Source organism: Thermodesulfobacteriota bacterium, assembly GCA_030583865.1.
Taxonomy (GTDB): Bacteria; Desulfobacterota; GWC2-55-46; order GWC2-55-46; family GWC2-55-46; genus UBA5799.
The window spans coordinates 2,533,467-2,591,137 of record CP129479.1; the positions used below are offsets into that span (position 1 = coordinate 2,533,467).

General features: G+C 56.8%; 49 protein-coding genes and 2 tRNA genes (2 of these 51 cut by a window edge). 19 read left to right on the forward strand and 32 right to left on the reverse strand.

The features are described 5' to 3' along the window. The 3 genes in view from QY316_12095 to QY316_12105 are tightly spaced (at most 21 nt apart) and all read left to right on the forward strand, a layout consistent with a single transcriptional unit that may run on beyond the window. On the forward strand, positions 1-1,074 hold the 3' portion of the coding sequence (locus tag QY316_12095) for a glycosyltransferase family 4 protein (GenBank protein ID WKZ32637.1). The gene continues 63 nt to the left of window position 1, outside the view; the window shows 1,074 of its 1,137 coding nt (coding positions 64-1,137); its start codon lies beyond the left edge, outside the window; the stop codon is at positions 1,072-1,074. Between the two features lie 5 nt (positions 1,075-1,079). After that, positions 1,080-2,054 carry a glycosyltransferase gene (locus tag QY316_12100; protein WKZ32638.1) on the forward strand — a complete coding sequence of 325 codons (975 nt, stop codon included), beginning with the start codon at positions 1,080-1,082 and terminating at the stop codon, positions 2,052-2,054. 21 nt (positions 2,055-2,075) lie between these two features. Continuing rightward, positions 2,076-3,272 (forward strand): glycosyltransferase, encoded by a 1,197-nt coding sequence (locus tag QY316_12105; GenBank protein WKZ32639.1) that lies wholly within the window; start codon positions 2,076-2,078, stop codon positions 3,270-3,272. Here the strand turns inward: QY316_12105 and QY316_12110 are convergent. From QY316_12110 to QY316_12120, 3 genes are all read right to left on the reverse strand, one after another. Next, entirely contained in the window at positions 3,240-4,133 is an 894-nt protein-coding gene (locus tag QY316_12110) for a heparin lyase I family protein (protein WKZ32640.1), read from the reverse strand. The genes QY316_12105 and QY316_12110 overlap by 33 nt on opposite strands. Positions 4,134-4,135: 2 nt before the next feature. After that, positions 4,136-4,903, reverse strand: coding sequence for a hypothetical protein (locus QY316_12115; protein WKZ32641.1), 768 nt, complete (start codon positions 4,901-4,903; stop codon positions 4,136-4,138). 69 nt (positions 4,904-4,972) lie between these two features. Further along, complete coding sequence (locus QY316_12120) at positions 4,973-5,356, reverse strand: hypothetical protein (GenBank protein WKZ32642.1); 384 nt, start codon at positions 5,354-5,356, stop codon at positions 4,973-4,975. A 92-nt stretch (positions 5,357-5,448) separates the two neighbouring features. On the opposite strand from QY316_12120, the gene prsK reads away from it, so the two are divergent. The 4 genes from prsK to QY316_12140 all read left to right on the forward strand — a co-directional run bounded on the left by prsK (position 5,449) and on the right by QY316_12140 (position 11,387). After that, the gene (prsK, locus tag QY316_12125) at positions 5,449-7,554 is read left to right on the forward strand and encodes a PEP-CTERM system histidine kinase PrsK (protein WKZ32643.1); all 2,106 of its coding nucleotides are present in this window, start codon (positions 5,449-5,451) and stop codon (positions 7,552-7,554) included. A gap of 15 nt (positions 7,555-7,569) precedes the next feature. Continuing rightward, the gene (prsR, locus tag QY316_12130; protein WKZ32644.1) at positions 7,570-8,937 is read left to right on the forward strand and encodes a PEP-CTERM-box response regulator transcription factor; all 1,368 of its coding nucleotides are present in this window, start codon (positions 7,570-7,572) and stop codon (positions 8,935-8,937) included. Next, positions 8,937-10,259, forward strand: coding sequence for a nucleotide sugar dehydrogenase (locus QY316_12135; GenBank protein ID WKZ32645.1), 1,323 nt, complete (start codon positions 8,937-8,939; stop codon positions 10,257-10,259). The genes prsR and QY316_12135 overlap by 1 nt, the downstream gene beginning before the upstream one ends. A 171-nt stretch (positions 10,260-10,430) precedes the next feature. Then, positions 10,431-11,387 carry an SDR family oxidoreductase gene (locus QY316_12140; protein WKZ32646.1) on the forward strand — a complete coding sequence of 319 codons (957 nt, stop codon included), beginning with the start codon at positions 10,431-10,433 and terminating at the stop codon, positions 11,385-11,387. Positions 11,388-11,410: 23 nt separating this feature from the next. Here the strand turns inward: QY316_12140 and QY316_12145 are convergent, their stop codons facing one another. Next, positions 11,411-12,175, reverse strand: a complete 765-nt coding sequence (locus QY316_12145; GenBank protein WKZ32647.1) for a choice-of-anchor N protein — start codon at positions 12,173-12,175, stop codon at positions 11,411-11,413. Positions 12,176-12,482: 307 nt separating this feature from the next. Here QY316_12145 and QY316_12150 point away from each other — a divergent pair, with 307 nt between their 5' ends. Further along, on the forward strand, positions 12,483-14,762 hold the full coding sequence (locus QY316_12150) for a tetratricopeptide repeat protein (protein WKZ32648.1): 2,280 nt from the start codon (positions 12,483-12,485) through the stop codon (positions 14,760-14,762). Between the two features lie 152 nt (positions 14,763-14,914). On the opposite strand, the gene QY316_12155 is transcribed toward QY316_12150, so the two are convergent. The 9 genes from QY316_12155 to QY316_12195 all read right to left on the reverse strand — a co-directional run bounded on the left by QY316_12155 (position 14,915) and on the right by QY316_12195 (position 21,652). Continuing rightward, positions 14,915-15,223: a PilZ domain-containing protein gene (locus QY316_12155; GenBank protein WKZ32649.1), complete on the reverse strand. Its 309-nt coding sequence runs from the start codon at positions 15,221-15,223 to the stop codon at positions 14,915-14,917. A gap of 86 nt (positions 15,224-15,309) precedes the next feature. Further along, positions 15,310-16,056 (reverse strand): choice-of-anchor N protein, encoded by a 747-nt coding sequence (locus tag QY316_12160; protein ID WKZ32650.1) that lies wholly within the window; start codon positions 16,054-16,056, stop codon positions 15,310-15,312. A gap of 272 nt (positions 16,057-16,328) precedes the next feature. Further along, positions 16,329-16,913 carry an adenylyl-sulfate kinase gene (gene cysC, locus QY316_12165; GenBank protein WKZ32651.1) on the reverse strand — a complete coding sequence of 195 codons (585 nt, stop codon included), beginning with the start codon at positions 16,911-16,913 and terminating at the stop codon, positions 16,329-16,331. Positions 16,914-17,131: 218 nt separating this feature from the next. Then, the gene (locus tag QY316_12170) at positions 17,132-17,668 is read right to left on the reverse strand and encodes a hypothetical protein (GenBank protein ID WKZ32652.1); all 537 of its coding nucleotides are present in this window, start codon (positions 17,666-17,668) and stop codon (positions 17,132-17,134) included. Further along, positions 17,665-18,981 carry a type II secretion system protein GspL gene (gene gspL / locus QY316_12175; protein WKZ32653.1) on the reverse strand — a complete coding sequence of 439 codons (1,317 nt, stop codon included), beginning with the start codon at positions 18,979-18,981 and terminating at the stop codon, positions 17,665-17,667. The genes QY316_12170 and gspL overlap by 4 nt, the downstream gene beginning before the upstream one ends. Positions 18,982-19,146: 165 nt before the next feature. Further along, complete coding sequence (gspK, locus tag QY316_12180) at positions 19,147-20,100, reverse strand: type II secretion system minor pseudopilin GspK (protein WKZ32654.1); 954 nt, start codon at positions 20,098-20,100, stop codon at positions 19,147-19,149. Continuing rightward, complete coding sequence (locus QY316_12185) at positions 20,097-20,720, reverse strand: type II secretion system protein GspJ (GenBank protein WKZ32655.1); 624 nt, start codon at positions 20,718-20,720, stop codon at positions 20,097-20,099. The genes gspK and QY316_12185 overlap by 4 nt, the downstream gene beginning before the upstream one ends. Before the next feature lie 112 nt (positions 20,721-20,832). Then, positions 20,833-21,177, reverse strand: coding sequence for a prepilin-type N-terminal cleavage/methylation domain-containing protein (locus QY316_12190; protein ID WKZ32656.1), 345 nt, complete (start codon positions 21,175-21,177; stop codon positions 20,833-20,835). Beyond that, the gene (locus QY316_12195) at positions 21,170-21,652 is read right to left on the reverse strand and encodes a prepilin-type N-terminal cleavage/methylation domain-containing protein (GenBank protein WKZ32657.1); all 483 of its coding nucleotides are present in this window, start codon (positions 21,650-21,652) and stop codon (positions 21,170-21,172) included. The genes QY316_12190 and QY316_12195 overlap by 8 nt, the downstream gene beginning before the upstream one ends. A 531-nt stretch (positions 21,653-22,183) precedes the next feature. Between QY316_12195 and QY316_12200 the strand changes: the two genes are divergently transcribed. From QY316_12200 to QY316_12215, 4 genes are read left to right on the forward strand one after another with little or no spacing between them, the layout of a single operon-like run. Continuing rightward, positions 22,184-23,074, forward strand: coding sequence for a hypothetical protein (locus QY316_12200; GenBank protein WKZ32658.1), 891 nt, complete (start codon positions 22,184-22,186; stop codon positions 23,072-23,074). A gap of 10 nt (positions 23,075-23,084) precedes the next feature. Then, complete coding sequence (gene gspD, locus QY316_12205) at positions 23,085-25,034, forward strand: type II secretion system secretin GspD (GenBank protein WKZ32659.1); 1,950 nt, start codon at positions 23,085-23,087, stop codon at positions 25,032-25,034. Positions 25,035-25,049: 15 nt separating this feature from the next. After that, a complete protein-coding gene (gene gspE / locus QY316_12210) occupies positions 25,050-26,570 on the forward strand; it encodes a type II secretion system ATPase GspE (GenBank protein ID WKZ32660.1) in 1,521 nt (506 codons plus the stop codon). 20 nt (positions 26,571-26,590) lie between these two features. Continuing rightward, positions 26,591-27,781 (forward strand): type II secretion system F family protein, encoded by a 1,191-nt coding sequence (locus QY316_12215; protein ID WKZ32661.1) that lies wholly within the window; start codon positions 26,591-26,593, stop codon positions 27,779-27,781. A 15-nt stretch (positions 27,782-27,796) separates the two neighbouring features. On the opposite strand, the gene msrA is transcribed toward QY316_12215, so the two are convergent. Together msrA and QY316_12225 are read right to left on the reverse strand one after the other, a co-directional pair. Further along, positions 27,797-28,285: a peptide-methionine (S)-S-oxide reductase MsrA gene (gene msrA, locus QY316_12220; protein ID WKZ32662.1), complete on the reverse strand. Its 489-nt coding sequence runs from the start codon at positions 28,283-28,285 to the stop codon at positions 27,797-27,799. 334 nt (positions 28,286-28,619) lie between these two features. Then, positions 28,620-28,711 (reverse strand) — tRNA-Ser (locus tag QY316_12225). Between the two features lie 125 nt (positions 28,712-28,836). Here QY316_12225 and QY316_12230 point away from each other — a divergent pair. Continuing rightward, positions 28,837-29,343, forward strand: coding sequence for a hypothetical protein (locus QY316_12230; protein WKZ32663.1), 507 nt, complete (start codon positions 28,837-28,839; stop codon positions 29,341-29,343). A gap of 281 nt (positions 29,344-29,624) precedes the next feature. Beyond that, on the forward strand, positions 29,625-30,326 hold the full coding sequence (locus tag QY316_12235) for a PilZ domain-containing protein (GenBank protein ID WKZ32664.1): 702 nt from the start codon (positions 29,625-29,627) through the stop codon (positions 30,324-30,326). Between the two features lie 137 nt (positions 30,327-30,463). Here the strand turns inward: QY316_12235 and QY316_12240 are convergent, their stop codons facing one another. Continuing rightward, on the reverse strand, positions 30,464-31,366 hold the full coding sequence (locus QY316_12240; GenBank protein ID WKZ32665.1) for a GNAT family N-acetyltransferase: 903 nt from the start codon (positions 31,364-31,366) through the stop codon (positions 30,464-30,466). Positions 31,367-31,622: 256 nt separating this feature from the next. On the opposite strand from QY316_12240, the gene QY316_12245 reads away from it, so the two are divergent. Further along, positions 31,623-31,991 (forward strand): cytochrome-c oxidase, encoded by a 369-nt coding sequence (locus QY316_12245; GenBank protein WKZ32666.1) that lies wholly within the window; start codon positions 31,623-31,625, stop codon positions 31,989-31,991. An 11-nt stretch (positions 31,992-32,002) separates the two neighbouring features. Beyond that, complete coding sequence (locus QY316_12250; protein ID WKZ32667.1) at positions 32,003-32,635, forward strand: TetR/AcrR family transcriptional regulator; 633 nt, start codon at positions 32,003-32,005, stop codon at positions 32,633-32,635. Positions 32,636-32,719: 84 nt separating this feature from the next. On the opposite strand, the gene QY316_12255 is transcribed toward QY316_12250, so the two are convergent. Beyond that, positions 32,720-34,144, reverse strand: a complete 1,425-nt coding sequence (locus QY316_12255; protein WKZ32668.1) for a PAS domain-containing protein — start codon at positions 34,142-34,144, stop codon at positions 32,720-32,722. Between the two features lie 236 nt (positions 34,145-34,380). Between QY316_12255 and QY316_12260 the strand changes: the two genes are divergently transcribed. Further along, positions 34,381-35,568, forward strand: a complete 1,188-nt coding sequence (locus tag QY316_12260) for an outer membrane protein transport protein (protein WKZ32669.1) — start codon at positions 34,381-34,383, stop codon at positions 35,566-35,568. A 42-nt stretch (positions 35,569-35,610) separates the two neighbouring features. Beyond that, a complete protein-coding gene (locus QY316_12265; protein WKZ32670.1) occupies positions 35,611-36,294 on the forward strand; it encodes a PAS domain S-box protein in 684 nt (227 codons plus the stop codon). 98 nt (positions 36,295-36,392) lie between these two features. Here the strand turns inward: QY316_12265 and QY316_12270 are convergent, their stop codons facing one another. Next, positions 36,393-38,219, reverse strand: coding sequence for a DUF4153 domain-containing protein (locus QY316_12270; GenBank protein WKZ32671.1), 1,827 nt, complete (start codon positions 38,217-38,219; stop codon positions 36,393-36,395). A gap of 403 nt (positions 38,220-38,622) precedes the next feature. Further along, positions 38,623-38,709 (reverse strand) — tRNA-Leu (locus QY316_12275). A 386-nt stretch (positions 38,710-39,095) separates the two neighbouring features. Between QY316_12275 and QY316_12280 the strand changes: the two genes are divergently transcribed. Continuing rightward, entirely contained in the window at positions 39,096-40,181 is a 1,086-nt protein-coding gene (locus tag QY316_12280; GenBank protein WKZ32672.1) for a hypothetical protein, read from the forward strand. Positions 40,182-40,331: 150 nt separating this feature from the next. On the opposite strand, the gene QY316_12285 is transcribed toward QY316_12280, so the two are convergent. The 13 genes from QY316_12285 to QY316_12345 form a co-directional block, all read right to left on the reverse strand. Further along, a complete protein-coding gene (locus QY316_12285) occupies positions 40,332-43,865 on the reverse strand; it encodes an Ig-like domain-containing protein (GenBank protein WKZ32673.1) in 3,534 nt (1,177 codons plus the stop codon). A 244-nt stretch (positions 43,866-44,109) separates the two neighbouring features. Further along, entirely contained in the window at positions 44,110-44,532 is a 423-nt protein-coding gene (locus QY316_12290) for an SCP2 sterol-binding domain-containing protein (protein ID WKZ32674.1), read from the reverse strand. 124 nt (positions 44,533-44,656) lie between these two features. Beyond that, positions 44,657-45,403: a bifunctional demethylmenaquinone methyltransferase/2-methoxy-6-polyprenyl-1,4-benzoquinol methylase UbiE gene (gene ubiE, locus QY316_12295; GenBank protein WKZ32675.1), complete on the reverse strand. Its 747-nt coding sequence runs from the start codon at positions 45,401-45,403 to the stop codon at positions 44,657-44,659. Positions 45,404-45,414: 11 nt separating this feature from the next. Then, positions 45,415-45,843, reverse strand: coding sequence for a CGGC domain-containing protein (locus tag QY316_12300; protein ID WKZ32676.1), 429 nt, complete (start codon positions 45,841-45,843; stop codon positions 45,415-45,417). Then, complete coding sequence (gene ubiB / locus QY316_12305) at positions 45,833-47,503, reverse strand: 2-polyprenylphenol 6-hydroxylase (protein ID WKZ32677.1); 1,671 nt, start codon at positions 47,501-47,503, stop codon at positions 45,833-45,835. The genes QY316_12300 and ubiB overlap by 11 nt, the downstream gene beginning before the upstream one ends. Before the next feature lie 9 nt (positions 47,504-47,512). After that, positions 47,513-47,914 (reverse strand): accessory factor UbiK family protein, encoded by a 402-nt coding sequence (locus tag QY316_12310; protein ID WKZ32678.1) that lies wholly within the window; start codon positions 47,912-47,914, stop codon positions 47,513-47,515. Positions 47,915-48,112: 198 nt separating this feature from the next. Continuing rightward, positions 48,113-49,000, reverse strand: coding sequence for a U32 family peptidase (locus QY316_12315; GenBank protein WKZ32679.1), 888 nt, complete (start codon positions 48,998-49,000; stop codon positions 48,113-48,115). Between the two features lie 403 nt (positions 49,001-49,403). Continuing rightward, positions 49,404-50,141: a tRNA pseudouridine(38-40) synthase TruA gene (gene truA, locus QY316_12320; GenBank protein ID WKZ32680.1), complete on the reverse strand. Its 738-nt coding sequence runs from the start codon at positions 50,139-50,141 to the stop codon at positions 49,404-49,406. A gap of 30 nt (positions 50,142-50,171) precedes the next feature. Further along, entirely contained in the window at positions 50,172-51,194 is a 1,023-nt protein-coding gene (locus tag QY316_12325) for an aspartate-semialdehyde dehydrogenase (GenBank protein ID WKZ32681.1), read from the reverse strand. 310 nt (positions 51,195-51,504) lie between these two features. Beyond that, positions 51,505-53,043 carry an RNA polymerase sigma factor RpoD gene (gene rpoD, locus QY316_12330; GenBank protein WKZ32682.1) on the reverse strand — a complete coding sequence of 513 codons (1,539 nt, stop codon included), beginning with the start codon at positions 53,041-53,043 and terminating at the stop codon, positions 51,505-51,507. Beyond that, positions 53,024-54,781, reverse strand: coding sequence for a DNA primase (dnaG, locus tag QY316_12335; protein WKZ32683.1), 1,758 nt, complete (start codon positions 54,779-54,781; stop codon positions 53,024-53,026). Before dnaG ends, rpoD begins: the two co-directional genes overlap by 20 nt. Before the next feature lie 8 nt (positions 54,782-54,789). Further along, the gene (locus QY316_12340) at positions 54,790-57,156 is read right to left on the reverse strand and encodes an endonuclease MutS2 (protein WKZ32684.1); all 2,367 of its coding nucleotides are present in this window, start codon (positions 57,154-57,156) and stop codon (positions 54,790-54,792) included. 123 nt (positions 57,157-57,279) lie between these two features. Next, positions 57,280-57,671, reverse strand: partial view of an NGG1p interacting factor NIF3 gene (locus QY316_12345; GenBank protein ID WKZ32685.1) — the 3' end only. 562 nt of this gene lie beyond the right edge of the window; only the last 392 of its 954 coding nucleotides appear in the window; its start codon lies off the right edge, out of view; the stop codon is at positions 57,280-57,282.

Sequence of the window (57,671 nt, forward strand, 5' to 3'; positions counted from 1 at the left end):
TCTGAGACGGTAATCGCGAATCTTTGCAGACACCTTGACAGGGGGCTTTTCAATGTTTCCGCGAGTTTCCTCAAATTCAAGGGTAAGGTCGGTGAGGAGCTTGAATGCGACGGATACGAGGTCATAGGACCGACAGCTCCGAAGAGGTCCATTTCAAGGTATATGACCTTCTACGACCTCTTGCGGACCATCCGCAGAAAGAAGGTCGACATAGTCCACAGCCATTGCACCCATTCCCTGATGGACTCCTCGATCTGCAGGCTACTCTGTCCTGGCATTAAGACCGCGCATACTTTCCATTTCGGCAACTACCCGTTCTATAACAAGAAATATATGCGCTTTGAAAAATTCTTCAGCCGCGGAACAGACTCCCTGGTTGCGGTCGCGGACTTCCAGAGGGAACGGTTAAGGGAGGCCTACGGCATTCAGGATGCGCGCATCAGGACCATATGGAACGGGGTCGCGCCGGTACCACCCGGCCGTATAGACATCCCATTTCCTCCGGGCAGCCTGATAATCGGCAGCATAGGGAACCTTATCGAGCAGAAGGGCTATATCGAGCTCCTCCAGGTCGCGCTCTGCCTCAAGAAAGCCGGGGCAAGGGCGAAGTTTGTCGTGATTGGCGGCGGGCCGATGCACGAATCTCTTATTGCAGAACGAGGCCGGCTCCAGCTCGCGGACACGGTCCACTTCCAAGGCTATCTTGAGAACGCCGCGTCGCGGGCCCTTCCGTCATTCGATATCTTTTTCATGCCTTCCCGCTGGGAGGCGATGCCTGTAGCGCTCCTCGAGGCGATGTGCGCCGGAAAACCCATCGTGGCGACCGATGTCAGCGACAACCCGAGGATAATCGAGCACGGCCGCACGGGCCTGCTCGTGAAAAAAGGCGCCCCACTCGAAATGCAAAGCGCGCTTGAGAGGCTCATAGGGGAACCGGCGCTCCGGCAGAAGATGGGCGCGGAGGCCAGAAAGGATTACGAGCGCCGGTTCACAGTTTCCAGGATGATACGCTCTTACGAGGAGCTGTACATGTCCCTGATGGATTCTCGGGGCAGCGCTCGCGCAAGGGGTTGAGCGCCATGCCCGAGCCAGTCCGCGCCTTTATCAGCTTCATAGTCCCGGCCTTGAACGAGGAGAGGAACATCGGCAGGTCCATCGACTCTATCGAGGGCTGTCTTAAGCCCGGCGGGAAGCTCACTGCCGTATCGGATTACGAAATTATCGTGGTCGACAACGGGTCTACCGACCGGACCCGCGAGATATGCCTTGCGAAGGGGGCCAGGTTCCTTTCCCATCCAGGGCTCACGGTCGGAGCGCTAAGGAATACCGGCGCAGAAGCGGCGAAGGGAGAGGTGCTTGTCTTTATCGATGCAGACGTGTCCCTGACGCCAGGCTGGTCGTCGAGGCTTCCGGCACTAATCAGGTTTCTGGAAGAAAAGCCGCTTACGGTCACAGGTTCACGCGTCAAATCTGACGATTCCGCCTCATATTCGATAAGACAATGGTTTTCCATCGGGAAAGGTGCGGCCCAGGCGAACTATATCAACAGCGGACACATGATAATCAGAAAGGACGTATTCACGTCTTTGGGCGGGTTCAACCAGGCCCTAGTCTCGGGCGAAGATTCGGAGCTCTGCCAGAGGGCAGCCCATTCGGGAATTTCGATAACCCCTCTCGACGGGCTTGATGCGATTCACAACGAGGCGCCAGCGAGCCTGTTTGAGTTCTTCAAAAGAGAGCGCTGGCACGGGTACGGGGACTACCAGAGCTTCAGTAATTTCAGGAAATCCAGGCCGGCGATGATGGCGGCCCTGAACGTGCTCGCAATTCTTTCCCTCTCGACGATTTTCCTCATCTACATGGAACCGAGCGCGCTCATAGTCTATTTTTTCATACTAACCGGCCTCTCCGCATTATCTGGGCTTCACAGGAACAAGTTCCGGATCGACCGTAAATTCCCGGTCTTTATATACATGTACATGGTCTATATAACCGCGCGTAGCCTGTCCCTGTTTGATTTCCTGCTCGGGTTGAGCCCAGGGCGCTGGAGATGAACGGGATAGCGGCTCTCTGAGATGACCAGGCACATACTGCATCTGATAGACACCAGTACGCTCTCCGGCCCTGGTAAGACCATTTATAACTCATGCAGGTTTGAGGACGGGTCCAGGTATGTCAAATCCGTTTCCGTTTTCACGAGCGGCGCGGTAAACGACTACGTCTCCTTTCTGAGGAAATCCGGCATAACCGCGATAGAACTGGCAGAAAACAGGGCGAACCTCCCGAAGCTATTTACATACATACCCGCTGCGCTCGAGTTGAGGAGGATCATAAGGGAGAGGAACGTCGACCTTCTACACGCCCACGGCTACAAGGCCGATATACTGGGTCTCCTTGCAAGCCGTATGAGCGGCATAAAAATAGTTACCACCCTCCACGGCTACATCGAGAATACCAGGAGCGCGGCCGTTTACAACCGCCTCTCCCTGGAGGCGGCTAAAAGGATGGACGCCCTCATAGCCGTATCCCGGGCCATGAGGGACCGGCTACTTGAAAAGGGCGTGCCCGACTCGAAGATAAGCGTAATCCACAACGCGATAGTCTCAGGGGATTATCCGAGGCTTGCCAAATCGGAAGGCCTCATCCGGGAATACGGGATTGACGGCATCTTCCCTGTCATAGGTTCCATAGGCCGCATAAGCCCGGAGAAAGGCCAGCGCGTCCTCTGCGATGCGTTCAGGAAGATAATCACAGTTTTTCCCAACGCCCGCTTGCTCCTCATAGGCGACGGCCCCGATGCCGCGCTGCTTAAAGGTGAATTCCCGGACCTGGACGGCAGGCTCGTAATCACCGGGCACGTAAAAAATATAAAGGAATACATAAGCGTCCTGGACCTCCATGTGCTTGCAAGCTATACCGAAGGGCTGCCTAACGTTGTGCTTGAGACCTCGTGCATGGGCAAGGCAAACGTTGCCACTGACGTAGGTGGGACTTCAGAATGCCTCATCAACGGCAAAACGGGCATCCTTGTCAGGCCGGGAGAAAGCGCCGCGCTCGCGGAGGCCGCACTCAAAGTGCTCAAGGACCCTCGCATGCGCTCTGAATTCGAAAAAAACGCCTTTGAGTTCATCCGGAAGGAGTTTGATTTCACAAGGCGGGTGGAAAAGATGCACTCGCTTTACGACAGGGTCTTTTCAGGGGGCAATGCCTGCGCCCTGCCGCGGCAGGGCGGAACGGGTTCAATATCTGGAAAGCATGAGGCGCAGGTTTAAGGGGCTTGACGGGCGCCTTTCACCGATATAGCTTGTGCTCAGGATGATGTCGTCGTAATACATCGCCTGGTCCTGGGGGGCGCCTGAATTAAGGTAATGCGAGAGCATCACGAAGTTTATCCCGAATGCCGTATTGGTGCCGAAATCCCCTTCCTTCGGCACTCTGTAGAGGACCTGGTCGTAATAGGATATCTTCTGGCCGTCTATCCACATCTCGAAGACTCCCGTGGGCTGGGAGCCGGCGTTCAAGCTGATGTGGATTTCCATGGTGTACCATCTACCAGTCTCGATCGTGTAGCGATTTGAAACGGAGTAACCCGAGATATTGGGAGAAAGAGGAAACCACTGCCCGGTTGCCGCTTTCTTGTTATTGCCTTCCACGTTGAAATACCCCGAGCTACCCGAGTTCCCGGCGTGCAGGGTGATATAGTTGGCCACCCAGGGGTTGCAGCAGACATTATCATGCCTCACGTCGTCCTGAGTGCCGATTATGACTATCTTGTTGTTCCCCGCGCTGAAGTCGTACCCAGGGCTGTACCTGAGCTTGAATTGTATGTAGATGTCCTGATAGCTGCTGTTATTGGAATCGAGGGACTCAGGACTGTCACCGAAGAGCATGGTCGCATACGACCCGTTCTGCCCGGCTTCGAACCTGTGCATGAGCGCATAGCTGCCGCTTGCTTTCTCGGCGCCCTGGATGGAATAGCTTGGGTTCCCGTAGATGCTGCCGTAGCTGCTTCCTGAAAAACCGGGGACGCTTTCTCCTGACTCGAAACCCTCGAAATGGAATATGGCGCCGTTAGCGTGCGTGCAGAATGCAAGAACGATGAAAAGAAAGGTTAAAATCGGTGGTAATTTCATTCTCATGGCGCCAATCTGATGTTCCTGGGCGGGGAGGGCACCCCTATCGGGCCTATGTAGTGGTCTGCTATCACTATCTCATCGAATTGCATGTACATGTCGTTCTGGGCAGTCCCGTTCCTGTACCCGAATGTGATATAGCTTACCTCCGAGTCACCGGCGTTGAACGGATTGAGGTCAAGCACAAGCGTCCCGTTATGCCATACCTGCACCCTGCCGCTAGACGGAGACGCCAAGTTCCTGTAGCTCCTCAGCTCTATGCAGTGCCATCTGCCGTCATTCCGTATGTCCACTCCGGTATCGTGCCACTGGTCGAGTGTGTAGATGAGCGCTTTTAAACTGGCGACGCTCTCGCTCTCTGAATTCAAATTGAGGAACATCCTCCCCCCGGCATTGTAGTTCTCTGCATCCACCTCGAGTATCAGGGACTTGTAATAGACATTGTCCGTCGCGAACTTCCACGAAGGCTCGAATTTGACATAGTACCTGATGTAGACGTTGTCACGGGACGGCATCATCGAAAGGTCGACGTTAAACCCGCAGTACTGCTGGGAGGCGCCCTGCGGTATCATGCACCGGAAGGCGTAATTTCCGCCTCCGGAGAGGTCCGAGGCCACAATGGAGTTCCTCGACGGGTTATGCTCGTAGCCGACCTGCGATGTGTCGCCTGTTTCGAAATCGATCGCGTACTCGAATGCCGGCGTCTCATCCGGCCATGCCGATGCGAGAAGCAGTAACAGTGCGGAGAAAATGAGGGTTTTGACTTTCAAATCGCGCCTCCTTGGGCCGGCTCGGCTTTTTTGCCAAATGAGATTTAAGAAGATGCCTGATGACCTCTGCTACTCGGCCGCAATGACCAATTCATCGGAAAAATTGCTTTCGAGCCCTTCGGTATCATAGATCGTTACCGCGACATACATGTCGGAGTCCGAGGGAATATCCTCGATGGTCAGGCTGGTCGCCCCCCCTACATCGACAATGGTATTGTAATTCCCGGACTCCGCTCCGTAATGGACCCTGTATCCGCCTATTTCCTCGTTGCTCAAGGCCGTCCCGTTTTGACGGGTATCCGGCGGGTCCCAGGCCACATCGACGGACCTGAACGGCTCTTCTCCGCTGCCAGCCGACCCGCCGCCTTCGCCGCCCCCTCCTCCGCAGCCCAAAACGAGGAAGAGGAGCAAGAGGAGCGGGCAGGCTTTTATCATGAATTTAAGAACCTTCATACATTCACCTTTTGACCTTTTTATAGCATTTCCGGCGTTTTTGTTCAGTAATTTTTGTCACATGGAATTGTCCCTGAGGCTCGATTGAAAACATGATAACCATGCCGTTCATATTAACGGCCATTAGCGCAGCCGTGTGCGCCGGGCTGGGCGTTTTCACCCTTTTGAGAAACCCGCGCCACCTGGCCAACATCGGGTTCGCTTCGGGCATGGCCTGCCTTGCAGTAATCGAGGCCGGGAGCGCAATCGCGCACCTGTCCACGGGTTGGGGCTGGTATGCCGGCACGAGGCTTAATATCATAGGCCAGGCCATGCTCCCGGCGTCCTGGCTCCTTTTTTCATTGGTATTCGCGAGGGCTAACCACAGGGAAATCCTCTCCAAATGGATATCGGCTCTTATTCTGTTAACTTTAGTATCCGCGGTCTTTGCCTATCTCGCAGGCTCTCCGGGCTTCATAGAGTATCTCCCGCCGGAACCCGACCGCGCACCTGCCCTTTTTTCCGCGCCGTTGTACTCTCTCGGTCCCGCGGGCAAATACTTATATATCTTCATGCTCCTCGGGCTTGTGCTTAATCTCGTGCACCTTGAGAACACGCTTAAGTCCTCGTCCGGGCAGAAGAGATGGCAGATAAAATACATAATTTTCGGCGTGGGCGGGACGTTGGCGTTCTATGTATTTCTTTCGAGCCAGGCGCTCCTTTTTTCGGCCATAAACGCGGAGATGCTGGTTCTGGCCTCGGTCATAACCCTCATAACCGTTTCCATGACCGCTGTCTTCATAGTGAGGCACAGGCAGCTCGAAGTCGACATATTCGTGTCGAGGTACGTGGTATACGGCTCATTCACCGTCCTCGTCGTAGGCCTGTACCTTATCGGCATGGGTGTCGTAATAAGGGTTATACGCCACCTGGACATCCCGCTCGGCTTTTTCTTCACCGCGCTCTTCGTCTTCGTGTCGCTCCTCTTCCTTGCGCTCCTCCTTTTCACGTCCTTTCTGAGGAGAAAGGTCCAGCTCTTCATAAACAGGCATTTTTACAGCCACAAATACGAGTTCCGGGACAAGTGGATGGAGACCATCGAGAAAATCAGCTCGAAAAGGAGCATCGGCGAGATAACATCCACGCTTACCGAGCTCATATCAGAGACGACCGGCGCCAGGGGCGTGCATCTCTGGCTTCTCGACCCTGTCACCGGCAGATATGTGAATACCGCGCCCGGCCAGGAAAAGGGCCCGGGGCAGATAGGGAACGCCCACCCCATCCCGGTGCGCATAAAAACCGATAAAGACCCCTTCTTTTTATCCGAAATACCTGATATGGGCCCTAGCCTCGCTGCCTGGCCCGAGGCGGTCCTTTGCGCGCCGCTTGTCGCTGACGAAGAGCCGGTCGGGTTCGCCCTCCTGGGGAGCGATATCTCAGGGGAAAAGTACCGTCAGGACGACTTCGACATATTAAAGGCCATGACCACGCAGGCGGCGGTCCAGATAAAGAACATACGTCTCGACCAGGACGTCATGGGCCTTAAGGCGATGGAGGGGTTCAGCAAGGCATCGGCTTTCATAATGCACGACCTTAAAAACCTCACGAACACCCTTTCCCTGGTCAGCCAGAACGCCAGGCACAACATGAACGACCCCTCGTTCCAGAAGGACGCGATCAACACCATAGACGCCACTGTCGGCAGGATGAAGACCGTCATAGAGCGGCTCTCGGCCTCCAGCGAAGGTCTGGTAATAAGGCCGAGGGAAACTGACCTGCGGACCGTCGTAAACGGCGCCATCGGGAAGCTCGCCCTCACGGAGAAGAAAGACGTCGGATTGAGCATCAGTCTCGATAGAGCGCCTGTCGTTACGATTGACCCGGAAGTAATGGAAATGGTATTCCTGAACCTCCTCTCGAACGCGTTTGACTCGATAGAAGGCAGCGGCGAGGTCTCCGTAAGCTCCGAGCCCGTAAAGGGCGGCGTACTCATAACGGTCTCTGATACGGGGAGCGGCATGCGGCCGGAGTTCGTAAGGGAATCCCTCTTCAGGCCGTTCATGACGACGAAAAGGAACGGTTTCGGAATAGGCCTGTACCAGTGCAAGAACATAATCGAGGCCCACGGCGGGACCGTCGACGTGGAGAGCGCCCCTGGCGCGGGTACCGCCTTCAGGATACTCTTCCCGGGCGGGACTGAAGCGCGGACGCTGGCCTGAGGCTTTTTTATTGAAATGGGAAATCCGAGATTACTGATAATAGACGATGACGAGCACATCCGGACCCAGATGAAATGGGCCCTTGTGCAGGACTACGACGTATGCCTCGCAAGGGACGGCGAGCAGGCGATGGAGGCCCTCCAGGGCGGGACATTCCCGCTCATATTGCTGGACCTGGGCCTTCCCCCGGACCCCGAGGGAACCTCCGAGGGGCTCCGCCTTCTCGGAAGCATACTGGGCCAGGACCCGGCTTCGAAGGTCATAGTGCTCACCGGCAACCCCGACCGCTCTGCCGCGCTCTCCGCAGTGTCCCTGGGCGCGCACGATTTCTTCACGAAGCCCATAGACCTCGAGGAGCTCAAGCACACCCTCAGGCGGGCCCATTACGTACACACCCTTGAGGCCGAATACAAGACCCTCCAGGCGCAGCCCGCGGCCCATGTTTTCGGCGGGGTCACCGGGACGAGCGGCAGGATGCAGGAGATATTCTCGACCATAAGAAAAGTAGCCGACAAGGACGTCCCCGTGCTCATTACGGGAGAGAGCGGCACCGGAAAAGAGATCATCGCCCGCGCGATACACAGCCACAGCTCGCGCTTGAAAATGCCGTTTGTGGCCATAAACTGCGGCGCCATACCCGAAAACCTCATGGAGACCGAGCTCTTCGGCCACGAAAAGGGGGCCTTTACCGGCGCGCACGCGAAAAAGGCGGGCAGGATAGAGCTAGCTCAGGGCGGCACTCTCTTCCTGGACGAAATAGGAGAATTGCCGCTCCAGCTCCAGGTGAAGCTCCTGCGCTTCCTGCAGGACCACAGCATAGAGAAGGTCGGCGGGGGCGAGCCCGTTCAAGTGGACCTGCGGGTCATAGCGGCCACGAACAGGGACCTTACGGCCCTCATAAAGGAAGGCCGGTTCAGGGAAGACCTCTACTACAGGCTCGCGGTAGTCTCCATCGAGGTCCCGCCGCTCAGGGAACGCGGCGAGGACATGGTGCTCCTTGCAAGGACGTTCCTTGGGAAGTATTCGGAACCGTCCTCGGCTGAGCCGAAACTCCTCAGCAGGGACGCCCTGGACGCCATCCTCGCGTATGACTGGCCGGGAAACGTGAGGGAGATGGAGAACAGGGTGCGGAGGGCTCTTGCGCTCTCTGAGGGTCCGGTCGTGACTTCCTCTGACCTCGGGTTTGCGGAAAAGGAGCAGCCGCAGACCCTCGATTTGAGGAAAGCCAGGGAAAACCTCGATGTAAAGCTCATCTGCACCGCCATTTCCATGCACAACGGCAATATAAGCAAGGCGGCAGAGGAGCTTGGCCTCAGCAGGCCCACCCTCCACCAGCTTGTAAAGAAATACAATATTACTACGAAGCTTGAAAGGAGCAATTGATGTCGCGAAATTTCACGAAGCTCGCAGGCTTGATAAAAGACAAGAAGGCCCGCGTAGGGATTATCGGGCTGGGCTATGTGGGGCTGCCGATAGTGCTCCGTTTCTGCGACGTGGGGTACAGGGTCACCGGCTTCGACGTCGACCCTGAAAAGGTCCGGCTTTTGAGAAAAGGCAAGTCTTATATAAAGCATCTCCCTTCGGGCCTCATATCCAGGCTGGTAAAGGGCAGAAATCCCTCTTTCAAGGCCACGACCGACATGTCGGAGCTTGCCGGGATGGACGCCGTCATAATATGCGTGCCCACCCCGCTCTCTGACAAGCGCGAGCCCGACCTCTCTTATGTAGAATCCACGGGCGCCGAAATAGCCAAACATCTCAGGCCGGGCCAGCTCGTCTCCCTCGAATCTACTACCTATCCCGGGACGACCAGCGAACTCCTCCTTCCCATGCTCGAGGCGGGCGGGCTACGGGCGGGCAAGGACTTTTTCCTCGTCTTTTCGCCCGAAAGGGAGGACCCCGGCAGGGTGGACTTCACCATAAAGACCACCCCCAAGATAGTCGGCGGCATAACCGCGAAATGCTCTGAGCTCGGCTCTGCCCTGTACTCCAAGATTGTCGACAGGGTTGTGCCCGTCTCCTCCACCCAGGTCGCTGAGATGACCAAGCTCCTCGAGAACATCTACAGGAGCGTCAATATCGCTATGGTGAACGAATTGAAGATGCTCTGCCACAGGATGGATATAAACATCTGGGAGGTAATCGAGGCTTCCAAGACCAAGCCCTTCGGCTTCCAGGCCTTTTACCCTGGCCCGGGCCTGGGCGGGCACTGCATACCCATAGACCCCTTTTATCTTACCTGGAAGGCCAGGGAGTACGACTTCTCGACCCGGTTCATAGAGCTTGCCGGGGAGATCAACTCCAACATGCCCTACTACGTAGTCACTAGGGTAATGGAGGCGCTCAACGAGCGAGGAAAGAGCCTCAAGGGGTCGAAACTCCTGGTCCTCGGCATCGCATACAAGAAGGACGTGGACGACCTGAGGGAGTCGCCGTCTTTAGAGCTCATCAGGATACTCAGGGAGAAAGGGGCGGAGGTCGACTATAACGACCCGTACCTCCCGCTGGCGGTCAGCCACAGAAGGCACTTCAGGATGCGTTCGACCCCGCTTACGGAGGCGAATATCGGCAAGTACGACTGCGTGCTCATAGCGACCGACCATTCGTGCTACGATTACAGGTGGATAGCGAAAAAGAGCCGGCTCGTGGTGGACACGAGGAACGCTATGGCCGGACTTAAGAGGCGGAATATAATAAAGGCCTAGCAGGTGTTGAAAACACCTGACAAGCAATCCACGATGGATTGCCAAATTGCGAAGACTAATCCAAGTCAGGCGATTTGTGAGGCCTGGACGGATTCATTCCGGCCAGGCCGTGGTTGAAAAAGTCCAGGAAGGACTTTTTCGAAATCCTGATAGGCATGGAAGGGGGCTTTGATGCTCAGGTTCATGGTAACAGGCGGCGCGGGCTTCATAGGCTCGAACCTCTCGGAGACGCTCCTCGATAAGGGCCATTCCGTAACCGTATTCGATAACCTCGCGACCGGCAGGGAGGAAAACCTCTCCGGCATCATGGGCCGGCTGGATTTCATACGGGGGGACATACGCGATATGGCGGCGCTTGAGGCAGCCATGAAGGGTATGGATTACGTTATCCACCTTGCGGCCCTCGGCTCCGTGCCCCGTTCCATAGAGGACCCGGCGACCACGCACGAGGTGAACGCCACGGGGACGCTCAATGTCCTTAACGCCGCGAGGGCGGCGAAGGTCAAACGGGTCGTATGCGCCTCTTCCTCCTCGGTTTACGGCGATACCGCCGTGCTCCCGAAGGAGGAACAGATGGCCCCCTCGCCCCTTTCGCCCTATGCCGTCTCGAAGATAACCGGCGAGTACTACTGCAAGGCTTTCCACAGGGTATACGGGCTCGAGACCGTGGCCCTGAGGTACTTCAACGTATACGGCAGGAGGCAGGATCCGAATTCGCAGTACGCAGCCGTTATACCGAGGTTCGTGGACGCGATGCTCCGCGGCAAAAGCCCGGTAATCTACGGCGACGGCGAGCAGTCAAGGGACTTCACTTTCGTGGACGACTGCAACCAGGCCAACATAAAGGCATGCTTCGCCGGCGGCGCCGAGGGCATGCACTTCAACGTGGGCTACGGGAGCAAGGTTAGCATAAACGACCTTTTCAGGAAGATACGCGACTCGCTGGGCTCAACGGTGGAGCCAACCTACGCCCCGCCCAGGAAGGGAGACGTAAGGGACTCCCTTGCCGCCATTTCAAGGGCCAGGGAGGTCCTCGGGTATGAGCCGGAAAACGGCATAGACGAAGGCATAAGGAAGACGGTCCGGTGGTATCTTGAGAGCTACGGAAAGCTTACGGGTGAGAGGTGACACGCCCTGCGTGCCGGAGAGGGTCAGCTCTTTTTCCTTCTGAGGCGGCCGTGCAGATAGGCTCCGACAAGTCCGCTCCCGAGGAGTATGAGGGTGCCTGGCTCCGGGACCCTCCTGGATTCAGCGTCATGTGAAAATTTGGCGAACATTGTAATGTCCACGTCATCGCCGGTTTTTTTCACCTTGCTGTTATAAAAGTCGAAATGTATAACATACTCAGGGTCCAGAAGCCTCGTGTCTATAGAGAACGCCGCGTAGTACATTTCGCCGTCCAGGTAAGTCTTGAATCCGTCCATGGCCCTGTACATAGTGTCATATACCTGAGTCATTTCATCTTCATTGAAATAGAACCCATACTCGTAGAAGTAGGTCGGAAAGACCTCGTGTTGTTCCAGGTCTCCGGTGTCCCAATCGTTTGTCTCAGCCAGGTTCAGATATGTTTCGTCAATTGGCGGGGTACCGTATGTCATATCCGATGTGACGTTTATGGTGGTTCCGTTTATTGTGAACGAGCCCAGGCTCGCACCCTCATCGGAATACTCGAGTGACGGCAGTACGGCTATAGAAAGGTAAAACGAATCCGAAATATCATTATATCTGCTCGGATTGAGATATGCATACAATGTGAAAACATCGTCGTTTGCTACGATGGTCTTTGTGCTGTAATCGTAGCTGCCTCCCTCGATATCGAGCTGAAGGGCCGGAAGGGCCCGGCTCGTGGAAGGCGTCAGCGCCACAACCGAAGCGGCCAGCACGGCTAATACTATATACTTGAGCTTGGCGAACATGTGTATTGGCTCCATTTCAGGACTTATGATGTCATTACAACAAAGCAACATTTGTGCCAAGGCCATTCACGGCAAAAAAAGCTTGTGCGTTCAGGGCTTTAGTGAGTCCTTGCATCGCAATTACGAAAAGATGTAAAACAACCTGACAGGTTCGGGGCAATATCGACGTGATTGCCCAATCCTGTTCTCTTGTTTTTTCAGCAACTTAAACGTCTGCACCCTAAACGGTGTAAGGAACTTTTACAGTGAAGCCGTGCAAGGTGCCGTGAGAGCTTCGGCTAAATTTCGCCATCCAAGGAGAATTCAGATGCTATCAGCGCTCAGAGTTGTTTTCCCGCTCATCCTGGCTTTTTCGTTCCTGTCTTGCGGGCTGGGAGCTGACAGGAAATTCGAAAACCACATGCGGAAGGGAAAGGCGAGCATGGAGGCCGCAAAATACAGGGAAGCCGTCCTTGAATTCAAGAACGCCTCAAAGGCAAACCCTGATAGCGCGGAGGCGCGCTATCTTCTTGGGACGGCCCTCATGTCCTCAGGCGGGGCCCAGAACATGCAGCTCGCGTACAGGGAATTCGGCGCCGCGGCAGACCTTGACCCGGGGCTCATGGACGCGCAGCTTAAAATGGGTGAGTTCATGCTTCTTTTGCGTGATTTCGATGGCGCCAGGGAAAAGGCCCGGCTCGTCCTTGGAGCGGAACCTGAAAGGTTCGAGGCGAAGATGCTCCTTTCCGGCGCGCTGGCGGCAGGCGGCGACCATGCATCGGCGCTCTCGATACTCGACGAGCTTATCGCGTCGAGGCCTGGCGATATGAAGACGTACATGGCCGCGGCATCCATCCACATGTCAAGAAAAGACCTGAGGAGGGCCGAGGCGGTACTGAGGAGGGCAGTCGAGGCCGATTCCGGCTCCCTGGAGGCCCGCATCGCCCTGGCAGATATTTACCTCGGGCAGGGGAAGAGGGACGAGGCCCAGGCTGAGATGGAAAAGGCGGTGGAACTCAACATGGAGAGCCAGGACGCTCTTCTGGCCCTCGGCTCGTTTTACCATGCCACAGGCAGGCCGGGCGAGGCTGAAAACACCTTCAATTCCGCCATTCGTCTAAAGCCTGAAAGCCCGAAAGGCTATATCGCGCTTTCGGATTTCCTGGCCGCTTCGGGCAGGAAACCGGAAGAGGCGGCCGAGGTCCTGGAAAAAGGCATACAGAAGAGCGGCGACCTGGCCCTGAGGAAAAAGCTTTCGGCCCTGAGGATAGATACGGGCGCCCTCAAAGAGGCAGGGGAGGAGATCGAATCCATACTTGAAAAGAGCCCGAGGGACCACGAAGGGCTATTTCTAAGGGGCAAGCTCCTACTTGCCAAGCGGGATTTCCAGGGCGCGATAGGCGACCTCAAGGCCTCTTTGAAGGCAAACCCCCTCTCCGCGCAGGCCCATTTCGCTCTTGGGCTCGCGTATCAGGCGGACGGGAACGCGCAGACGGCCAAAACCGAGTTCCTCGAGGCACTCAGGATTGCACCGGGGCTTTCCGCCGCGAGGCTTGCGCTCGCCGCAGCCTATCTGGGCTCCGACGAGCTTCGCCTCGCCGCCGAGGAGGCTCAAAAAGTCCTCGCGAAGAGCCCCGACCACCCTGGTGCGAACCTCCTCATGGGGGACATTTCCTTAAAAGAGAAGAAGTATAAAGAGGCAACGGTCTTTTTCAGAAAAACCATCAAATCGGCCCCGGCGGACGCAAGGGGGCATGTCCGTCTCGGCATGGCGCTTGAGCTCCTCGGCGAGCGCAAGGCAGCGCTTGACGCTTTCGAACGCGCGTACGCGAAAGACCCGAGACTGCTGAATGTGCTATCAATGATAACCTCGATCCATATTGCCGAAAAGAACGCGGGCAAGGCCCTGGCCAGGGTCGGCTCGGAGCTTGAGAGATATCCGGACAACCCCCACTTGCACCATCTGCTTGGCCGCCTTTACATGCTCACGAAGGATTCAAGCAGAGCGGAAGACCATTTCAAGAAAACGCTCCGGCTCAAAAGCGACCTTATTGCAGTTTACCTGGACCTGGGAAGCCTGTACGCGCTCAGGGGCTCGCTGGACGAGGCTGTCAGGCAATACAATGAGGCCGTGCGTCTGGACCCGGACCTCGTCTCCGGGCACATGATGCTGGCGGTGCTCCATGAAAAAGAAGGTCGGAAAAAAGAGGCGGTCGCGAGCTATAAAAAAGCCCTGGAAATAAACCCTTCGTTCGTGCCTGCGGCAAATAACCTGGCATGGCTGTATGCCGAGGGGGAGGGGAATATCGACGTAGCCTTATCGCTGGCCGAGACGGCGAAATCGCTGGCGCCTGAAGACCCGAACGTGTCGGACACCCTGGGCTGGATATATTACAAGAAGGGGGTCTACATGAAGGCCATTTCGCTTCTCAGGGAAAGCGCGGAAAAAGAGCCGGATAATCCCGTGATCAGATATCACCTCGGCATGGCTTACCATAAGAAAGGGGATGCCGCGCTTGCTGAAAGGGAATTGAAAAAGGCCCTGGGCCTTAAAGGCGATTTTCAGGGCTCGGAAGAGGCAAGAGAGGTGCTTGGGAATCTCAAATGAACGAATGAACCGGGGTTTGTGACTATCCTGGAGAGAAAATCCCGCGAGCAATGCCCCGGAATCCCGGAAAAGCCGACAAAAAAAACCGTCCAGCAAACTGGACGGTTTTTTTATTATAGCAGGAGAGCCAGCAAAAAAACGCCGACCTCCCTTTAGACGAATTTCAGCCCGGCCCTAGCAGGCCCCCCTCCAAAGCTGGTCTTCCAGACTACGATTGCCTTTGCCTGCAGGTCAAAATCATCGACCGCGACCCTGAAGGTATCTCCCACCGGTATATCGTCCATTGCGAGGACGCCTATCCCGCGCTCGCATATGTCAACTACCTTGGCCCTTATGCTTCCCTTTTCAGCGGTGAGGACGCACTCCTTGGCCACCCTTGCCCTTATGTCCTTCCTTTTATCCCGCCCCTCGGATTTGCCTTCGAAGCCGCAGTAAGGGCACCTGGCAGAAGTTGAATACAAAGCCGTATAGAAGGCGCTTTTGCACCTGGGACAATCATGTAATTCCATTATTACCCGAGGCTGAAATTAATGCGACTTGAAGCCTGTCAGCTCCTCTTTTTTCTCATGCGGCCGTGCACATAGAAGCCTACGAGGCCGCTTCCGAGGAGTATGAGGGTGCCGGGCTCAGGCACCTTCCTTGAAGACTCCGCATCGTGCGAGAACGGGGCAAACATGGAGATATCGATGTCGCCACCCCTTTTAACCTTCGTGTTGTAAAGGTCGAAGTGGAGGACATAGTCGGAGGCAAGCCGGGTGGTGTCGATTGAGAATGAAACGTAATACATGAGGCCGTTTTCAGTGTCGATTGTCCCTGTGATAGCCCGGTCCTGGGTATTGTACCTGGCGGTAGTGTCGTTCCCGTCGAACTGGAACTCGTGCTCGTAGAAGTAGGTCGGGAAAACGCCGTGGGGCGCCAGGTCGCCTCCGTCGAAGGTGTTATAGTACTCCTCGACTGGCGGGGTCCCGTAATACATGTCAGAAGTTACATTGTAGCTTGTCCCGTTGAGGCTGAAAGACCCCAGGTCAAAGCCGGCCGGGTCATACTCGAGCGACGGCAGGACAGCGACCGAGAGATAGAACGAATCGCTCAAGAGGTTATAGTTATTTGTGCTCAGGAAGGCGTAAAGCGTGAAGGGGTCGGAGTTGGCCACTATAGTCTCTGTTGTGAAATCATAGCTCCCCCCTTCTATATCGAGCTGCAGGGCAGGGACCGCATGGCTTACGGTCGGCTTGAACCCCAGCATCAGAACGGCGGCCACGGCCAGCATGGAATATTTTATCTTGGCAAGCATGTTCTTCCCCCTTTTAGATGACTCCACGTTAGCTTTTAGTAATAAGCAACCGCCGTGCCAATCAGTCCTTTCTTCCAAAATTAAAACAATTTCAAGCCGTTACAAAAAGGAGGGCGCTTCCGCATAGGATATATGTAAAACAAGCTGACAGAAGCACGGGGCCGAGCAATGTATTTTGCAAGATTTTTTTTAAAAATTTCAAGGCCTTATACCTTGAACGCCGCAGCGGCTGTAAAGAAAGCTTACACGGACTCCAAAGTAATCTCCGCCCCTCACTCCGCATGCGCACGACAGGATGATAGCCAATCCTCTGGAATAAAACCTTTACCTGCGAGATGCTTGAGGATAAGCCCTACTCCCTCTTCGGTCGTCAGCTGGTCCGTCCGTATATGAACTTCAGGATTGTGAGGGGCCTCATATGGGTCGTCAATACCAGTGAACTGTTTTATCTCGCCCTTGCGTGCTTTCGCGTACAGGCCCTTTACGTCCCTTTCCTCGCAGACCTCGACCGGACAATCCACAAAGACCTCGATAAAGGCGCCCGCCCCGCCGGCGTGCTCTATCATCTTTCTCACCTCACTCCTCACCTCCCTATATGGCGAGATGGCCGAGACCAGGTTCGGGACCCTGTGCTTCGTAAGTAGGTGCGCTACCCAGCCTATCCTCCTGATGTTCGTATCCCTGTCCTCCTTGGTAAAACCGAGCCCCTTTGAAAGGTGCGTCCTTACGATGTCGCCGTCAAGTATCTCTATATTGGTGATGCCGTTTTCCTGAAGCTTGTGGTGAAGGAGGTTTGAAAGCGTCGTCTTGCCCGCGCCTGAAAGCCCCGTGAACCAAATCGTATAACCCCGCTGCATAAAACCTCCTCGCTTTGTTTATTTCAGATGAATGTATGCCGCTTTCGACCAGCCTTGCGCGCAACTCCCGGTGAGATCAACCGGGCTTGAAGACCATGCTTCAGACTTCCCGCTCACTGCCATACCGTCCCCATACCGTCCCATGATAAGTCTTATCGCAGAGCCAGTCCAGCTCCGTCTTCGCACCTTACTCCTTTGAAGGCCTTGCACCTCGACACCTAAGCACCCGGCTTCTTCCTGACATGAGAAAGTCTCATGTCGACGTCATAAAGCTCCGGGGCGTCGAACCTCGTCTTCATCGAGAACTCCCTCGTTACGACGAGCGCGCCACCCCTCTCAAGGTGATGCAGGAGGTTCACCAGCTGGTTCAGGTCAACCCTTTCGAGCTTGACCTCGATCCCTGCTTCGGTGTAGCCGAGTGTTTCTTTCTCTCCGGCCTGCTTTATGGATACTATCGAAGACCTTGCACCGACCGCATCAGCGGCGCGCTCTATGACGGCAATGGCCGGCTGGTCTACTTTTGCATGGGCCTTTCTCAAAGCTTCCTCTATCCCGGCCTTTTTTCCGAGATACGCGGCCTCGAGCGCCCGGAAGCTCGAAAGCTCCTCTTTTTTCAAGGCTGCCTGCCTCTTTACCGCCGAATACCTCTCTATAGAGGCAAGCGCGCCGCCCATTGCGGCCACGAGGACCAGCACCGCGAGCGCGAGAGCGGGCCTTTGCCTGAGCCGCATGACTATATCCGCCGTCCCGGTCACTCGCCGCCCTCCTTCATAGAGAGTGTGAATATTGCCCCTCCGCCGGCCTTTGCCTTGAGGTCCGTAAGGAGCACTTCCTTGAACGCGCCGTTCTTCGAGAGCGCGTCCTTAAGCCCGTTCGCCGCCTCGAACGAGGCCGCCTCCCCCTTTGCGCTTATCCTCTCCTCCCCGACATGGAGCTCGTTTATGACTATCCCCGCACCCTTCGGCGCAGTGGCGGCGAGCCTCCTCATTACCTCGGCGGGCCGCACGCCTCCGAGGACGCGGGCCTCGCCGTCAATGAGCTTCATCTTCACTTCCATCTGGTAGAGCTCGTCAGATGCGCCGCCCTCCCCGGGGAAAAGGCCCAGATACGCCGACCTGAGGGCGCTCCTGTAGGAAGCTAGCTCGTCCGATGCGGCAAGGTATCTAATATAGAGGTCCGATATTCCCAAAATCGAGATGAGAGCGCACAGGAAAAGCGTTGCCCTCAGCTTTTTTCTTGCGGCGCTTTTCTCCTTCGTGTACTCGAACTCCCCGCGCCTTAAGTCCAGGGCAGACCCCGGAAGCCGCCTCCCCCTTGCCGTTAGAGAGAGGGCGTAGATTGCCGCCATCCCCTCCATGCCTTCGGGCAGGCCTCCTTCCCGTACTTCCATATCAGGCATCGCGAGCTCACCGGGGCCGAACCCTATCGAATAGGCCCTGTCTATCGTAACCCCGCCGGAGCCCAATAGCTCGATATTGAGCCTCAGGGAATCTGTCCCGTTATAGGCATTGAGGAAAACGAGCCTACCCCCTTCTGAAACGGAAAAAAACTCGGGGGTCACAAGGGCGGCGTACCCGCCCTCCTTCGAGAGCCTTTCCATGAGGGCCGGGGCCGCAAATGCCGCGGGGCCGGCCCAGCGCGGGTCCAGGCCAAGCCCGTTGAGCTCGGAAAGGCACTCTTTCAGAAGCGCCTTTTCAATGCCAACGGCAATTGCCCTGCCGCCTCCGAGCGGCAGGTTGTCGAATACGAACCCCTCCGCGTCAGACGGCAGAGAGCCCGCAAGCTCGAAGGGTAGTATCCCGTTTATCTTTTCGCGGTCCTCGAACGGGACCTCAACGACCCTTATGCTTAAGAGCGCAGGGGAAAAGCTAAGGAAAAGAGCTCCTTTCAAGGCCCCTCCACCGGGGCCCTTCTGGAGGGCCGATACAAGTCGGGAGAGCGCGTCCCTCCTGCCTCCCGCCTGCGTAAAATGCTCGGAAGCCGAGGCCGCCCTCTCGCCAGGGGCGCTAAAGACGCAGCCCCTTACAGATCCGGGCGCGATCTCGATTATCGCGAACTGGTCTTTCACCTATTATGGCCCTCTCTATAAGGATGTTGAAGAAACCCTTCCCGGACTTTTCAACCACGGCTTGTCCGGAATGAACCCGTCCAAGCCCCACTGCCCGGCTTGACAGTCTTCGCAATTTGGCAAATCCATGCGTGGATTGCCTGGCAGGTGTTTTTCAATACCCTGCTAAAGCCTTCTCCAGTAGAGGACGCCCTTTTCTGCCTCGAAGACCGCCTCTATCTCCCGCGAGACCTCGCCTGACGTGGCCCTCGAATGGACGCTGAATATCCGGCTCTCAACTTTTATGCCGTCCATGAGCCCGTAGCCTGCCTCCTCGAAACCCGGCACTTTCATTATTTCGGACCTGTCCCTGAAAGGCCTCTCCATCCTCCGCTTTATGAGGTTTCTGGCGAGCTCTTCGGTCATCTCATCCGAAAGGGCGAGCAGCACCTCCAATGGGGCGGTGTTCACGTTAATGAGCCCGTCAGTATTATAGGGCGAAACAAAGGGCTTTAGCATTGAAAGCACCTCGGGCGAAAAGCCCTTTATCATCAGGAGCTCTCCAATGGAGCCCGGATACCCGTTCCTCGCCTCATAGGGTGATTTGAGCCTCAGGTAATGCTCAGGGCCCTCTGCCCCGTATGCCCTCGGCTGGTCGTCGCCGTCGATCCAGTCCGCCAGGGCGTCCTCAAGCCCTTCGCGGCCCTTTATCCCCAACCCTTCAAGGAGCCTTGAGAATACCGCGTGCGTCCTGCCGTTTTCGACACCGTTGGGGTAGACCGTCCGTAACGAGGCCTTTCCAAGCTCGTCATGCACCCTTACGACTACCGACGCCCCCCCTTCCGAGGCGGTAAAGAGGAGCCCGTCCTTATCAATCGCGATATTCGGCCCGGACTTGAGCATCTCTTTAAGGGCCTCTTGGGCTAGCTCGACCCCCTTGCCGGCCAGGAGAGCGGCCCTCTGTCCCTCCGCGAAATTCGAGGCCCTGGATGTGGAGACGTGCACCCTGTAGACGAACTCCGTCACGATAGCCGCGAGTACCGCGAGGATAACGAGCGCGGCTATAAGTACAAAACCGCCCTCCACCGGTCTCCGCACCCCGCTCACGGCGGCGCTCCTCTTCCGCGAGGGAGAGTTCATCTTATCATGGTCCTCGAAAGGGCGGTAAACTCCCTTCCGTCCCTAAAGACCACCCTGGCCCTTACGGCAAGGGGGAGCTTCTTTTCAAGTGTAGCCTCCCATGCGTTGGCCCAGGACGTGCCGTTACTGTAGCTCAACTCGAAAGCCTCGATGCCGGAGAGCGCCTCCGAGACGAACCTTTCGCCTATAAGCGGGTTCCACGTCTCCCTGTAAAGGGCAAGCCCCCCTTCCCCATGCTTAGCGAAGTAGCCTATTGCCATTAGGTCCGTGGAAGGGGCTACCCCCCTTTGAGGCCTTGATGAGAAAGATGAATAATATGTGAACTCCAGGGCAGAAGCCCCTGACCTCGTCTTCCCGGAAAAGGCGGAACGGGGATCTTCGGGGCTGAAGTACGCGGAGTTGACCTCGCCCGAAAGCCTATCAAGGAACATCCCGGCCTCCAGGTCCCTCTCGAGCGAACTACCGGTCCTTTCGCCCGCGCCGAGTACGCTCATGAGGACGCCGTAAAGCGAAAGGAGCGCAATAGAGCCGACAGCGAGCGCAACGAGCACCTCTATGAGCGTAAACCCGCTATTCCTAACAGGATGTTGAAAAAATCCTTCCTGGACTTTTTCAACCACGGCTTGGCCGGAATGAATCCGTCCAAGCCTTACAAATTGCTCGACCTGGATAGTCTTCGCAATTTGGCAATCCATCCGTGGATTGCCAAGCAGGGTGTTTTTCAACACCCTGCTAATAAAAGGTATGGAGCGTAAGGCTCTTGGATTCATCCCAGCTTATCCTTACATCCAGCCGCTTAAGTCCGGGGAGCTCCGTATCCAACGGCTGCATCTCCCACGTGAAAGTCTTGAAGTCGCCTTCAAACGATCCATTCATGATGCCAGGCGGCCCGTAGAGCGAGACCTCCTCTGCCTTGAACCTGCCGAGTATGGAAGCGGCTACAAGGTCGCTTGTCTCGGAAGCCGCCTTAAGGTGGTAATTGAAGGCGGAAACGAGCGTCACTACCGCCCCCGCCAGTATGGCGAGGCTTATCATCACCTCAAGGAGGGTAAACCCTTTTTCCCCCTTTTCAGGCATATCCCTCGACCGCCACGGCCTTTCCCGAATATGGGTTGAATTTCACGGTGAACCAGTCCTTCCCGGCCCCCAGGTGCACGGAAAACTCCTCGGCCGCCCCGAGCGGCGTAAAGACGACCGACACGGTCCCCGTCTCCATCTTCCCGAGCCCCCCTACGACAATGTCGCGGAGCACGGCCCCGCCGCTCATTTTGAGGCCCCTGATGCCAGTGTCCACTGAAAATTCCTTGCCGTCAGGGGAGCGCTCTACCACGACAGATCCTTTTTCGATATCGAATGAGACCTTGTAGTAAAGGCGCTTTGTAGCGGCAGATTCATTCGCGTACCTCAAGAGAGTCGAGAGCTTGCCTGCCTGAGACTTGAGGGCAGCGCGCTCGAACCCCGCAAGCCTGGGCAGCGCCACGGCGAGCGCGAGCCCTATGACGGCCATAAGGACGACCAGCTCAATGATGGTGAAGCCGCGGCGGCATCGCATCCGCCCCGGGAACCGGGGCCCTGGACCCGGAAGAGAAATCCTCGCCATTACGTTTAAACTTCGGCTTTCCTGCGGGTATCTTTTGGTGGGCATTTTAAAGGGGCCTCCCGGCCTTGCAAACAGGAGCACCAAGGATTACATGGACCTGGACTGGACAGGTCCGAACGCAAATACATACAGACCCCCTGAATAACAGAAAATTCCCGGTTTTTCAAGTAAAAACCTGATATTTGCCTTGAAAACCGGCTCCCCTTTCGATAATATCTCCGGTAGGGTCCCGCCTTCCAGGTCTTCCCCCGGCGGGGCTGCCCTTTTCGCGGCGCCTTTTTCTCTTTCCATGAAAACGAAAATTTATTAAGGCAACTTCTAAAAAAAACAGAGATCCTTCCCGCAATCAAGGAAGGCCGGGAATAAAAAGCGGAGCATATACTGGTAATATGTGAGCATTTTTATTACCGTAACTACGCAGGGTCCGGGGAAAAGATCGATTTTTTAAAGATTGCCTTAAATATCAGCTGAGACCAGGCCGAAATGAAACTTATGAACCTTAAGACGGTGAACCTGGTCAACGCGGCGCTGGCACTGGCCATAATACCGGCTGCCGCCTTAGTTGCGAGGGATTGGGTCGTACTTCGAAGCACGGCCCCCGTTACGCCGAATGAGGGCGCAAGGCCTGTCCCTGCAAGGACCGTAACGGACATCATGGCCTATGCCCCGGTCGTCGAAAGCGCCGTCTTCCCTTCAAGGGACAAGAGGTTCAGGGCCGTTCCAATCGGGGATGAAAACACTTCCTCAAGCGGCGGCTCTGCCGAGTTCGCGGGCATGATCCTTGGCGGCACCTTTACGGGTGAGGACAGTTTCGCGGTATTCCGTAGAAGCGGCTCGGCCCAGGAAGAGGTCGTAAGGCCGGGGGAAAGAGTGTTCGGGACAGCCACCCTGCTCAAAGTCCTCCGGGACTCGGCCATTGTCTCAACGGGCTCCGGCGAGGCCACGTTGCGGATAGAAGAGGAAAGGCCCGGCTTTGCTTCGCGTCCGGACCCGGCGCAGGCAGCTGCCCCGGTTGCGCAAGGGGGTTTCCTCGCGGCTTCGAGAAAGGTCGGCGAGGGACAGTGGGTCGTGGACCAGAAGGCGGTCATGAGCGCGCTCGGCGACATAGGCCAGGTGCTTTCGGACGCAAGGCTTACGCCCGTCGTAAAGGACGGCAAGGTCCAGGGCTTTCGCGTTACCGAAATAAAGCCGAAAGGCGTATTCAAGGCGCTCGGGCTCAATAACGGGGACATACTCGGCAGGGTCAACGGGCAGGAGGTCACGACACCCGAGAAGGCGGTCCAGGTGCTTACGGCCCTCAAGGGCGAGTCCAATATCGAGCTCGATATCGTGCGCGGCGGAAGACCCATGAGCCTGCGTTATGAAATAAGATAGCCGGATGAAGATGCTTAAGACGTTAAAAAAAGCCCTCCTCACCTATTCGCTGCTCCTACTGGCGCTTGCCCCGGTCGAGGCCAAGGCCCGCGAGGCCGCCGCGCCCAAGGGGGCGGCAGCCGAGATTACCATAAACTTCGTAGACGTCGAGGTATCGTCGCTTATAAGGATCATGAGCGAGATAACCCGGAAGAACTTCATCTACGACGCCGAGGGCGGCGCAAAGGGCAGGGTCACGATAGTGGCCCCGGCAAAACTCACGAGCGACGAGGCGATGGACCTCTTCATATCGGCCCTGGAGCTCAAGGGTTTTGCGGTGGTCCCCTCAGGAGACGCCTACAAGATAATCCCCTCGTCCTTGGCGAAGCAGAGCGGCATGAAGGTATCTGACGGCGCGGCCCTGGCCAGGGGCGACCAGTATATCGTAAGGCTTATAACGCTCGAATACGTCTCCTTCCAGGAGGCCCTTTCCGCGGTCCAGCCGCTTATATCGAGGTACGGGCAGGTATCGAGCTTCGGCTCGAAGAACGCGCTCATGGTGGTGGACACCTCCTCGAACGTCGAAAAGATACTCAATATACTCAAATCGGTGGACAGGCCCGCCGGGGCGCCTGAGCCGGAGCTCGTATACCTGAGGCACGCGCAGGCCGAGGCCCTCGTGCAGATACTCAGGCATGAGGAACAGAGGAGGACGGGCCCCAAAAGGGGGCCGGACGGGCAGTCCGACAGCGGCATCTCGCTCGATTCAAGGCTTAACGCGATAATACTCTCCAACTCGCCCGTCGAGCGGGAATATTACAGGCGGTTCATATCCCTCCTGGACGTGGCACCCCCGGAGGCCTCGAGCCGCCTTCACGTCTATTACCTCGAAAACGCGAACTCTGCCGACCTCGGGAAGGTGCTCTCCTCGCTCCTCGACCCGGCCCGGGCCGCGGCTGCCGAGAAGGGCGCGCCGACGCAGATGCCTTTCGGCATAACCGGTAGGATATCCATTACCCCGTTCGACGGGACGAACTCGCTCATAATCATGGCCTCGCCCTCCGACTACCGGAACCTCGTGCAGGTGATAGAGAAGCTCGACAGGAGGCCCAAGCAGGTCTTTGTCGAGGCCATGATAACCGAGGTGAGCATCGACAAGGCCGTGGAGCTCGGGAACAGGTGGCGGGCCACGGGGATGCATAACGGCGACCCGGTCGTGGTAGGCGGCTTCGGGACGGTCGACCAGTCCTCGATACAGTCGGTCGTGAGCGGCCTTGCCGGGCTTTCCATAGGCGGCCTCGGGAACTTCATTACAGTCCCGGTCACCAGGCCGGACGGGACGAGCTTCAACCTCACCGCCCCGGGGTTCGCGGCACTCTTTTCGCTCTCCTCCTTCAGGGACGTCGTTAACGTACTCTCGACCCCGCACCTTTTGACGAGCGACAACTCCGAGGCCGAGATAATGGTCGGCGAGAACGTGCCGTTCCTGAGCAAGCTCGAGCGCGAGACAGGCACCACTGGCCAGCCACTTATTCAATCGATCGAGCGGAAGGACGTCGGCATTAAATTACGGATAAAGCCCAAGATAAGCGAGGGGGACTTCGTAAAGCTCGACATATACCAGGAGATATCGGCCATCTCCCCGACGACCGTCGCGGGCGCTTCGGACCTCATCACGACCAAGCGCTCGGCCCAGACTAGCGTAGTCGCAAAGAACAACCAGACCGTCGTCATAGGCGGCCTCATACAGACGCGGAAGACCAACAGCACGGTGAAGGTGCCACTCCTCGGCGACATACCGCTCCTGGGGTGGCTATTCAAGTTCAAGAGGGAACAGGACCAGAAGACGAACCTCCTCGTATTCATAACCCCGTATATCGTGAACGACTTCCAGGGGCTCGACGAGCTCCGGATGAGGAAGGAATCCGAATTCGACCAGAACAGCCGCCCGGCCAAGCCTCAGGGCGGCGCCGCACCCTGAGGCATCATGGCTGATATGACCGGAAAGAATCTGCCCCGGATAAACCGCATTGCCGACGAGGACATGGACGCTTCCATCCTCAGCCGCTTCTCCCTCCCTTTCCTTAAAAAGAACCTGGTCCTGCCCCTCCGGAGAAGGGACGGCATCCTGCCAGTGGCGGTCTCCGGCCTTGAGGCGGTCTTTGCGCTCAACGAGATAGAGAGGACCGCCGGTGGGCCGGTCACGCCGGTTATCGCTGAGAGGCAGGAGATACTCGACGCGATAAACAGGTCGTTTGACAGGCTCTCCGGCTCGGCAAAGGACGTCATCGACGGGCTGGGCTCGGAAAGCCTCGAAACCCTCTACAGCAGCTGGGAGGAGCCGAAAGACCTTATCGACCTCGGGGACGAGGCGCCTGTAATAAAGCTTTTGAACTCCCTCCTCTTCGAGGCGGTGCGGGACCGGGCGAGCGACATACACATCGAGCCTTACGAGAAGGAGGTCGAGGTCCGCTTCAGGGTCGACGGCGTCCTCCATCCGGTCCTCTCCCCGCCCAAGGCGCTCCAGGAGGCGCTCGTAAGCCGCGTAAAGATCATGGCCGGGCTCGACATAGCGGAGAAGAGGCTTCCGCAGGACGGGAAGATCCGCCTCCTCGTAGCGGGCAAGGACATCTATGTAAGGGTCTCGATAATACCCACCTCCCACGGCGAAAGGGCGGTGTTGAGGCTCCTCGACAGCAAGGCCGAGGTCATCGCGTTCCCGAGGCTCGGCCTCGACCAGGGCCAGGCCCGCACGCTCGAATCGCTCCTTTCAAAGAATAGCGGCATAATCCTCGTGACCGGCCCTACAGGCTCGGGCAAGACCACCACGCTCTATTCGGCCCTTTCGCGCATAAACTCGACCGAAAGGAACATAATAACCATCGAAGACCCGGTCGAGTACCAGCTTAAGGGCGTGGGGCAGATGCACGTGAACCCGAAGATAGGCCTCACCTTCGCGAGCGGGCTCCGCTCCATACTCAGGCAGGACCCGGACGTCATCATGGTAGGCGAGATACGGGACAGAGAGACCGCGGAGATAGCGATACAGGCCTCCCTCACCGGGCATCTAGTCCTCTCGACCCTTCACACCAACGACACCGCAAGCTCGATAACAAGGCTCGTGGACATGGGGATAGAGCCTTATCTTGTGTCCTCGTCCATAACCGGCATCCTCGCCCAGAGGCTTGTAAGGGTGCTCTGCCCGGACTGCAGGAAGGAGGCCGCGCCCGGCCACGAGGCCTCCCTTTTCAAGGAGCCGCCCGGAACGCTCTGGACTGCCGCGGGCTGCGCCAAGTGCCTCGGCACCGGCTACAGGGGCAGGGTCGGAATATTCGAGTTTCTCGTGCCCGGCCCGGAGCTGCGCCCCCTCATACTCAGGAACCAGGACGCGGGCACGATAAAGAAGGCTGCCCTCGCCGGCGGCATGAGGACCATGCTCGAGGACGGGCTGGGAAAGGCTTGCAAGGGGGTTACGAGCGTAAAAGAGGTCTTGAGGGTCATACAGGACGAAGACTGAATCCTTTGCTGGGAGCCTGAATGGCCACATACAGGTACAGGGCATATGACGGGAAGGGGAAGCTTTCCGCTGGGAGAATGGAGGCTTCAGGCAGGAACGACGCTCTCCAGCGCCTTAAGGGGCTGGGGCTCCACCCTGTCGAGGTAAAAGAAGCAGAGGCCCAAAAGAGGGGCCGGAAGGTAGCCACAGGTGACCTGGCAATCGCAACGCGCCAGCTATCGACGCTCCTGGCTTCAGGCACGAGCCTTACCGAAGCTCTCTCGGTCCTTGCTGCAAATACGGATAGCGAGCGCCTTAAGGACGTATTCGCGGATGTCAAGGAGGCCGTAACCGGAGGCAGCTCCCTTTCAGAGGCGCTCTTCAGGCATCCCCGGGTATTCAGCCCCTTTTACAGGGGCATGGTGGCCTCGGGCGAGGCGAGCGGCTCGCTGGACAGAATGCTCCCGCGGCTTGCCGCGGAGCTCGAATCAAGGGCAAGGGCCATAACGGAAATAAGGGCCGCCCTCGCCTACCCGGCTCTCATGCTCCTTGTGGGCGCGGGCGTGCTCGCGTTCCTCTTTATCTTTGTTATCCCCAAGATAACCCGCATATTCGAGGACACCGGAGGAAGCCTCCCGTTCATCACGGTCCTCCTTATCCGGAGCGCGGAACTCATCTCAGGCTACTGGCCTGTATTCATCGCGTTCGGAGTGGCGGCATATTTTGCATTCAGGAGGTTTTCAAGGTCCGGGCGTGGAAGGGAGCTTATCGATGACCTGGCGCTCGACCTGCCTTTTGCGGGGAAGCTCATCGCTATTTTCTATCTCTCGGCCTTTACGAGGACCCTCGGGAGCCTCCTCGCGGGCGGCATACAACTCCTGAAGGCACTTGAGATAACGAAAGAGGTCGTGGACCATGCGGCATTCAGGAAGGCCATCGACGAGGCGTCTTCCGACTGCGCGGGAGGCTTGGCGCTATCGACGAGCCTGGCCAAATGCGGACGCATCCCCCCGCTTGTAATCCATATGATAAAAGTAGGGGAAAAGAGCGGCAGCCTCGATGAGGTGCTCCTTCGCGCTGCCGAGGGCTATGAAGCCGAGCTGCAGGCCGGGATAAAAAAGACGATGAGCCTCGTTGAGCCAGCGCTCATCCTGGCGATGGGGGCCGCGGTGGGGTTCATAGTCCTGGCCATACTGCTCCCCATATTCGAGCTCAACCAGGTAATGAGGTAAGGGCGCTCCGGCAATTCAGCCGCAGTACTTAAGCCCCCGCTTCATGAGGTATTTCTGGTGGTATTCCTCGGCGGGATAAAAGGCCGCTGCCGGGGTAATCTCCGTGACTATGGGCCTCCTGTAGAGCCCGGACCTTTCGAGCTCTTCCCTTGATTCCTTCGCGAGCCTTTCCTGGTAGCTATCCGCATAGAAGATGGCGGACCTGTACTGGCTCCCGATATCCGGCCCCTGCCTGTCCATTGTCGTGGGATCGTGTATGTCCCAGAAGACCTTCAAAATCTCCCTGTAGCTCACGATCCCCGGGTCAAATGTGACCTCCACCGCCTCGGCATGGCCCGTGGTATCCGTGCAGACCTCTTTATATGTGGGGTTTTCGGTTTTTCCGCCGGTATAGCCGACCCTGGTCGAGAGAACGCCTTTTACGTTCCTGAAGGTCTCCTCGATGCCCCAGAAGCAGCCGGCCGCGAAGATCGCCCTTTCAATATCCTTTTTCTCCTTTTCCATAAAGCCTCCTTGCTTTATCCCATTATATCATAAGCGTATTATCCCAGGGACCCCGTTGCCCGCATCGGAAAAACGTGGCCAGGCTCTCGGGCATGAGGCATAGAGTGCCCCCAACTCCCGGATGCCGGTGATACATTGCTTACATGCTCCCTGCTGATGATGTCGTGATGGGGACAAAACTGGCGGAGAGGGGGGGATTCGGCCTTCGCTCGTCGGCTTCCTGCCTCCTTGCTCAGGCCCCGCGTGCTCGCTTCCGGGCGCATCCTTGCGCCCTTTTCCTCGCTCCGCTCGGCGCTCGTACGCCTTCGAATCCTGCAAACGAAAATGGGCAAACTGGCGGAGAGGGGGGGATTCGAACCCCCGGTAGGGTTTTATCCCTACAACTGCTTAGCAGGCAGCTGCCTTCAGCCTCTCGGCCACCTCTCCTTGTGCGGGGAAAACCTTTCCAAGCGGATCAAAACGGGATTTATTTGTAACACGGCTCCATGCTATAATCAAGACGCTTTTGTCCGGGCCTCTGGCCCAACTAGATAATTATAGGGGAAATCGATATGGACGAACAGGTAAAAGTTTGCCCCGAGTGCGGGGCTGAGTTCTTCGCGTACGTCACCGAGTGCAACCGGTGCGAATCCGAGCTGGTAAGCCCTGAAGAGGTGCGCGGGCCGTCCCTTAAAAAGACGCATGTGCCGGGCGAAGGCCTTGCCTGCGTGGAGGACGGCACTTACGAGCGGGCCAACGAGGTTGCGTGGGCGCTCCGGAGCGCGGGCTTCGAAGCGTCGGTCCTCCGGGTCCCCGGCGGCTCTTCCTGCAAGGGGAGCTTCGGAGTATTCGTTGAGAGGGGGGCGGCTTCCGAGGCAATGAGGAAGATACAGGAACTATGGAAGCAGGCCAACCCTGAAATTGCGGCAGCCGAAGAGCGGATAAAGAAAGGGATGTGCCCGGCCTGCGGCGCTCTGCTCATGGGCTCTTCCGAGGAATGCCCGGACTGCGGCCTTTTCCTGGGCGAGCGCGAAGGAGAGTGCGACGACCACGGCGGCGGCTGCGGTAGCTGCAAATAAGAGCTTCGGGAAAACAGGCAAAATTGTAATTTCCTGCAAAACCCGGCTGTGTTATAGTCATCCCGGCCATGCGGTCGGTTTGAGAGGCATTCGTTGGGTCCATGCATGAGAACGGCATCCCTTCTTGACGCAGCACTTCCGGAAAATCCGGTTCTCTCAAGGCTTCTCAGCTCACCCCCATAAGCCGCTGGTTTGTTCCGCCCGGAAAATATAAAGGCTGCCTTCACTACCTGACGCGAGCAAGGGCTCTTTTTGAAGCGGCCTGAAAACAGGAGGCAAAAATGGATTGGAAGCCGCCTTCAGCCCATCCTCAGGCCCAGGGTTCGGCCGGACCTCAGCCGCGCCCACCGAGGCTCAGCCTCGGAGAGGCCCTGATAGTCGAGATCTCGAAGCTTGATATAAGGCTTAAGAGCGTCCTGGTCGGCTTCGAGGCCGGGAGTTTCCTGCTTATTAAACTCTCCCCGAACGACTTGATGGGAATGTTCAGGAGCGAGACCGTTGTAAGGAACCCGGTTACGGTCAAGTTCCAGGTCAAGGACGCGGTATACAGCTTCAATACGGAGATCCTTAATATCGTCTCAAACCCCTCCAAGCTCATGTTCCTCGCCTTCCCCGGCAAGATCGAGGAGCTAAAGATCCGCCCCGAGCTCCGGCGCCAGTGCGCACTGCCGGCGATGATAATGCTCAATAACGAGATTATAGACATGCAGATAGTCGACCTCAGCGCCAGGGGTTGCCAGTGCTCAATAAGCACGTCCGGCAGGAACGGAGAAACGCTCCGGAAGCTCATGCACGTGAACGCGGCTATTGAGATACTCGTGAACTTCCCGGAGACCAGAGAGAGGCTCAAGCTTACCGGGCGGGTCAGGAACATCGGAAACGACGGGGACAGGCTCAATATCGGGGTAATGTTCGAGGGGCTTGTTCCGGAGACGAGCGCAAGGGTAGAGAGCTTCCTTACGAAGTCCGCGAGCCCGGGTTAAAACACGTCAAGGGATTCCGGAATACCTCGGGCATATAATCATGATAGCCGAGAGCCGCGCTTTTTTCACGAGTGACCGAAAAAAACCATGCCGATTCCAATCGACATGGCGGCGCCCTGAAGCCTGGTTACGGGAGCCTAGTAGAGTGACGGTCCTGAAGGCAGGTACTGTTCCATTTGTCCGAAGGCCCCGGTTGTAAGGAAGTGGGCAAAGCCCGTAAGGCGGAGCCCCGCCTCAAAGGCGAACCTCAAGGCGGAATGGTTTATTCCCGGCACAGCCAGCCTGACCGCAGGGGAAGTTTCCGAAGCCTCAATGAAGGCAAGCTCCAGAAGGGGCCGTGCCGCCTGCGGTTCGTTCCATGCGGCTGGGCCGATGCTGCCATTGCCTATGTAGTAATAACCGACGAAGCTTCCATTCCGGCGCACCTGCCTACCACGGAAATCCGGGCTCCCAGACCAGAGTTCATGGTCCGCCTCGCGGCGAGCGCCGCGGACGTACTGGTCCAGCTCCATTGCGAGGGATTTTTCGAGCGGCCCGGCCTCATAGCCTGACGGGCGCGAAAGGGGCCCCGGCTTCCCTTCGAAAAGGAGCACCTGGTAGCCGGGCAGCATCCCAAGTTTCATATAGGACGCCATCGCCGTATGGTCGACAGAGGACCATGTGCAGAAGACTTCCGCCCCCGCCTTTACGCCCTCCTCCCAGGTAAGCCTCAGTAGCGGCATCCCTATTTTCCGCCTCTGCAATTCCGGAAGGGCCCAGAAGGAGGAGAGATACCAGACGCGGCCGCGTATGACCGCCCCGGATACGGCGACGATGCGCCCGCGAGCTACCGCTGCATGGAAGACGCCTATAGAGAGTATGTGATCATACGCCTTGAGCACGGCCGTGCGTGGAGGCGTCGCTGCGGCGATATTGTTCCTGGAGTACAAGTCCGCAACCGCCCTGAGGAAAAGGTCGGACATTTCAGGCACGTCCTCGGGGCGGGCGGATCGGTATTCGACCTTCACTTCCTTGTCGTCAAATGGCCCCTTTAGAACCATAAAACGCTCCCTGGCGATACCGTTGGCCATGCGGCGGATGAACTGGAATTCGCGCAGATTATATCCCGCTACGCGGGCAGAGTCCAGCGCTATGGAAAAGCAACCGTGTCGGGTTGAAAAAAGGCTTGACAAAATGTGTACTGTACGATACAGTACACATAACCAGGCGGAAACGGAACGCGCCATTCGCATACGGGCGGAGCTTCATTTACGCATCTGCCAGAAAATCTCAAAGAGGTCAAAAGGAGGGCGGGGCATGGAAAAGTTGGCCGGGTATTTCATGAAGGCCGGCGTCTTGTACGCGCTGGCCGGGTTCACTATCGGACTGGTAATGGGCGCGACGCATAACTTCGGGATGACCTCCGTGCACGTGCATCTGAGTGTAATCGGGTGGTTGACCATGGCGGTCTTCGCGATGTATTATCATCTTGTCCCGGTTGCGGCAAGGAACGGAGCGGCAAAGGCGCACTTCTGGATAGCGAACGCTGGCGTGCTCATACTGACCGCAAGTCTCGCGCTCCTTGTAAGCGGGGTTTCAGCAGCGGAGGCCGGGGCCGCAATCGGCTCGATAATCACCGTCCTTGCGCTCCTCATATTCACATACATCGTATTCAAGACGGCTTAGCAGGGGACCTGATGGCGAAGACAAAGACTAACGCGCCGGGCATAAAGAGGCGCGAGGCCATGATCGAGGCGGCGTGGACCCTTTTCATGCAGAAGGGCTACACGGCCGTGAGCGTGGACGAGATAATAAGGATGTCCGGCGGGTCGAAGTCCTCTTTCTATGTCTTTTTCGGGAGCAAGGAAGGTCTTTTCATGGAGATAGTCACCTCGGTCACGAACCAGCTCCTTGAGGAGTTCATGGTCCCCGTGACCTCGGGCCTTTCTGCAAGAGAGTCCCTCACGAGGATAGGCCGCACCATAGGCAACAAGATCCTCACTGAAAAGGGCACTGGTCTTTACCGGCTTTCGGCCTCGATCTCCTGGCAGTTCCCCGAGATATCCAGGATGTTCTACGAGTCAGGTCCCAAGCGAGGCTGGAAAGGACTCGCGGAATACCTGAGGAAAGAGGTCTCAGCGGGGAGGCTCCGTATAAAAGACCCCTTGATGGCGGCGGAGTTCTTCTTCGGGATGATAATCTCGAAAGACCATATCTCCATGCCGCTCGGCTGCTCCGGCCCCCCGCCGAAACAACGGGTCGAGAGACTGGTGGCCGAGGCGGTCGACGTCTTCATGGCCGCCTACGGCAACGTGGATTCGATTGGCTGAAATATTATCTGGAGTATTGTAAGGATACTGGTGCCCGAAGGCCGTGGTCGGACCGGCACGGTGATTTCAACGCTTATCTAAACGTTATTCATTACCGGCTTTCCTTTCCTTGCCGTATAACCTCTCTTCGCAGTCGGGGCATATGCTGTGAGTAAATTCAGCTTCGGAATGTTTCTCGATATATTTTTCCATACTCGACCAGTTGCCCTCTTCATCTCGTATTCTTTTACAGCTGGCGCATATGGGGAGAAGCCCGCTTAATGTCTTTATCCTGCCGAGCGCTTCCTGCAGCTCGCTAATCAGCTTTTTCTGCTCGTTTTCCAGCTCTTTTTTTTCGGTTATATCCTGTATCGTGCCCGTGACGGCCACTGCCCTGCCGTCCCTCATATCCGGCTCGCCTATTCCATGCAGATATTTCATGCGCCCCAGCCCGGAGATTATCCTGAATTCCACCTCGTAGCGGACCCCCTTGAGCGCCTCCTCCAGGCAGGTCTTCGCCAATGTCCTGTCCTCCGGATAAATCATGCCAATCAATTTCGCGTAGCTTATGGGAGTACCCCGGGGCAGCTCAAAAATATCATAACTCTCTTGCGACCCGGAAAAATTATCCGAAGCGATATCCCAGGCCCAGTCTCCGAAATGCGCCGTCTTCTGCGCATGTTCAAGCTCGGCGATGAGCTTTTTCTGTTCATTTTCCAGCTCTTTTTTTTCAGTTATGTCCTGTATCGTGCCTATCAAGGATTTTCTGCCGTTCTGGATCTTGAGCTCGCCTATGGCCTGAATGTACTTTAGCTTCCCCGTCCCGGAAATTATCCTGAATTCCTCCCTGTTTAAGACCCCCCCGAGTGCCTGCTCCATGGATTTCCTGACCAGCGGCCTGTCCTCCGGATGGATCATCTCCATCAATCTCGCATAATTTACGGGAGTCCCTACCGGCAGTTCAACAATATAGTAGCTCTCCTGAGAGCCGAAAAAATTATCCGACTCGATATCCCACACCCAGTTGCCGAGATGCGCTCTCCTTTGCGCGTACTGAAGCTCGCCTATGAGCATACGCTGCTCGTTTTCCAGCTCTTTTCTCTCCGTCAGGTCCTGTATGGTGCCGTTCAAGGCTACCGGTTTTCCGTTACGGCTTTCCAATTCACCCATGACCTGGACATGCTTTACATATCCGTTCCGGGTCTTTATCCTGAATTCAAATTTGTAAACGGCTCCCCTCAGGCCGTCTTCTATCGCGTCCCTGACCAGCGCCCTGTCCTCGGGATGCACGAACCCCATCATCCCGCTTAAAGGCATCGGGGTGCCGGGAGGCATCTCGAAAATCCTGTATGCCTCCCGCGATCCGTAAAAATTGTCCCGTTCGATATCCCATGTCCAGTTTGCGAGGTGCGATATCTTCTGCGCATACTCGAGCAGGCGCTGGCTCTCCTTGAGTTTTTTTTCCACGCCTTCAAGCTCGCCTATGCGCTTGACCAGCTCATCTCTCGGTTTTTCATCGAACTGGGCCATATCTCGCTATTTTGATATCTATTGATTTGATTATAGAGCAATTAACGCCATCCGCTACTCAAACCAGGGCCCATGCGGCTGTTGATGGCTATGGCAGTCACCGTATTTGCGAGTATACTCGTCCTTATAAGATATTTGGTTTTATTTGGGCGCTTGCTGGAAAAAACGTAACCAATAGGGTGTTTAAGAGCATGCCTGCCTTAAAAAACATAACTTTTGCGTTTTTGTTGTTATTAATGCTCCCCGGCACGGTTAACGCCTCCGGGTTCAAGGTGGACCAGCAAGGGGCGAAAGCGCTGGGGATGGCAAACGCCTATGCCGCGACTGCCGACGACCCCTCGGCAATCTACTTCAATCCCGCAGGACTGGCAGGGCAGCGGGACCCTGCCCTGTATCTTGGCGCATTCGCGCTGGCTCCCTCGACGGAATTCAAGGATCCCTCCGGCGCCGAGGTGGAGATGGACGAGCTGTTCGTAGCGCCGCATTTTTACTTGACCTACCCGTACCGGAACGTCAGTTTCGGCCTTGGCGTCTACGCGCCTTTCGGGCTCGGCACGAACTGGAGCGAAGCAGGGGTGGCCAGATACCAGGCTACCGAGAGCGAAATCGACACCCTGAATATAAATCCGGCAATAGCCATGCGCGTCCGGCCCTGGCTATTGGTGGGCGCCGGGGTCGATTACATGAGGTCGAGCGCGACCCTAAAAAAAATGGTCGACCAGTCGCTCGTGGGCGGCGCCGACGCGCGGTCCAGCCTTGAAGGCGATGGCTACGGCTGGGGGTACAATGCCGGGGTCATAATCATCCCTGCCGAAAGCTTCAGGCTCGGCGTATCGTACCGCAGCGCGATAGATGTCGACTTCGACGGCTCGGCGTCACTTGATAATATCGCACCGGCCCTTCAGCCGCTATTCGGAGGGGCCTCATTTGTAACGAATGCCCGGACCAGCATAGAATTCCCGGCTACCCTGATGATAGGGGCCGCTTACGAAGCAACGGAAAATACGACAGTGGAGCTCGATTTTGAAAGGACATACTGGTCGAGCTACGAAAGCCTCGATATCGACCTGCAAAACGAGGTTCAGCCGGCAGGTTTTACCGATACAAGCGAACCAAAAGACTGGAGGGACATCTGGGCCGTAAGGGCGGGGGTCGAATACAGGGCCGCGGAGCGCATATCATTGAGGGGCGGGTATGTATTCCAGAATAACCCGGTGCCGGACCACACGCTGGAGCCCAGGCTTCCGGATTCCGACCAGCACAATATCAGTTTCGGAATTGGCTACAAAGCAGCGAATCTCGTAATCGATGCCGCTTATATGTTTGCATATTTCGAGAACCGGGAAGCCGAGAACAGCATCTTAAGCGGCGAATACCGCACTTCCGGCCATTCCGCGGGGTTGAGTATCGGCTACAGGTTCTGAAAAATCAGCCGGTCATTTTCAGTTTTTTCAAGGAGGAGCGCCATGTCCCCGGATAAAAAAGCAGGGCCATCATCGGCCCAAAAGATAAAACGGCTTGAGGATGAGAAGAAAACCCTCATCGATGGCCTTGATCAACTGCGGAGAAGCGAAGACCGTTTCAGAAAGCTGGTCGAAGACACGAGCGACCTTATCTGGGAAGTGGATGAAAACGGCGTCAATACCTATATGAGCCCGAAAATAAAAGAGGTGCTCGGCTATGAGCCGGAAGACCTCGTAGGCAAAAGGCCGTTTGATTTCATGACGCCCGCCGAGGCAAACTTCATGGCAGGTGTTTTCAAGTCAATCGCCTCGGAGCGAAAGAGATTCAGTTTCAGCTGCCTTGAGAATATAAACCTTCATAAAGACGGGCACAGGGTAGTCCTCGAAACGAGCGCGGTCCCTATTTTCGACCCTGGCGGGGCTTTCAGGGGCTATCGCGGCATAGATAGGGTTGTAACCAGGCGGAGGCAGGCGGAAGATGAGCTTAAAAGGGATATCGCCCTTCAGGATTCTCTCAACAAGGCAAAATTGAAGAGCGGCCTTGCGCCTATATGCCTCTCGTGCAGGAGGGTGCTGACTCAAAAAGGCTGGGAAAGCGTGCAACAATACATCGCCGAGCATTCGGAAGCTGAATTCAGCAATGGCTACTGCCATGAATGCGCCGAAAGGCTTCACAATATGGGATAGCGGCGTAAGCCGCCATAATTAGCAATACGCTTACAAGTTTTTTTAATCCTCAATTTGCATCACTTTAGGCTTGATGGCCAAAACGGTATCTACCCGGCTCAATATACTCTTTTTCCATTACTTAGCTCGAAATGCCACTTTTCATTGCCAGTGTTTTCAAGATCCAAATATTTCGGGACAGCGGGCATGAGAGTTGCCTCTTCTATCGCTTTTATAAGTGACGATCTGCTCTTTATATCATCTCCAGTTTGCCTCATTTCACCGATATAAGACCAGTTTTGCCCGTCAACTCTGTCAAATAAATGCAGGCCCCCGCAAGAGATTTCGGACTGCACGAAAATATACTCTTCTTCCATATCATCATCCATGTTCCTCGAAAACACTGCGCAATCCTTTTGCTTCACGCAGAGTGCGAGAATATCCCCGCACCCTTGCAAGCTTGACGTTATCGCGCTCATAAGACCGACAGGTAATTCTTTGGAAGAAGTCAGCACATTGAGGTGCTCTTCTTTAAACTCCAGAGCCTCTGCTTTTGGCTCGGCTTCCGTACGGGCAGCCTTTGCTAAAAAGGCATAGTCAAAGTGGTCCTGTTCGATTGTCTTTTTGGCTCGTTCACGAATTGCTTCCGCTTCAGGATGGTCTTTCATTTCGGAGAGCGCCTTGAGTTTCTCAAAGCCATTTTGACCAAGCTGGAATTTAAGCACCTGGTATTCGAATGCTGCTGGGTCGATCCGGCCCGCGGCCAGCATCTTGAACTGGCTCTCTGCGCTTATCGAGATTGGGTCGAGCACAGGTGTATGAATCAATATCGCAATGGCCATAACGATCAGCGAAACGGCAATGTTAACGGACCTCATTAGCCCAAGCCATATATTTTTTTTCACGAGAACGGCGACGGCATACCCGACGGAATAGAATGCCGCTATTAACGCGAATATCAGCGCGTATACCCGGTCAGGCATGAAACCATACTGGTCTATCCTAAGCCAGATTGAATAGAGCGTTATAGCTGCGTATGCGGGCAACGCGAGAAGCATCCCCTCAACACCCCTTCTAATCCACGCTGGATACGGCGGCTTCGAATTACCGTTCTGGAAGACCGCGTTTATGAAAATGACCGTACAGGCCAGGAGCAACAGGGTTATTACCGAAGACATTCTGGTATCCCATAGGGGCTTCAGGCCGGTGAACGGGAGCGCAAATATGAAAAGGAGAGCAATAATCGAAAGAAGTGGCATTAGTGTTTTAAAGACGAGCAACGCCACATTGCGCAGGGTTATCGTGACCGCGTTCAAGTCCTTGCCAATCATGATACCCAGGCCGAAGGCGACCGGGGTGGCGACGAGCATGAATTCTTTGGTAAAGAATATGTTCGCGAAGAAGGCTATCCCAATGAGATGGAAAAGCCCACCCCATAGGCCGATAAGACCCCAGAAAATACCCGTAAAAAGAAGGGCTATTGCCGCGACAAAGAAATTATTCCAGCTGTGTTTGAAGAGATCCGTATAGGGAAATTTTAGGCTTCCGTTTTCGACGAAGACCTGTAAATATGGGATGAAAATATAAAGTGAACATGCTGAGCCAAAGAAAAGAGTAGTTATACGATTATTATCCCCTTTAAAGGGTACACCCCAGGCTGGGAGCATCGAAATAGTCCACGCGGTAATCGCTGCGTAAACGAGGCCGGTTGATAAGGAAATTAAGAAAAGTGGTATCCTGCATCTGTTCGTCCAGCCAAACTGCAGGACAAGACCTGATATGATTGCAAAAGCCGAAATGCTGGCAAGGAAAATGTTATTGTTTTTTCCAAAAAGGGATGACTCGTCCACACCCCAGTATGAGGTGGATATCCAGAATATGAGTCCTTGGAAAAAGCCGGTCAGGATATTTATTAATAATCTGGCATATTTTTCCGAAATATACATATTTCATACATATCGGAATACAAAAAAGAAAACTTTATAAAAAATTTAACAAAACCGATAATCTAAACGAAATATCAGCTTACAAAAGTGAATTGTTCTGAGCAGTAGTAGTAAAAGGTTTTAAAAAAAGTAAGTTGGCGGATGCGGGGCGCGAACAGCGGAGAAAATTCATAACCTTTTGATTGCGCTAATTTGTTTCTGTCTTTTTGGATGGTGAAGTCTTGTATGGTGGGCTGCGCCCACCTTTTTATTTTAGAGAAACGGTCAGAAACCCCCGGCCTTTCAAGGCCGGGGATGAATGGCCGCCCGTAGCGAAGCCAGCGTAAGCTGGCGTAGCGGAGGCAATATCGCCTCACGGTTTCCCGATACCCCGGCCTTCAGGCCGGGGAGAGGTTCATAGTAGTGGTGCCCGAGGCCGGGGTCGAACCGGCACGGTGTTGCCACCTCGGGATTTTAAGTCCCGTGCGTCTGCCAATTCCGCCACTCGGGCCTTATTGGTGGAAGCGTTGCAGATTCGTGAAAAATAACAGAAATAGGGCGTACTGTCAACATCCGGTCCTTGCTGCACCCGCACGCATGATTAAAAAAAATCCCGCCTTTTCTTGACAATCTCAAAACTGCTGGTAGAGTCCTTGCCATTAAGTAAACTGCCACTTGACAATCCAATTCTCATTCAGGGAGGGCTGCATGATGAGATTTCTGTTGGGTGCCGCTGGCGTTATCGCTTTTCTCGCTCTGTCGCTCCTTCTTCCATGCGAATCCTCTGCCGTGCCCGCCTTTTCGCGGCAGACAGGAATGGCGTGCAATTCCTGTCATTTTCAGCATTTCCCCACGCTCAATTCCTTTGGCCGCGCCTTCAAATCCGGAGGGTACACCATGACAGGCGGCCAGAGCATGATAGATGGCGACTTCCTTTCACTGCCCTCGGCTCTCAACGCCTCTTTTGTCACAAAGGTGCGATACCAGAAAAGGGACGGGGATTCCAACCACCCGGACGCCGGACCCGGAGACAAGGAACTCAACAAGGGGCAGCTCCAGTTTCCTGACGAGGCCGCCCTCCTTCTGGGCGGCAGGGTCGGCGAGCACGTAGGCTTTCTCCTGGAGGCCTCTCTCAAGGACGGAGATTCGCGCTTCACCTCCTTCAAGATACCGTTCGTCCACGAAATGAAAGGCGTGAGCGTAAACGTCGTCCCGTTCACTACAGACGCCTTCGGCCCGGCATACGGCCTTGAGCTCCTGAATACCGGGGCCTTGAGGCTCCAGAGGGCAATAGAGCACCGCACGGAAACATCCGCCCAGCAGTATCTGGGCACGGCCACGTCCGCAACCGGCATCACTTTGGGGGCGGCGCACCAGCTCTGGTTTGCGAATTACACCCTGTGGTCCAACGAGCACTCGTCTGAGATAGCTTCCGGCCCTTATCTCCATTACGGCAGGGCGGCTTTTACGCCGACATTCGAGGGATGGGACTTGGGGCTTGGCGCGCAGGTCTGGGCAGGCAGGGAGACTAATATCAGCACTGACTCGGACGACGATACGGCCCTGAACGTCACCCGGAAGGAGGCCAAGGCCTGGGCGATTGACGCGCAGGCGCAGGGCACAGCGGGAGAGCTCCCCATTGGCGTGTATCTCACGTACGCGAGAGCGGCAAAATCTGACGGGGCGCCGGGCGAAGGCGGGAACATCTTCAATGAGAGCCAGGAAAAGGACAGAAAGGCTTGGACGATTTTGGCAGAGGTCGGCGTGGTGCCTGGCAAGCTCACTGCGGCGGCGGCTTACCGTCATGGACGGAGCGGCGCCGCAGGGGACGACAAGGACAACGCCACCACGCTGGGGCTTGTCTACACCCCACTTCAAAACATACAGGTTCAGATCGACTCAACATGGTATTCCGGCGGCGGCGGGCCGGGGCCTGGACAGGGAGACAACCTTACGACCCTGATGCTCTTCGCCGCGTTCTGAAAAGCCGACCAGGCTGTGCCGCCTGGCGCTCAAAAGTCATAGCCCGCTTTCAATAAGGCTCAGAACAAAGGACCCCGCCTTGAGCGGGGTCCTTTTCGCGGGGCACTGCCGCGCCGCCAGAAAACTTCCTTCCATTCGCATCCGGCTCCGCTATCTTTCCACCTTCACCGTTACCTTGGCGCTCTTCGAAGTCGCGCCGTAGTCGTCCTTGATATTGTAGTAGAAGTAGTCAAAGCCGGTGAAGCCTGCCGCCGGGGTGAACGTCACTGTGCCGTCCGTGTTATTTACGACCGTGCCGCCCCGGCCTGGCCTGCTGAGGACAATAACGCTCTCCCTGATGATAATGCCGTCGATGTCGTAGTCGTTTGCGGCAACGTCTATCAGTATCGGAGTGTTGATCCTGGTGGTCGCATAATCCACGACCGCTACGGGGGGCTTGTTCGATTTGACGCTGACCGTGACCCTCGTCGTGTTGCTCAAGTCCATGCCATCCGTAGCCTTGTAGTAAAACCTGTCGCTTCCGCTGAAGCCGGGATTCGGCGTAAATGTCACGGTGTTGTCCGGGTTTATCGTAGCAGTGCCGTTTGGCGGCGTGATGGTTATGGCCGCCACGCTAAGCGGGTCGCCGTCCGCGTCAATATCGTTTGCGAGCACAGGTATGACTACGGGCGTATTGAAGTTGGTCGTCGCGCTGTCCTGGTAGCCGACCGGCGCGGTATTGGATGCCCTGGCAACGCTTATACTCACGGTCGCGGAGTTGCTCTCCACGCCTCCGGAGAGGGCTTTATAGGTGAAAGTGTCAATGCCATAATAGCCTGTCGCAGGAGAATAGACGAACGAGCCGTCGGAATTGAGGGTAAGGCTTCCGTTCGCCGCGCCAGTGACAAGCTGGGCAGTAAGCACCCCTTCGCCGGAGTCATTTCCGAGTACGCCAGGGGCAGCCACCTGAAGGGGCGTATCTTCGATTGTTGAGTAGGTGTCGTCTACCGCTTCGGGCCTACCCTGCACCGTTATCGTAACTGTCGCGGTATCGCTCTCAGCATCGCCTAAGACGGCCTTATAGGTGAACGAATCAACGCCTGAATAGCCAAATCCCGGAGTATAGGAAAATGAGCCGTCTGGATTGAGGGTGAGACTTCCGCTGGTTGTGCCAGTGACAAGCTGGGCAGTAAGCACCCCTTCGCCGGAGTCATTTCCGAGTACGCCAGGGGCAGCCACCTGCAGGGGCGTACCCTCCAGAGTGGAGTAGGTGTCGTCTATCGCCTCCGGCCTGTTTTGCACTGTTATCGTAACTGTCGCTGAATCGCTCTCCGCACCCCCCGAAACTGCCTTATAGGTGAAAGTGTCGAAACCCGAATAGCCATCCATAGGCGAATAGGTAAACGAGCCGTCGGAATTCAAGCTGAGGCTTCCTCTTGACGGGCCGGTTACGAGCTGGGCAGTAAGCTCCCCCTCGCCCGAGTCATTTCCGAGTACGCCCGGTGCAGCCACCTGAAGGGGCGTATCTTCCAAGGTGGAGTAGGTGTCGTCTACCGCCTCGGGCCTGTCCTGCACCGTTATCGTAACTGTCGCGCTATTGCTCTCAACCGCGCCGTCGTATGCCCTGTACGTAAAGCTGTCAATGCCCACAAAGCCCTCGGCAGGGGTATAAGTGACAGTCTGATCGGGGTTGATTCCAGCTGTCCCGTTCTGCGGAGCGGCAATGGAAGCCACCGTCAAGGCATCGCCATCGATATCCGAATCATTCGCAAGCACATTTATGACTACCGGCATTCCCCTGAACGTGAAAGCCGAGTCGTCCGCCGCTAAAGGCGAGTCGTTCACGGGGTTTACGGTCAGGACCACTGCCGCGATATTGCTCTCGGAAAGCGCGGTGACCACCCTGTATGAGAACGAGTCCTGGCCGTTATAGTCGGGAAGGGGCTCGTACCTGAAAGAGCCGTCCGGTTCAAGCGTCACCGTGCCGTTTACCGGGCCTGAGACAAGCTCGGCGCCGGGGCCGGAACCCTCCAGCGTATCGTTTCCCAGGACGCCCGGCGCTTCGACAACGAGGACGCTGTCCTCGTCCGTCGAATACGCGTCGTCATTGGCAATAAGCGCCTCGCCCCCCGAAACCGTCACGGTCACGGTGGCCGCGTTGCTCTCCGACCTGCCGTCATGGGCCGCGTAGGTAAAACTGTCAGTGCCGGTAAAGCCGGGGGCAGGCGTGTATGTCACGGTCTGGTCGGGGTTTAAGATGGCCGTGCCGTTACCGGGCGGCGAAAGGCCGCTTACCGTAAGCGCGTCCCCCTCGGGGTCAGTGTCGTTCGCGAGCACGTCGATTGCCACCGGTGTATCTTCTGCGGTCGCCGCGTAGTCATCGTAAGCCGACGGCGGCTCGTTCACCTCGCCGGCAGCCGACTCGAACTCGAACGCCCCGCGGTCCCAGAAACCGTCCGCGCCGCGGGCAATGCCGGCCATGTCCGTGTCATACAGCTCCGGGAGGACGATGCCCGGTTCCGTCCCGGAGGTGAGGCGGAAATCGCCGCTGGCGAAATCGATAAACGGGTCCCCCTCCCCGACCTGCATGGCGCTCTCGAATATCGAGCCCTCGTTCGAGTTCATGAACCAGTTGTAGTTATGCTCGACACCAGGGCCGAACGATGTAGCCGGGCTGTTGTACCAGAGATTATTGTAGGCCTTTACGTTCCCGATCTCGTTATAGATGGGGAATATCTTGCCGGCCCCGCCCTCGACAAGGTCCACGAATGTATTGTTGTATACGTTCACATTCCGCGCGTAATAGTCGGCGGACGAGGAGAGGCTCCCTATGGCCCCGTTCATGGACCTCCTGCCCCAGTTTTCGGTCCAGATAAAGATATTTCCGTATATGTCCCAGTTCTCGCCCCTGCTTATTATTATGCCGCCGGTGCTAACGAAATCCGCTATCACGCTGTTCCGCAGGATAACGTTATTGGCGTCGCGCGCTATCCAGACCTCCGAGTGCTGTGTCGAGGACACGCCGTTCCTCTCGAGCATGGAGTTCTCGATCAGCACGCCGGAGGTGGAGCTGAATGTGAGGAGTATGACCCTGCCGGCGTGGTGCATGTAGCAGTTTCGGAAGGTCCAGTCCGAGCCGCCGCTCAGACTGTAGAAGATATCCTGGCCCGAGCACGTTGTGCACGTGTTGAAGTACATCTCGACGTGCTTGAAGACGAGGTTCGATACCCTTTCAGATATCCTTATGAGCTTTATCTGGTCGGAAGTGCCCGAATGCCGCACCTTGATCCCGTGCCCCTCCTTCCAGCTCCCTGGCCCTCCTCCTACCTGCCCGTCTATTTCGTAATACCCTGCCTTGAAGGTCAAAGTGGCCTCAAAGTCGGCGCTCCCCTCTCCGAGGTAGTCCTCCCAGCCGGTGTCTGTGCCGTGGTCTTCAGGTATGGCCTTTTTTATGTATATGAAATTGAGTGCGGGGTCCTCGGGCATGGGGTCGTCGAAGGTGTAGCCCGGGTACTCTCCGGAGGCGATATAATATGTACTCCCGCGGAGAAGCTCCGCGGGAAGGCTCCTGAACGCGTTTGTCCAATCGCTGCCCGAATTGTCTCCCTGGGCGTCGGCGCGGACATAAAAAATATCGGCAAAGGACTTGCCCGGGAAGGCAAGGACCATAAGGAGCAGCACCGCAAATAAAGCCGTCCTCTTCATGTCCACCTCGCTGGTTTCGACGCAAAAGGGGCCCGGAAGCCAGTCAGCTCTTATAAATCGAATTTTGATGCGAAAGGGTAAAAACGGCCCGGCGACTGTCTCATTTAAAGAGGCAGGCGGGTTCGGAGGCAAAGCCGAAAAGTGTATTAAGGAGAAAGCTTATCTCACCTTTGGCTTTTGTCAACTTCGAAGGAATTTTCTTGAGTCGCAGGCTTAAAGGTCGGCAGCCGGGGGGACTCCGTTTTTATCCGAGCGAGGCGAGCAGGTTCTTGAAATGTATGGCGGCGGCGGTGTCGCCGGTTATCTCGAGCTTCCTTGAGAAGAAGACCGTGTCCGGGTCTTCCTTGCCGAGTAGCACTTCCATCAGGACGCTCGCGCTACCGCTCATGGTAACATCGGGCACGCGCGTGGAATGCGGCACCACCTTTACGTCCCTGTCCTTTACGTGGAGGAAAAACTTCTTTTCCACGTCCCGGGCCTCGAAGAGGAAGAGCTTGTCGTCGATCTCGCCGAGCCTTTCACGGAGCGCGGGGTTTTTGTCCAGCACCGTCGATATGAACACGCCCATGCCTATGGCCTCCATCCAGAGGGGCATCGCCTTTAGCGGCAGGCGGAGGCCCTTGTAGAGCCCTTCTCTCAGCTTCTTTTTCGCCTCTTCCTTTTCCATGCGCCTTCCCAGACAAAAAAATCAAAATCCGAAAACCGTCTATCAGAATCACTCGACTTGAATAGTCTTCGCAATTCGGCAATCCATCCGTGGATTGCTTGGCGGGATGTTTTTCAACACCCTGCTAAACCTTCACGCCCACGTGCACGGCTGCTATGCCGTTAAGGAGGTTGTGGTACTTTACCTTCCAGAGCCCGGCATCCTGCATCATCTTCTTAAGCTCCTCCTGCGGCGGGAACTTGCGGATGGACTCGGGCAGGTACTCGTAGGCGCTCCTGTTCCCGGTTATCATCTCGCCCACCGACGGGATGAACGAAAAGGAATAGAGGTCATAGGCCTTTCTGAGGAGCGCGCTCTCCGGGCGCGAGAACTCGAGGCATATGACCTTGCCGCCGGGCTTTACCACCCTGGTCATCTCAGAGAGGGCCCGGTCGAGGTGGGTCACGTTCCTTATGCCGAAGCCGACGGTAGCGCAGTGGAACGTATTGTCCTCAAAGGGTATCTCCTCGGCATTCCCCTGTGCGAAGCGGATGTTCGAGAGATAGCCCCTGTCGACGCACTTGTCGCGCCCGACCTTGAGCATCTCGCCGTTAATGTCGAAGACCACGACGCTCCCCTCGCTGCCCACCCTGTCCGCCATTAATAGCGCTATATCGGCCGTGCCTCCGGCCACGTCCAGGGCCGACTGACCGGGCCGCAACCCGGCCTCGGAGGCTACGAACCTCTTCCAGAGCCTGTGGATGCCGAAGCTCATGAGGTCGTTCATGAGGTCGTATCTTTGGGCTACGGAGTCGAAGACCTCCCTTACCTTCTTCTCTTTTTCCGCTTCGGGGATGAGCTGGTTCCCGAAGTATGTCATCTTCTCCGTCATAAAACCACCCTTTAGAACTCGAACGGCTCGTATTTCCCGGAAGCCCTCCGCGAGGTCGCGGTCTTGCTCCCGTAGCTCCCTTTCCTGTACGCCACGCCTTTCCTGTCGAGGATTTTCTCTATGTACCCGAGATGCGGGCACGGCGGGTAATGCCCGTTGTCCGTGATCATGCACGAGGAGAGGTGAAATACTATCTCGTCTTTTTCAACGCCCGCCTTTTTCATGGCCGATTTCACGAGGTGAGCGATCGTCCTCGGTATCCTCCTTCCGGGGCAGCCGCCGCAGTTGAAGGGAACGGCAATTACGGCGTCTTCGCCGGGATAATCCTTGAAGGCGTCCTTCCTTTTTGTGAAGGAATCGAGGCAGGCGAAGCCGCTGCAGCGCTCCTTCGCAAAATCGCACTGGATTATGGCAACGACCTTTGTCTTTCTATCTTCCATTGACCTTGCCCCTCCGGAAAAGCCTGTATCCCATTATAGCGCCCGCCGCATAACCCGCCCCGCTCAGAAGCGGCAGTCCCAGGAAGGTCAAGCCGTCCTTTGAAAAGACCGCCACGAGCGAGGCGCCTATAAAGAGCGCGGCCACCACGAGCCCGCCTCCTATCCTCCTGCCGGCCCTCTCAAGCTCCCCTGTGACCTCCTCGAGCCTGTGGTGCACGAAGCCTATCCGGAGGTCCTCCCGGAGCGCCCTCCGAAGGAGAGTATTGAAGTTTACCGGCAGGTCGAACGCGGTATCCAGAATATCTTCCGCCCGCTCGCGCCCCTTCTCCACGAACCTTCCCGGCGAAAGCTTCTCCCTCGCCATCCACCTGTAGATGAGGGGCTTTGCCACCTCCCACATGTTGACGTCAGGGTATAGCTGCCTTCCTACCCCCTCTATGATCACCATCGATTTCTGGAGCAGGAGCAGATTGGGCTGGAGCTTCATGTTGAAGCGCTTCGCGGTCTGTATGAGCTTCATGAGGAGCCCCGAGATGTCTATCTGCTCGAGCGTCCTCCCGAATATGGGCTCGGATATGTCCCGGAGCGCGTCCTCGAAGTCCGAGAGGCTTACGTCGTCGGATATGAGCCCCATATCCCTGTGGACAACGGCCATCCTGTAATAGTCGGCACGGACAAGGTGGTAGAGCATGCTCGCGAGATAGTTCCGGAGGTCCCGGTCTATCCTCCCCACGATGCCGAAATCGAGATAGATGATGGCGCCGTCGTCCCTTACGAAGATATTCCCCGGGTGAAGGTCCGCGTGGAATACGCCGTGGTCGAACACCTGCTTGAAGAATATGGTGAGGCCCCTTGTCGCGACCTCCTTTACATCAAGCCCCCTGGCCTTGAGCGCCTCAACCTCGTCGATGGGAGTGCCGTATATGCGCTCCATCGTAAGGATGTCCTCGTTCGAGTAGTCCCAGAAGACGCGCGGTATCTGTATGGAGGGCTCGTTCTTGAACATCTCCGAGAACCGGTTCATGTTCACGCCCTCGGCCGCGAGGTTCTGCTCGTTCCTTACGACCCTCTCGAACTCGGCGACCACGTCGTGCGGCCTGTAGCGGCGGGCCGCCGGCACGTACCTGTCAAGGAGCCCCGCAATGGTGTGCATGACCGAGAGGTCGGACTCGATGACGTGCTCTATGCCGGGCCTCTTCACCTTGACCGCTACCTTTGTCCCGTCAAAGAGCTCGGCGTAATGTACCTGGGCTATCGAGGCCGAGGCGACCGGGATTGGGTCGAAGGAGGCGAACTTCGAGCCTATAGGGGCCTTGAGCGCGCCCTCGACCGCCTTCCTGACCTCCTCGTACGGCACGGGCGGCACCATATCCTGGAGCTTCTTCATCTCCTCGACCCACTCGGGCGGCAGGAGGTCTGCCCTTGTCGAGGCTATCTGCCCGAGCTTTATGAAGGTCGGGCCGAGCTCTTCCAGAACAAGCCGTATCCTTACCGGGGCGCTTAAATTCTGCGCCTTTTTAGAGATGAAGATCCGCTCTATGGCCGGGATGAACGGCGGCAGCACCCGGAGCTCCCTCGCGAGGGAGCCGAAGCCGTACCTGATGAGCGTGACCACTATCCGGTTGAGCCTGCTTAGGTTCCTGTATGCGCTCTTCGCCATCCGTGCTGATTACATGCCTTCCTTGAACTCGTTCCTCTCAAGCCTTGCCTCCAGGTCCGACACCCTTTTTTCGAGCTTGTCCACCTTCTCCCTTGCAAGCCTGGCCATCTCCTTTACGACCTCAAGCTCGTCCTGTGTGGCAACGTTCAACTTCTCGAATACCTTCCCCGAAGAGGACGTAACCTCCTTCTCAAGCTTCTCCTTCGCGGAGCTCACGACCGAAAGGAACTCCTTGAGCGCCCTCACCCCTTCGTCAACGACCCTGTTCTCGACAGCCTCCCTGGGCGGAAGCCCCTCGCCGGATGCATCCTTCGAGCCCTTCCCGGATTTCTCAAGCTCTTCAAGAACCTCCCTGGCCTTCCTTTCAAGGCCCATGCCTATGAGTATCGCCTTATCAAGCAGGTCCGCCATGCTCCACCTTCCCTTCCACGGCCCATTGGCCGCATTAGATGCTTCCCCACAGTATTTAAAACCTTGCTGAAAAACTCCGCTTTTATTCAGGCTGCTCAAAAAGCTCCATATGCTAGGCGTCGAGGAGCGAGGAATGAGGCGTACTTTCGTGTACGCCGGAGTGTCAAGCGACGTAGCCTTCGACGCAGATGGACTTTTTCAGCAGCCTGCTAAATAGTCTTTGCCCGCGCCTCCGAGATACCAGCCGTTTGTGAACTCTCCTTTTGTTATCGCCTTTAGCTCCCTGAGCCCTTCCGAGGGGCCGAGGGTGCCGTTCATGCGGGCCCTGAAGACCTCGATTATCCTGGCCGTGTCCCTGTATTGCGGCGATATCCTTAAAGCGGAAACGCCTATCTCTTTAAGGTCCTCGACATATTCCACGAGCGTGTGCGTGGCTGCGCTCAGTATCGAGGTGCCGTTTATGGAGAATAGCGGCCCGTTGTCTATGGTCTTAAGCTCCATGCCGTCCGGGTACTTGAGGCAATCGTGCCTGCATTCGGCCCTGGAAAGGCCGAATGCCCTTGAGGTGTAGCACCGCCAGGAGAAGGCAAGTGGCGCCTTCCCGTGCGCGAAGACCTCGCCCGCTATCCCGGTCTTCTCTATGCAGTGCCTTATTGATTCCCTTGATAGCTCGACGGGGAACACCACCCGCTTGACGCCTATGGATTTAAGGAAATCTATGGTCGGCGCGTTATAGGAGGTGATATGGGGCCCGGCAATGATTTCCCTTTCCCGCGGGTCGGCCATGTTGAAGACCGACATGTCGTTAGCCTCCAAGGGGACCTGGAAATCAAACAGGCTCCGGGCCGTTTGAAGCTCCTCGTCGTTCGAGATGACGGCAAGGGTCGAGAGGGCGACCTTTTTCCCGGAATCCTGAAGGAGTTTTACTATGCCCTCCATATTGTCACGGGAGAGGCCGAGCTTCCTGGAGCAGACCACCTCGCCGACATAGACCCTGTCCACGTCCGTCTTCGAGACTTCCCTGTAGAAACCCAATACCTCTTCGCGGGGCCAATCGAAGAGGACCGGGCCAAGCGTAAGCTCCATAAAAACCGGATCCTTGAAGGAATTTCGCCGTATAAAGTATGCAACAGGGTGAGCGTAAAAACAAGGGTTTTCAGGGTGAAACGCAGGGGACGTGCGGTTTCTTGCAAGCCGCTGAAGAATACTGAAGAATACTGAAGAATACTATTGAGAGGACCTTTTCATTTGAGTACCGGTGCAAAAAATCTTTTGCGCGCTACCGCGCTTTTCGGCATAAGGCTCCGCTCTCTTTCCTCCCCCATCCTCCGGGCTCGGCCCTTAAGTCGCTCAGCCCCCTACGGGGCCTCGCTCCTGCTGCCCCGCCTCGCCCGCCCTTCCTCCAACCTTATGTTCGCTCCGCCTCATGCCCGGGTTATTTTTGTAAAACGAAACCGCGCAGGGTGTTGCTGCGCGCGCATCCTGGCGTTCAATATTCCACCTTAACAAGCACGAGCCCCCGGGCAGGAGCGGTCTGGCTTGCCAGTGTTCTGTCTCTGGCCTCGAGGATGCGAAGGACCTCATCGGAAGAGAGCTTGCCTTTTCCAACCGCGGCGAGAGTGCCTGCCATGATTCGGACCATGTGCCTCAAGAAGGCCGTTCCCCTTACTTCTATCTCCACGAGCCCGTCGTCTTTTTCGCTTATATTTACAGACGTGACCTCCCTTTTCGCATGGAGCGCTTCGCAGCCCGCGGCCCTGAACGACGAGAAGTCTTTTTCGCCTATGAGATGAGCGGCAGCCTGTTGCATTGCGACGATGTCGAGGGGGTTGAATATATGCCAGGTGAAGTTACGGAGAAGGGCCGAGGGATGGCCCCTGTTTATTATCCTGTAAACATAGACCTTGCCCGTGGAGTCCTTTCTGGGATCGAACTCAGGGGGCGCATCAAACGCCTCTTTTATTACTATGTCATTTGGCAGGAAAACGTTCATGCCCTGCATGATGTTACAGCATGGTATGGCGGATTCTGTCCGGAGGCTCGCTACCTGGCCTAAGGCGTGTACTCCTGCGTCAGTCCTGGAGGCCCCGGTTATGACCGCCTCCTTCTGCGTGAGCTTCCTCGCGGCCTCGACGAGCGAGCCCTGTATGGTGGGGAGCCCTTGCTGGACCTGCCAGCCCGCGTAGGAGGTGCCTTCATATTCGATTACGAGCCTTATGTTCCTCATGCCCTGGGCCGTCCGACGGAGGCGCGCCGGTCAGATATAGTCCTTTATGAGGACTTCGGCTATCTGGACGGCGTTCAGGGCCGCGCCCTTCCGGAGGTTGTCCGCGACTATCCACATGTTGAGGCCGTTGGGGACGGTGTCGTCCCTCCGGATCCTCCCCACGCAGACGTCGTCAGCGCCCACGATATCCGCGGGCATGGGATAGGCCCCCTCTCCCGGCTCGTCTATGACGGTGATTCCCGGGGCCTTTGAGAGGAGCTTTTTCACGTCCTTCGGGTCAATGGGCTTTTCGGTCTCGACGTTCACGGACTCGGAGTGGCCCACGAAAACCGGGACCCTTACGGCAGTGGCCGTGACCTTTACCGAATCGTCGCCGAATATCTTTCTGGTCTCGTTAACCATTTTCATCTCTTCCTTGGTGTAGCCGTTATCAAGGAAGGAGTCTATCTGCGGAAGGCAGTTGAAGGCTATCCTGTGAGGGAAGACGTTTACGCTCGGCTCCCTCATGTTGAAGAGCTCTTTTACCTGCGTCGAAAGCTCCTCCATCGCCTCCTTGCCAGCGCCGGAGACAGACTGGTAGGTCGAGACGACTATCCTCTTTATCCGGTACTTGTCGTGTATGGGCTTAAGCGCGACGACCATCTGTATGGTCGAGCAGTTGGGGTTTGCTATGATATTCTTTTTCGTGTAGAGGCCGATGTCCCCGGGGTTCACCTCCGGGACAACGAGCGGCACATCGGGGTCCATCCTGAACTGGCTGGTATTGTCTATGACTATGCAGCCAGCCTTGGCCGCCTTCGGCGCGTACTTCGCGCTTACGCTCGCGCCGGGCGAGAAGAGCCCGATGTCAACGCCTTCGAAGCTTTCCTTATCGAGCTCGGTAACGAGCTCCTCGACCCCCTTGAACTCGACCCTTGCGCCCGCGCTCCGCTCGGACGCGAGGAGCTTGAGCTCTCCAACCGGAAACGCCCGTTCCTCGAGGATCTTAAGGAACTCCTTGCCCACGACTCCGGTCGCCCCTGCTATGGCCACGTTATATTTTTTCTTCTTCACGGGATGCCTCTCTGTTTGTTTTTAAAACTCCGAAATTCAAAACCCCCCTTGCGGGAGGCCTCAAAAACTTTACTAAAGCTTGTTGGCAAACACTAAAAAATTAGAGATTTTTCACGCAATCAAGGAGGGACCGGGAATAAAAAGCGGAAGATATATGAGAATATGCGAGCATTTTTATTCATGGCCCGACGCAGAGTCCGGGGAAAAGATCAATTTTTAGTATTTGCCCTTTAATGATAAGGAAAAGGAGCGGTCAAGTCAACCGCTCTCTTAGGCAAGCGGGTGATTGTATGAGGGGCGGTTCCGGAGGCTACTTGCTTGAGAATGTCTTCAACTTCCTGCACCTTTTCGGGTGCCTTAGCTTCCTCAAGGCCTTGGCCTCTATCTGGCGTATCCTTTCGCGGGTGACGTTAAAGAAGGCCCCGACCTCCTCGAGGGTGTGGTCCTTGACCTCGCCTATCCCGAACCTCATCCGCAGCACCTTTTCTTCCCTAGGAGAAAGAGTCGCGAGCACCTCGTTCATGTGGCCGGTAAGGTCGCTCGTTATAGCCTCGTCATGCGGCACGAGAGCTTCCTTGTCCTCTATGAAATCCCCAAGGTAGCTGTCCCCTTCCTCCCCGACCGGCATTTCAAGGGAGACCGGCTCCTTGGCTATCCTCATTATCTTCCGGACCTTTTCGAGCGGGAGCTTCAAGGCCTCTCCGAGCTCCTCGGGCGTCGGTTCCGTCCCGTTCTCCTGAAGGAGGTGGTGAGACATGCGGACGAGCTTATTAAGGCTCTCGACCATGTGCACGGGTATCCTTATGGTGCGGGCCTGGTCCGCTATGGACCTCGATATGGCCTGCCTTATCCACCAGGTGGCGTACGTGGAGAACTTGTAGCCCCGCCTGTACTCGAACTTCTCGACCGCCCTCATTAGGCCTATATTGCCCTCCTGTATGAGGTCGAGGAACTGGAGGCCCCTGTTCATGTATCTCCGGGCGATGCTCACGACAAGCCTCAAGTTCGCCTTCACGAGCTTGTCCTTTGCGGACTCCATCATCGAGAGGCGGTCTTCTATGCGCGCTATAAGGAGCGGGAGCTCTCCCGAGGAAAGGCCCGTCTGCGCCTCTATAGCCCTTAAAGACGCCCTCGCCTCTTCTTCCCCGGCCCTCTTTCCCGCGGCCCCTGCCTTCGGGTCCTCAGAAGCGGCAATGGCGTCCAGAAGCGGCCTGGTCTCGGCCTCAGCCCCCTTGAGCCCTTCAAGCACCTTGTCGAATACGTCGGTTTTCTCGTCTATGAAAAGAAGTGCGGATACGAGCTTTGCCCCGGCCCTGTGACCGCCCTTCTGGCCCGAAAGCCTGGCAATGGCGGCTTCCGACTCCTCTATATCCCTGAGGAGCTCCTGCCTCTCCTCCTCATCCTCCGAGAGGAACCCCTCCTCGCCTTCACGCTCGGCCTGCTCTTCTTCCCCCTGCTCCTCTGCAAGCCTTTTCTTGAGCCTGGCAAGCTCATCTGAAAGGAGCCTCGTCTTGAGTATCTCCCTTGTTATCTCGTTCCTGCCCTCCTCGATGGACTTTGCGAGCCCTATCTCCTCCTCCTTCGTGAGGAGGAATACCGAGCCCATCTCCTTGAGGTATGTCCTTACCGGGTCGGCTGCGGCAGGGCTTCCCTCAACCGTGCCTTCGGAGGGCTTAAGCGCCTCTTCCTCCGCGCCGTCCCGGAGGCGGTCGTCTTCCTCCTCGCCATCGAAGCCTATGGTGTTTTCCGGGCCGTCTTCATCAACGGAGCCCGGCCCCTTAAGGCCCGGCCCGGCGAAATGGCTCTTCGGCCCGCTTCCGTCCTTTTCCTTATCTACTTCTTTTCCCATGGGGTCCGATCTCAAGCTTCTTCTTCATATCCCGCGCAAGTTCCGCTTTTCCCGTCTCTTCGAGGAGCCTTATGCTCCATTCCGCGAACTCCATGGTCGAGGGCTTGACGCCCCCCCTGTTAAGCACCGCTTTCAGGCTGTCCTTGAGCATCTTCTCGGGCTCTTCAACGAACCCGTCGTCCTCGCGTAAAAGGAGTTCCGCGAGCCGGGCCTTTACGGCTTCATCCCCGACGTCGTCGAGGAGCCCGCCGCCCGATAGGGCCTTCCCTTCCCGGCAGAGGCCCGATATTATATGGCCAGCCTCCTTTAGCCCGGGGTCGGTAAACCGCCCTATGGCCTGGTCCACCTCAGGGCTGTAAAAGGCCGGGTGCTTCAAGAGCACCCTGAGTATAATAAGCTCTGGCCTTGGCGTCGCGGAGGCCGGAACGCCCTTCATCCTTGCGGCTCCGCTCCCCTCGGGCTGGCCCTTTAGAGACCCGTATACCGCATCGACCCCTATGCCAAGGGTCGATGCGACGATCGATGCGTAGTGGCCGAGCTCGGCTACGTCATTTATGCGGGAAAGGTACGCGAGCGATTCCCGGAAATATCTTTTCTTCCCCTCAGGGGCAGTGGTGTCTATCTTATCCCGCAGGTTCCGGAGATAGAACTCCATGAGGGTCGGGGCCTCTTTTATGGCCTCCCTGAGCGCCCCGGGCCCGGCGAGCTTCAAGAACTCGTCCGGGTCCTTGCCCTTGTCGAGGAGGACGGCCCTGCAGGCCACGTCCTCGTTAAGGAAGAGATCAAGCCCCCTTATGGCCGCCTTCCTCCCGGCTTCGTCCGCGTCAAAGAGGCAGTATATGGATGCGGTATAGCCCTTCAGGAGCCTTACATGCTCGGCGGTCAAGGCCGTGCCCATAGTGGCCACGCCGTTAAGGAAACCGTGCTTTACGAGGGCCACCAGGTCGAAATAGCCCTCGACCACGATGACCGAGCCCTCTTTCTGTATCGCCTCCCTGGCCTGTGAAAGGCCGAAGAGCGTCTCTCCCTTCCTGAAAACAGGCGATTCCGGCGAATTGAGGTACTTGGGCTGGACCTTGTCGTCCATTGCCCTGCCGCCGAAGCCTATTACCCTGCCCCTCGTGTCGGTTATGGGGAATACGACCCTTCCCCTGAACCTGTCGTAATGGCCGGAGGACTTGTCCCTCTTCACTATCAATCCGGCGCTCATGGCGGCATCGGCATCGATACCCTTTCTCTTCAAGTGGCCCGTAAGGCCGTCCCATCTGTCCGGGGCGAACCCCAGCATGAACGCCTTCGCAAGCTCGCCGGTCAAGCCCCTGCTTTTAAGATACTCCCTTGCCCGGGCCCCTTCCGCGGTCCGTAGCTCCGCCATGAAGTATTCGGACGCGGCCTTGAGGGCGCTGTAGACCGCCTCCCTTTTATCGGGCGCGCCTGCCCTTGCGGCTTCGCTTATTGTTATCCCGTACCTTGCGGCAAGCGAGCGGACCGCGTCGGGAAAGGCGAGCCCTTCCTTTTTCATGAGGAAGGTTATTACGTTCCCGGTCGCGTTGCAGCCGAAGCAGTAGAATATCTTCTTTTCTTCGCTCACCGTGAACGACGGGGTCTTCTCCGAGTGGAACGGGCAGAGGCCGAGGTGGTTCGCGCCCCTTTTCGCAAGGGGCACGTATTCCGAGACGACCTGGACTATGCTCGCCCGCTCCCTTACCTCTTCTATCTTGTCCTTGGGGATGGCCATCCGCGCGCCTACTTGAGCTCCACGACGGTCACGCCGCCGTTTACGGGGGTCCCGTGGTGGAAGCTGCCGACAAGAGGGTTGCCCTTGAGGTATTCCTCGACAGCCTTCCCGAGCCTCCCGGTCCCCATCCCGTGGACGATCTCGACGCTTCCGAGGCCGTTCGCGTGAGCGCTGTCGATAAACCTCTCTACCTTCGGCATGGCCTCGTCCACGCGGAGCCCTATAATGTTGAGCTTAGAGGCTAAGTCCATATCGGCGCTAACGCTTATTCCTTTAGAGGGCCTCCCGGCCTCGCCGCCCCTCTTCCGCAGCTTGTCCCACGGGGCCCACACCTTCAAGTTCCCGACCAAGACCTCGGCCCTTTTGCCGCCGGCGTCCACGGCCACGATAACGCCTTTCGAGCTCGAGCCCTCTATCGTCACCTTGTCTCCTACCGAGGGGAGATAGTCCTCGGCTTTCCGCTCGAATTTCGACCTTGCCCTCTCCTTTGCCTTGGCCACCTCGGAGAGGGCCTTCCGGGAGTCCCTGCCGCGCTCTTCGCGGAACCTCGCTATCGCTTCCCGTATGTCCTCGTCTGCCTTCCTTACGACCGACTCTATGTTCTTTTTCGCCTTCTCGATTATGGCTTCCCTGTTCTTTTTGAGCTTCGAAAGGGCCTCGCTCCTGCCTGCTTCGAGCGCGGAAAGCCTCTCCTTTATGCCACGAATCTCTTCCTTTTCCCTTTCAAGGGCCCTTATGGATTCGATGAAGGCCCCTTCCCTCTCCTTTATGTAGCCTCCGGCCCTTTCTATTATCTCCTGCGGTATGCCGAGGCTCCGGGCAATGGAGAGGCCGAGGCTCGGCCCGGGCACCCCGTACAGGAGCCTGTAAAGGGGCTTGAGCGTATTCTCGTCGAACTCCACCGACGCGTTCAGGTATGCGCCGTTCGCCTGCGCATAGGCCTTGAGGAGGTTCAGGTGCGTGGTGACGACAGTCCTCGCGCCCCTCTCCCGTAATGTCTCGATCGCAGCGAGCGCGAAGGCGCCGCCCTCGGAGGGGTCGGTCCCGGCACCGGCCTCGTCTATGAGGACGAGCGTCCCGGCAGAGGCCCTCTCCAGGAACTCCTTCATCCTCTTGACATGCGCAGAAAAGGTCGAGAGGGACGCGACGATATCCTGCCTGTCGCCTATGTCCGAAAGTATCTCTTTGAATGCAATTACCTCGCTCCCTTCCTCTGCGGGTATGGGAATGGCCGAAAGGCCCATCAGCGTAAGAAGCCCGAGGGCCTTGAGGGCAACGGTCTTCCCGCCAGTGTTCGCGCCCGATATGACGAGCACGGTCCTGTCCTCCGGTATCCTGATGTCGATCGGGATTGCCGGGGACGAGCCCCTTTTTTCCTTGAAGACAAGTATCGGATGCCGGGCAGAGAGGAGCTTAACGTCGCCCTTTTCACGGATAACCGGCACGATCCCGCCGGTTTCCCTGCCGAACAGGGCCTTGGCCTGGAAAAGGTCGAGCCCCGACAGCTCTTCAAGGTCGCTTAAGAGCGCGCCGCGCTCTGCGGCCACCTGCCGGGTAGCCTCCTTCAATATCTCTATTTCCTCGGCCTTCTCCTCCCTCTTCAAAATTGCGACCCTGTTATTGAGCTCCACGAGCTCTATGGGCTCGATGAAGAATGTGGAGCCGCTCCCCGACCTTCCGTGGACGACGCCCTTGAAGGTGGTATGCATGCCCGCCTTCACGGCCAGCACGTACCTGTCGTCCCTTATGGTGATGATGTCCTCCTGGAGGTACTCCCGCGTGCTCTTGTCGGTCGTGATGGAGTCGAGTATCCTCCTGGCCCGTTCCTTGTTGCCCCGTATCTCGCGCCTTATGTTGTAAAGCGCCGATGACGCGGTGTCCTTTATCTCGCCCTTCTCATCGAGTATGCGGGTGAGGGCGTCCCTCAACTCGTTTTGCCAGGAGATGCGGCCGGCCCTTGCCGTGGTCTTGGGGTATTGGCGCTCGGCATCCCTGGACGCGAAGAAGGATTTTACGAGTTGAGCGGAAGTAATGTTCGAGAGCACTGAAAGGAGGTCCGGAGGGAGAAGATACGCGCCCTCGGGGTCGGTCCTTGAGATAATGCCCCTTATGTCTCCGACCCCGCCAAGGGGCAGCGTCCCGGAAGTCTTTACGAATTCCGAGACCTCCCTGTACCCGGCATAGGCCTCTTCAATGGAATGGATGTCTCTGCCGGGCCTGAGCCCGAGGACCTTCTCCCTGCCCACTGGGGTCATTGAGAAGGCCGCAAGCTCGGCCAGCACGGATGGATATTCGAGTGTTAAAAGGGTAGTTTCGTCCACGGCAATCTGCTGCTTAAGGGTACGGGCTTCGCGCACGGCCCGGGATGATGGCATGCGGCCTGCCATTTGAGACCAGCCGTGAGAGCGCGTATCGAGTGAGGAGCTGCGTCCGGGGGCCGCGAATACGTGCTGGGGCGTTCTGGTTGCGCGCGCTCTCGGCGCTCTCCGTTACTGCGCTCAGGTCCTGGCGACCCTCCTGAAGCCAGAGGCCTCCACCACCTCGACTCCGTCAAGGACATTGTCGAGGAGGAGGTTCATCCCGAGGCTGTCGCTCGGTATGTGTCCTGCGATGACCACGTTCACATGGTGCTTCCCGGCTTCTTTCCTGTGGTCCTCGCTTATGTGCATGCCGACGACCGTGCCGATGCCGGAGTGCGAGAGCCTCTCGTACGCGTGCTTTGACCCTCCGGTCCCGCCGGTCATGTCGACGAAGACCTTGCCCGCGCTCTTTTTCTCCGAGCCCACGACGGCCTTGGGGTGCATGAACACCTCGCCCATGCTGGTCATGTACTCGGGTATCTCCTTCAGGGACTTTATGACGTCCGAGACCTGGCGCGGCTTCGATTCGT

Bases quoted from the DNA above. Each gene is read 5' to 3' on its own strand.
- gspK (WKZ32654.1), bottom strand. From the start codon at position 20,100: ATGAACTCTCCCTCGCGGAAGAGGAGCGCCGCCGTGAGCGGGGTGCGG.
- prsR (WKZ32644.1), top strand. From the start codon at position 7,570: ATGGGAAATCCGAGATTACTGATAATAGACGATGACGAGCACATCCGG.
- QY316_12340 (WKZ32684.1), bottom strand. From the start codon at position 57,156: ATGCCATCATCCCGGGCCGTGCGCGAAGCCCGTACCCTTAAGCAGCAG.
- QY316_12260 (WKZ32669.1), top strand. From the start codon at position 34,381: ATGCTCCCCGGCACGGTTAACGCCTCCGGGTTCAAGGTGGACCAGCAA.
- QY316_12285 (WKZ32673.1), bottom strand. From the start codon at position 43,865: ATGAAGAGGACGGCTTTATTTGCGGTGCTGCTCCTTATGGTCCTTGCC.
- QY316_12245 (WKZ32666.1), top strand. From the start codon at position 31,623: ATGGAAAAGTTGGCCGGGTATTTCATGAAGGCCGGCGTCTTGTACGCG.
- QY316_12160 (WKZ32650.1), bottom strand. From the start codon at position 16,056: ATGCTTGCCAAGATAAAATATTCCATGCTGGCCGTGGCCGCCGTTCTG.
- cysC (WKZ32651.1), bottom strand. From the start codon at position 16,913: ATGCAGCGGGGTTATACGATTTGGTTCACGGGGCTTTCAGGCGCGGGC.
- QY316_12135 (WKZ32645.1), top strand. From the start codon at position 8,937: ATGTCGCGAAATTTCACGAAGCTCGCAGGCTTGATAAAAGACAAGAAG.
- ubiB (WKZ32677.1), bottom strand. From the start codon at position 47,503: ATGGCGAAGAGCGCATACAGGAACCTAAGCAGGCTCAACCGGATAGTG.
- QY316_12150 (WKZ32648.1), top strand. From the start codon at position 12,483: ATGCTATCAGCGCTCAGAGTTGTTTTCCCGCTCATCCTGGCTTTTTCG.
- QY316_12290 (WKZ32674.1), bottom strand. From the start codon at position 44,532: ATGGAAAAGGAAGAGGCGAAAAAGAAGCTGAGAGAAGGGCTCTACAAG.
- QY316_12200 (WKZ32658.1), top strand. From the start codon at position 22,184: ATGAAACTTATGAACCTTAAGACGGTGAACCTGGTCAACGCGGCGCTG.
- dnaG (WKZ32683.1), bottom strand. From the start codon at position 54,781: ATGGCCATCCCCAAGGACAAGATAGAAGAGGTAAGGGAGCGGGCGAGC.
- QY316_12195 (WKZ32657.1), bottom strand. From the start codon at position 21,652: ATGCGATGCCGCCGCGGCTTCACCATCATTGAGCTGGTCGTCCTTATG.
- QY316_12100 (WKZ32638.1), top strand. From the start codon at position 1,080: ATGCCCGAGCCAGTCCGCGCCTTTATCAGCTTCATAGTCCCGGCCTTG.
- QY316_12315 (WKZ32679.1), bottom strand. From the start codon at position 49,000: ATGGAGCTTACGCTTGGCCCGGTCCTCTTCGATTGGCCCCGCGAAGAG.
- QY316_12230 (WKZ32663.1), top strand. From the start codon at position 28,837: ATGGACGAACAGGTAAAAGTTTGCCCCGAGTGCGGGGCTGAGTTCTTC.
- QY316_12240 (WKZ32665.1), bottom strand. From the start codon at position 31,366: ATGGTTCTAAAGGGGCCATTTGACGACAAGGAAGTGAAGGTCGAATAC.
- ubiE (WKZ32675.1), bottom strand. From the start codon at position 45,403: ATGACGGAGAAGATGACATACTTCGGGAACCAGCTCATCCCCGAAGCG.
- msrA (WKZ32662.1), bottom strand. From the start codon at position 28,285: ATGGAAAAGGAGAAAAAGGATATTGAAAGGGCGATCTTCGCGGCCGGC.
- truA (WKZ32680.1), bottom strand. From the start codon at position 50,141: ATGAGGAACATAAGGCTCGTAATCGAATATGAAGGCACCTCCTACGCG.
- QY316_12235 (WKZ32664.1), top strand. From the start codon at position 29,625: ATGGATTGGAAGCCGCCTTCAGCCCATCCTCAGGCCCAGGGTTCGGCC.
- QY316_12215 (WKZ32661.1), top strand. From the start codon at position 26,591: ATGGCCACATACAGGTACAGGGCATATGACGGGAAGGGGAAGCTTTCC.
- rpoD (WKZ32682.1), bottom strand. From the start codon at position 53,043: ATGGGAAAAGAAGTAGATAAGGAAAAGGACGGAAGCGGGCCGAAGAGC.
- gspE (WKZ32660.1), top strand. From the start codon at position 25,050: ATGACCGGAAAGAATCTGCCCCGGATAAACCGCATTGCCGACGAGGAC.
- QY316_12190 (WKZ32656.1), bottom strand. From the start codon at position 21,177: ATGCCTGAAAAGGGGGAAAAAGGGTTTACCCTCCTTGAGGTGATGATA.
- QY316_12270 (WKZ32671.1), bottom strand. From the start codon at position 38,219: ATGTATATTTCGGAAAAATATGCCAGATTATTAATAAATATCCTGACC.
- QY316_12140 (WKZ32646.1), top strand. From the start codon at position 10,431: ATGCTCAGGTTCATGGTAACAGGCGGCGCGGGCTTCATAGGCTCGAAC.
- QY316_12265 (WKZ32670.1), top strand. From the start codon at position 35,611: ATGTCCCCGGATAAAAAAGCAGGGCCATCATCGGCCCAAAAGATAAAA.
- QY316_12145 (WKZ32647.1), bottom strand. From the start codon at position 12,175: ATGTTCGCCAAGCTCAAGTATATAGTATTAGCCGTGCTGGCCGCTTCG.
- QY316_12280 (WKZ32672.1), top strand. From the start codon at position 39,096: ATGACAGGCGGCCAGAGCATGATAGATGGCGACTTCCTTTCACTGCCC.
- QY316_12120 (WKZ32642.1), bottom strand. From the start codon at position 5,356: ATGAAGGTTCTTAAATTCATGATAAAAGCCTGCCCGCTCCTCTTGCTC.
- QY316_12105 (WKZ32639.1), top strand. From the start codon at position 2,076: ATGACCAGGCACATACTGCATCTGATAGACACCAGTACGCTCTCCGGC.
- QY316_12300 (WKZ32676.1), bottom strand. From the start codon at position 45,843: ATGGAAGATAGAAAGACAAAGGTCGTTGCCATAATCCAGTGCGATTTT.
- QY316_12310 (WKZ32678.1), bottom strand. From the start codon at position 47,914: ATGGCGGACCTGCTTGATAAGGCGATACTCATAGGCATGGGCCTTGAA.
- gspD (WKZ32659.1), top strand. From the start codon at position 23,085: ATGCTTAAGACGTTAAAAAAAGCCCTCCTCACCTATTCGCTGCTCCTA.
- QY316_12110 (WKZ32640.1), bottom strand. From the start codon at position 4,133: ATGAAATTACCACCGATTTTAACCTTTCTTTTCATCGTTCTTGCATTC.
- QY316_12255 (WKZ32668.1), bottom strand. From the start codon at position 34,144: ATGGCCCAGTTCGATGAAAAACCGAGAGATGAGCTGGTCAAGCGCATA.
- QY316_12250 (WKZ32667.1), top strand. From the start codon at position 32,003: ATGGCGAAGACAAAGACTAACGCGCCGGGCATAAAGAGGCGCGAGGCC.
- prsK (WKZ32643.1), top strand. From the start codon at position 5,449: ATGATAACCATGCCGTTCATATTAACGGCCATTAGCGCAGCCGTGTGC.